The organism is Bacillus cereus (genome assembly GCF_002567495.1).
Taxonomy (GTDB): Bacteria; Bacillota; Bacilli; order Bacillales; family Bacillaceae_G; genus Bacillus_A; species Bacillus_A cereus_AQ.
The window spans coordinates 57,672-115,342 of the sequence record NZ_NVAP01000010.1 but is presented as its reverse complement, the minus strand read 5'-3'; the positions used below and the strand labels follow the sequence as shown (position 1 = coordinate 115,342).

The window sequence follows — 57,671 nt, the reverse complement described above, 5'->3', positions numbered from 1 at the left end:
TATATTTCACATCCATCTCGTTTTCATCCCCCCAGCCGTATGGTGATTTCTACAACTTACTTAATATTTCACGTAATTGTTCATCCTTTTCAAGCATTTCTACACATACATTTCCTACAACTGTCGCTGACCTAGAATAGTGTTCAGCCAATTCTAGTGTTTTGTGTAATATATCAGGATATTTTTCAATTACTCTCATCGCTTCACCTTTTTGATAAAAATCACAGCTTAATAAACTCTCAATATTCGTTCCAATGACGTCTACATGGATTTTATATATATTTTCTAACTTCATTACTATATCAAGTAGTTCTTGAAAATTAACTAATACTTCTTCTCCACCACCAGAACCACTATCTCCCATTGATACTTGCATTATTGAATACCTCCTAACGAGAATTGTCTCGGGTCAATTAACTTTTTATATGGCATTTTTAACACGTCATACAATTTTTTATTTACCGCATAGAGACTCACCCAGTCATATCGATTACGTTCTACATCAATTTGAACGTAATCTTCTCCTTCAGTGAAATATAAGAAACATTCCCATTTTCCTCCTCTATTACTCCGAGGCCTCGTATACGTTTCTATCGCTATAACATCTTTATTTGATAAATCTTTTCCCTCAAATGTTTGTTGTTCTTCTTCTGTCATTCTCTTTGAGAAAAATGTATCTTCTATTTCCCTCGGTTCTCTCAATAAGAAGGGTATGCGTGTTAATAAGGAAAAATATACGTCCGGTTTTGGTATGTAGTCGATCTCGTATTTTTTATTTGGTTCTATTTCTGTTAATACAGCCACTCGATCTTTATCCTCTTTTAAAAAGCCAATTAATACATTATTCATTCTCGTGTATTCATGACAATTTTCATATTCCTTTAATAGCTCAATTATTTGAAAAGCTGCAGGGGTAATTCCATTTTCACTTGTAAGTAGGCCTTTTTCTTTTAAACTCGTAGTTGCTTTCGTGACACATTCTGCATCAAGCAAAATAATTGCGTCACGGTTTGGCAATCCAAATATGTCGGTAACCCCAGCTGCACCTGCGAGAACATATAATTCAGCAGGTGCAAAACTCATTTCTTTCCCCATTCTTTTATCCCTCGTTTCTCCATCACAGTTGTTTTATCGCCCTTACTTCCGATCTATCTCCGTACGTTTGAATACTTTTATCTAACTCTTTCAAAGCTTTCGTATGTCCTTCAAATGCCTCTACCATTTCTGAATTATATTGAATGATCAAATCAAGATAACTTAAAAAAGCATCTCTCGTTTTTCCATTCCATTTCGCACCTGTGACATATGCTTTTAAATCTTTCGCTTGGTTTAAAGAATCCTTCATACCATTTTCAATGTTTTGTGCGTAAGAAATGGCACTTGCAGTGTTACTTCCTATAATTTCAACCTCTTTACCACTCATGTTGGTTCCCTCCATTCTTTGTATGCTTAATGGATGAAGTTTTCAAATTCCTTTTTCTTTTCTTCAAAAGCCTTGGTCGCTGCAGCGTATGCTGACGCTTTCTCCGATTCTGCTTTCGCTTTATATTCCAAATACTTTGCATAAGCTGTACTTTTTGCAGATCCAATATCGCTTAATGCACTTTTAAAATAGGATAATACTGTATTTAAGTCTTCATCCTTTTCATGACGTTTTTGTTCAAATTCAACTGCCGGAATTTTATTAGCTTCTAAGCCATTACTTTTACTCTCATACTCTCTCTTCGCTGATTCAGCCTCTTGAATGAATTGCTTTAACTCTCTTTCTTTATCTTTTAAATAATCATGTAAATCATCATACCGATCTCGTTTCCTCGCACTTTCTGTAAAACCAGACGCATTTAAAAAAGCATTGTACAATTCATCTAACATCTTTCTCCCCCTTTAGCACAATAACTATGTAGTTAAATTTGTATATTTAAACATGAATTTTCATTACATTAAGAATTAACAAATAATTATTTTTACATATTGCTATTTTATCAAAGGGATTTTAACATTTCCATATTTTATGAATGGCTTTCGCATTTTTCTTCAATAAAGTGAAACTTTAATCAATATGACTATGTATTTATTACTACCTTTTATCCAATTCATTCGTATTAAATCCTTGCTTGAGAGTAAGACCAATTCTTTCTTATTTCATCAACAACTATTTCTGGATAATCCCAATGAAGCGTACGAGTAGACTCCCGGATTCGTTATACTATTCCTTAGGATGTTTTATTTCTATATTCATTCCAATATTTTGGCTCAGTCGCTCTTAAAAGAACGATAGAAAAAGGATCTGATATGAATATCAGATCCTCAACTTTAATTTCTTAATACATACATCTTTTTACACGATAACTGGTTCATACGTGCTCAAATTATCATACTCAGTTTTTACAATACTAGGCGGAAGGTTAACACATCCTCAGATTCACCTTTTCCTATAGCAGTGCATAATGTTTAATAAAATTAAAGCATATTTTTACTTACCAGACTTAATTTTTTCGTTATATTCTTCTAAAGTTAACCCTTTTTCTTTTAGATAAACAGCAACTTCTTTTCCTACATAACGATAGTGCCATGGCTCATACTTAATGCCAGTAATATTCTCTTTATCTTTTGGATAGCGGAGAGTAAATCCATACTCTGCAGCATTCTTATCTAACCATTTGAATGCATCGGTAGTTTCAAATTTTGCATTTAAATCTTCTACAGTATTCTGCCATTCAACTGAAATAATGTCTAACGCTAATCCAGTATGATGTTCACTTGCACCAGGATACTGAAGATATTCCAACGCCTTAGCACTAGCCTCTTTATCCGACAAGCCTTGAGATTTATAGCTTTTAACTGAAGCATCATAATAGGTTTGTTGTAATTTTATAGCTCGATAACCTGATCTTAAATAAAGATTGATTCCCTCTTTTTTTGCAGCTGCTACCATATCCTGATAGGAAGTTGCAATTCTACTATCTATTTTCATATTCGGCTTAGCATTTTGGGTAATACTTGTTAATTCAATTCCTAGTTCCTTTGATAACATATGCTCTCTATTTACAAGGATAATTCTCCAATCATTAGGATCAGAGATAGGTAAAACATCTTTTTTATTCGCATGTATCTCTTTTTTATTTTTATCGTTATTATTAGTAGTTTCCTGAGATGTTTGCTTTCCACTACAAGCAGCAAGACTCCATCCCATTGCCAATACCAATGCTAAAATTATAAATTTTTTAATTGTATCTCATTCCCTTTTTGTTTATTAGTCTTTATACCAATTTCCCAACACGTCTCTAGGAATCTCCTTAAAATCCTTCAAAGAAACGGGGCCGACAAATTTTTTAATTCCATGTTTTTTAGAATCTTCATCCGAGTAATCTTTTAAGAATTGAATTTTAAATTGTTTCTTACCATCAGCATAGTCGGTTACTGTCGGTACGATTGCCGCTTGTCGTATACCAAAAGTTTTATCTTCATACTTAACAAATTGTACATAAGATAATCCTCCAACTAATGTTTCTAATTTTTCTTGCGCAGAAATAAGATTTCCAAGAGAATAATAGATTAGCGTTTCATGTCCATCTTTATTTTTTTTCCACTCAATTGGTTGAATTACATGTGGGTGATTTCCAATTACTACATCTACACCTAAATCTGTTAAATATTGAGCAACTTCTTTTTGTTGCTTTGAAGGTGTAGATGTATATTCTACTCCCCAATGCACCATAACAATCACCATATCAGAGCTACTCTTTGCCTTTTCCACATCATTTTGTATCGCTTTTTTATCAATTAAATTTAAAGCCCAAGACTTATCAGCCGGAATTTTAATTCCATTCGTACCATATGTATAATTTAGTAACGCAAAGCGAATACCATTTTTTGTAATCGTTTTTATTTCATTACGCTCGTTTTGACTCTCATTAATGCCTACTGGGATAACATCCGGATATTTCTTCCAGTATTCTCTTGTATTCGCAACACCTTTAATACCCATATCCATAGCATGATTTGTCGCTTGAGTCACTATATTGAATCCAGTGTCCACTAAAGATTGTCCTACTTCTTCAGGTGTATTGAAAGTCGGATATCCCTGTACTTTTAGATTATTTCCTGCAATTGGAGTCTCCTGGTTCACGATAGCAAGATCACTTGATTTAACAGCTTTTTTGATATTTTCATAAATATAGTTATAATCATATGAACCGTCTTTTTGTTTGCCATCTTTAATTACTGCGTCATGATATAAATTATCACCCGTTGCTATTAAATTCACAACCGATTTTACTTTTTTATCTTCCGTAAAATTAGGAGACTGTTGGATAGGACTCTTCTCTACCCAATTTGGTGCTTTTAATGATGTATCTATATTAGATTCAGCCGGTGGTAATGAAGCTTTAGATGTCTTAACATCTGTATTACCACAAGCAGTTAAAAGCACTAAAAAAATAAGACATAATAAAAAAAACTTTTTACTTCTCTGTAAAGTATCTAACATGTGATCCTCTTTTCTGTTTTATTACTTATAACCAGTTCTAACAAATCATTCTTTAAAACAACGTATTTTGGTTTTACCCTTAATTATGGAAGGACACTCTGTTACATTTACTTCGGAATATACAGATAATCATTTTCCATTCTCTAGCAATCTATCAATTCCATCAGAATTGATAGATTGCTAGAAAAACATGATCCATCAGGATGTCGACTAGTTTCATATACCTGTTCCAATTGCAGTAACTCGTTTAATCTAAACAAGATAGAAGAATAGTTCATATAGCCTCTTCTCTTGCTTTACGTTTGTAGTGGCTCCAAAAAGAGGGGATCGTTGCTGTACCCCCTTTAAATATTATGGAATCTTTGTAACTAATTTCTTTACGTTAAGCGACAAACATTATACCGATAACAATAAGTAAGACCCAAGAACTTATTTTACCAATATACGAAAAAAGTAGCAATCTTTTGACCCATATAAAGAAGCCAATTAGGAGAAATGAAAGGGAGATTCATTTTAATTAATTCCTTCCTTCATTGATTAATAAAAAAACAAGCCACCCAGCTATTGGATGGCTCTATACGATAAAGAGAATTTGTTATTGGATTACTTCAATTTCCCTTCAAAAACAATCTTCCTACCGCACGGCTCAACTACTGTTTTACCGTCTTTCTTTACTTCATGAAAGATCGGCTCTTCCATACGACGAGACGGAGCGTAGCCTTCTTGTTCCATACGTGCTAAGCAGTCTGTAATTGTTTCATTTTCAAGTACTTCAAATTTCTTTTTATTAGGTTGTTTTGTCATGCCCTAACCTGCTTTCTATTTTTCTTGATGCGAATTGATTCTTCATGTAGACCATATATAACATTGCTAGAATTCCCATTATAATCATAACCGCAATAAAAAAGCTTGTATACTGTATTTTTTCTATAAATACGCCGCCTAATACAGGCCCCATAATACTTCCTAAACTAAAAGCGATTCCGGATAATATATTACCTGCCGGTAGTAAGTGTCTCGGTAATAAATCAGTCATAAATCCAAGCCCTAAAGAGAAACACGATCCAATAACCATACCCGCTAAAAGCATGCAGGCAAAGACGATCCAGTAATATTGATCAAATACGGCGGCAAGTAGAAAAATGCCCGTACTTATGCTAAACGTCCACGTTAATATACGATCCCTTCCGTATTTATCACTCAATATACCGAGCGGAATTTGTGTAATAATACCCCCAACTGCAAATGCTGGTAATAAGAAGGATACATCTGAAACAGACCACCCTTTACGAAGCGCGTATACTGGTAAGTTACTATTTAACATCGCCTCAAGTACGCCATATGCAAGTGGTCCTAGTAACGCAATCCATCCTAATCCAACAACTTGTCTATAACGAGAAAATGATGATTCACTCTTCACTTCTCTTTCATCTTGCGCTGGGAATGCATTTTTTGTTGGAAGTAGTAAAAGCCAACCTATTAAACAAAGTATAGTAGATATAATAAATGGTGTTGCAAGACCGTACTGCACAGTGCTTGCTAAATACGGACCAACAGCAAAACCAATTCCGAAGAATACACCGTATATCGATACTTGTCTCCCTATTTTACTTGGGTCTGATGTTGTCGTGATCCACGTTTGCGTTCCGACATGCAGCATATGATCTCCGACTCCAACTAGAAATCTAAGGATAAACCATACCCAAAACGAAAATGTTTGTGTAAAAAAGAATAATGAAATAATAACGAGAAACCCACCTATAACGATAATTGGCTTCATTCCAAACCTTTGTATCGGTTTTTCAAGAAACGGCGAAATAACTAATATCCCAATGTATAATGCCGTTGCATGAATACCGTTAATACTTGAACTAACCCCTTCTTGTTCAAAAATCATTGCAATGGCAGGTAAGAGCATTCCTTGTGATAAACCAGAAATTGCTACAATCCCAACCATAATCCAAAATGTAAAACGCATTGACATCCTTTGTCCCTCTCCTTCTCACGCTTCCACTTTTCATTATAAACTGTTTCTTCAAATGCGTGTACGAATATTCGCAATAAAAAAGAAGCTAAAAGAATGAACCTTTTAGCTTCCTATCCTTCCCAAACTTGTGCTTTCACATTGTTATGAAAGTGCTTGAAATATGGATTTTCATAAAATGATGGTCCATATAAGTAATGTTGCATGTGAGCTGCTAGTGGCTGCTGCATTTGTAAAGGAACTACAGCTGGTAAAACTTGCATATACATCGGGTCTATCATTATTTTTTTGTATATTTGATGATCATATGGCGAATAAGCGATTAAGGATGGTTTATGCATTGATAATCTCCCCTTTTACATACAAATGTTATAGTATATGCAACACTTTTCATTTTGGGGATTCTTTCTATTCTAACCAATCTTCTACATGTTTTATAAATACATCTAAACAATCAATAAACGGTGAGTGTCCGCAATCTTCTAATACCTTCAACTCTGCATTTGGCAAATGTTTCGCTAATTCCTCACCGACTACTTGCGGTACCACATAATCCCTATCACCTTGTATAACGAGTGTCGGCGCTTTAATACGATGAATTTGCTTACTTCCCTCTACAACCCCATTATGTTCATCCGAAATATTAAATGTGATGAGCGCATAATTCACATCTACGAAATTACGCTGCGTTAACATATCATCTAAATACTTTTCATAACGGTCCGGTTCAGGTTGATTATGTGTATATATTAATAGATTCCATACTGTACGGTAATATAGTTTGTTCATATTTTTTATCGCGTCTAATACTGGAGCGATTTGTACTGGATCTTGCGCAATTTCTTCTTTCGTCTTTACTAAACTTGATACAATCGGCTGCCCATTCGTGTCTTTTTTAAAGATTGGGTATCCTTTCATTCCTACTGATTCTACTAAAATTAACTTTTCTACAAAAGTTGGGTGGTTCACTGTAAATTGCATCGCAACACCACCGCCCATTGACCAGCCCATTAATGAGAATTTCTCTAATTTTAATTCGTCGATAAATAATTTTACATCTTCTGCAAAATCTTGTAATGAATCTATCGACTGATTATATGTTGATTGTCCAAATCCTCTTAAATCAAGAGCGTAAATATGATATTGATCTTGCAATTTTTCAATAACTAAATCCCAGTGTTGTGACGATGTCATGTTCCCGTGAATAAGTACAAGAATTTCTGTATTTCGCCTTCCAACTTCCTGATACGCAATCGTTTCTCCGTTCGATAGTGAAACAAACTCCATTGTTGCAGGCTTAATCATCACAAGTTCCTCCATTCTTTTTAATAGAAAGAAAATTCTTTACTTAATTAAAGGATAGCATACAGAATATACGTTCGCAACATAAAACCTATACGAAATTTTTACATAAATCAACATGTCTATTACTAGACAATTATAATAAAAAAGTATATAGTTAGCTAGGTAACTAATTTGAAAGGATCAAAACACATGGACGAAAAACAACATTTTTTTCATATCGTCAGCCAGACTTCTCGAAAGTTTACGAAGAAATTTAATGAGCGTGTATCTCCAACTGGGTTATTTAGTGCGCAGTGGGCTGTTATTTTCCGCATTAATCAAACTGGTTCTTGTACCCAAACAGAATTATGCCAATATTTAAATGTTGAATCACCAACGATGACTCGTACGTTAACACGTATGGAAACGATGGGATGGATTATTCGTACAGAAGGTAAAGATCGCCGCGAGAAGCTCATTTCTTTATCCGAAACAGCGATAAAGATGGTTCCAGTATGGCAAGAAGAAGTTGATACTTTCGAAGAAAAAACGCTAGAAGGTATTAACGAAGATGATTTACATCAAGCATTTCAAATGTTACAACAAATTATTAAAAATTTAGATTAAATTGGAGGGATGACGATGCAAAGTGAGAAACTTTGGACGAAGGATTTCCTCGGAACTTGTTTTAGTAGTCTATTTCTCTTCTTAACATTTTACATGCTTATGACTACTCTGCCTGTCTATGTAATAGACGGCCTAAAAGGAAAACCTGAGGAAATTGGTTTAGTTGCAACTGTGTTTCTTATTTCTTCTGTTTTATGTAGACCATTCACAGGAAAATGGCTCGATGATTTAGGAAGAAAGAAAATATTATTTATTTCACTTTCATTATTTTTAGCCGCTACTGTTATGTATTTCGGTGCGCAAAGTTTATTTTTATTACTTGCCCTTCGCTTCTTACACGGTATTGGGTTCGGAATGGCAACGACAGCTACTGGTACGATTGTAACTGATGTTGCACCTGCTCATAGACGAGGCGAAGCACTTGCATATTTCGGCGTATTTATGAGTCTGCCGATGGTAATTGGTCCTTTTTTAGGTTTAACAATTATTTCTCATTTTTCATTTACTGTGTTATTTATCGTTTGTTCCGTATTTTCATTACTTGCATTTTTATTAGGACTACTTGTAGATATTCCGCACGAAGCACCTGTGAGCAAACAAAAACGTGAAAAAATGAAATGGAAAGACTTAATTGAACCATCTTCTATTCCGATTGCACTTACAGGGTTTGTTTTAGCCTTTTCTTATAGTGGTATTTTATCCTTTATTCCTATTTATGCAAAAGAAATTGGTTTAAGTGAAATTGCAAGTTACTTCTTTATTGTATACGCACTTGTTGTTGTAATTTCTCGTCCATTTACAGGAAAGATTTTTGATCGCTTCGGTGAAAATGTACTTGTTTACCCTGCTATCATTATTTTCACAATCGGAATGTTCATATTAAGCCAAGCACAAACTTCATTTTGGTTCCTTGGCGCAGGCATGCTAATCGGTTTAGGTTACGGAACATTAATTCCAAGTTTCCAAACAATTGCGATTTCTGCTGCTCCAAACCATCGACGTGGCTCTGCGACAGCTACGTACTTCTCATTCTTTGATAGTGGTATTGGCTTTGGTTCTTTCATTTTAGGTATTGTCGCAGCGAAATCCAGTTATCATAATATGTATTTTATCGCAGCTATTATCGTTGCGTTCACTTTACTTTTATATTACGGATTACACGGACGAAAACAAAAATTCAAGAAACAATCTACAGACGGACAAATTTCCGCTTAACATGAATAAGGAAAGTAAACTTCCCCGTTTACTTTCCTTATTTTGTATTTCTTTCAATAGAAGCGTATACTTGTAATAGATATACAAGGAGGGACATATATGAAATTTAAAAAATCTCCCCTACTCTTACTTATACTAACATTTATATTTGTAATTACAGGGCTTGGATTTACTTACTTCAAACAAAATAAAACACCCCCATCAAAACATAATGTGACGAAAGAAAACTGGTTAAATGACCCTTACTTACGTTGGTCGTACACACATATGAAAGAGTTCACTTTAGTTAACGAGATAAATAATAACCCTAATCAAATTTTCCATTTCCCTACTGCATTGCAAAACTTAGACGATTTTGCTGTGGAGCGTAGATTCGGAAATACAACTCCTCTAAAAAAACTGTTAGACGATAACAAAACAGATGCCTTTGTCGTTGTACATAATGGTCAACTTGTTTATGAAAGATATTTCAATGGATATAACGAGAGTAAACCTCATGGTATGGCATCATTAGCAAAAGTATTTACCGGAGCAATTATACAATCTCTCGCTGAAGAAAATCGTATTGATGTAGAGAAAACAGCTAACACTTACATAAAAGAATTAAAAAACACACCATTCGGAAAAGCTACACTTCAGCAATTAATGGACATGCAAGTTTCTGTAGAATACCCTACTCACGGATATGAACATCCAGCATTAGAAAATCAAGATGCACAACTATATTTAGCTAGCAATATTTTACCTCGAGGTAAAAACTACGACGGTCCGATGAAAATTTACGATATGTTACAAGAAGCAGAAGAAACTGCACCACCTGGTTCCGATTTTTCTTACGATAACGGATCAGCGGAAACACTTGCTTGGGTGATTCGAACTATCACCGGTAAATCATTAGCTGAAAATGTTAGCGAACGAATTTGGTCTCAAATTGGTATGGAAGAAAACGCGTATTACGTTACAGATGAAACGAAAATAGAACAAGCAAGCGCTGGCTTAAATGCAACTGCTAGAGATATGGCGAGATTCGGACAATTGCTACTAAATAACGGGGAATATAACGGAAAGCAAATCATCCCTTCTTCTATTACAAAAAGTGTAAAAAATGTACAAGAAGGTGAACTTGAAATTGCTAGTGGCGCTTCTATTTCTTATCATAATCAATGGTGGATTCCGCACAATGAACAAGATGCTTTTGAAGTGTTAGGTAGTTACGGACAAACTCTTTACATCGATCCGACAGCAAATATGATCATTGTCCACTTCTCTTCTAACGCTACACCAAGTAATGAAATCCATTCAATTTACTCAAATATGTATATTGATATTGCACATCATTTAGAGAAGCTTCCACAGTAGTGGAAGCTTTTTCTTGTTGGGGATAAAAATACTACCGCTACTTCAAAGGTTTGAGTATCCAAAATTGTAATTAAGCCTGAATTGACTAAAGCCGAAAGCAATTAGAGAATGCTCATCCCCTAACTTGCTTTCGGCTTTCATTTTAAAATTTAATTGAAAAATTTTTTCTTATTATTTTTGATGTAGTGTACGACTATTACAAAGTAAATAACAGCTATGAGATTAATTATGCTTAATGTTAGACCTGATAAATTGGACCAAGGCAGTACAAAAAGCCAAAATACTACTAAAATTGAACTCACTACATATAACCATTTGAATTGATCTGTCATTTTTAATTCCCCCATTTTTCCTTCTTTAATGATTTTGTCTTTCAAGAAATCATCCCCTTTAATTAATTCGTCAATGCTAATATTGAATAAATCACTTAATGCAATAAGTGTTTCAATATTTGGATAGCCTTTTTCAAGCTCCCATTTAGAAATTGATTGTCTGCTAATGTTTAATTTAAGAGCTAGTTCTTCTTGTGATAAGTTATGCTTTAAACGTTCTTCTTTTAGCTTTTTATAGAACTCCATAATTTCAACTCCTATAACTTTATTTTTACTATAGATTATAAAAATTCGTAAGAATCGAGAAGTAGCATGATGTAACCTAAGAGTAGCAATGTTTGAAACAGATGGTTGCACTATACTTCAACACACAATGAAATAACGGTTCAACAAATAAAAACAACCGGAACAAATATCTGAATTTTCTATATATTAAAGGGTATTATTCAAACAACCTCGAATAATTGTAATACATAAGGAGGTTGATCTATTTTGTTTCGTTCTTTTACAAATGGTTGCGTCGCCTTAGTGCAACGTTTCTTGCCAGAGCCGTTTATTTTATCATGTTTATTAACTGTTTTTGTTATCTTCTTCGGCATGTTTGCGACTCACCAAACACCTGTGGAAATGATTAATCATTGGGGTAATGGAATTTGGGGACTTCTCGCCTTTTCTATGCAAATGGCACTTGTACTCGTGACAGGATCTGCTTTAGCAAATGCTCCCCTCATTAAAAAAGGATTAACGAAAGCGGCAAAACTACCGAAAACGAATGGACAAGGTATTATTGCCATTTCAATCGTAAGTCTACTAGGGGCATACATAAACTGGGGATTTGGTATTGTTGTATCTGTTTTATATGCAAAAGAAGTGGCAAGGCAGCTTGAAGGATTAGATTATAGACTTGCAATTGCTTCTTCTTACTCTGGATTTCTCATTTGGCATGCGGGACTTTCTGCTTCTATTCCTCTTACATTAGCAACTGGCGGGGAAACGTTAATTAAAACGACAGCTGGCAGTATTAAAGAAGCCATTCCAATAACAGAAACGTTATTCTCACCATACGCACTCGTTCCAGTTATTATTTTTCTCGTTACGATGCCTCTCATTAATAAAGCGATGCATCCAGATGAAAAACATACGATAACTGTAGATCCTAGCGTATTCCATGAAGAAGTTGCCGCTCAAGAAGTAGGTAACAATACATTTGCCGAAAAAATGGAAAATAGCATCATTATTACACTTTGCGTTGGATTGTTAGGTCTCATTTATATTTTCAATTACTTTTATACGAAAGGTTTTAACCTTACTCTCGATATCGTGATTTTTATGTTATTAATTGCAGGTCTTATTTTCCACCGTACTCCGATTCAATATATTCGTGCTTTTTCAGACTCTACGAAAAGTGCTTCTGGTATTTTACTTCAATTTCCGTTTTACGCAGGAATTATGGGGATGATGATTGGAGCAAATAGTGAAGGCCTTTCACTTGGAGGAGCTATTTCGAATTTCTTTATTAGCATTTCAAACGAAACGACTTTCCCGCTCTTTACTTTTTTAAGTGCTGGCATCGTTAATATTTTCGTTCCATCTGGTGGTGGTCAATGGGCTGTGCAAGCACCAATTATGATTCCAGCTGGTGCTGAACTTGGCGTACCTGCTGCAAAAACAGCAATGGCCATTGCGTGGGGCGATGCTTGGACGAATTTGATTCAACCATTCTGGGCATTACCCGCATTAGCGATAGCCGGTTTAGGCGCTCGTGATATTATGGGATTTTGCGTTGTGAACTTACTATATGCAGGATTCATCATTAGTCTATGTTTCTTATTTATTTAAACGAAAAGCTAGTTTTATACTAGCTTTTTTACATAATGAATCACTTATTTCCCACGCAATTTACAATGATCCGCCACTCTATCTCCGTAAGTTGTAATGACTCAAATGCAAAAAAATCTTCGCAAATTTTTCCGATCAGGTGTGGATGTTCCCTCAAAAAATTCCACTGTAACGCTTTAGGAAGAAAATATGTTTCATATTCTTTACTTCCCCTTACTACCTCATCAACTTCTCTTCCACAAATCCCTCTTATCAAGTAGTCATTTCTTAACTCTATTTGAATTTGCTGAAATGTTTCGCTACATTTTTTCAATTGAAGTAAACATGTAATATACGTTCGCAAAAGTTCATTATCATACCCACAACAGTTTATAATACGATCGATTTCATTCATAATGTACGGGCCTTTTCTTCTATTTGTAATAACCACTTTTCCCGCTTCTCTCGTTTACTCGTTTTCACAGATTGAAATACTGAACGTTTTATATCGCGAATGCCGCAAAAACGTAAAACGCCTCTCTTCATTACAATCCAATCTGCTGATCGGTATAATAATGCGACGTACCATAAAGGCGAGTCCAATGTATTAATAACCCACGCTTTCTTTCCGTTCAATAATCCTTTCGGCAGAGCACCTTCATATTTATAAGCAAATCCAGCTACGAAAATACGGTCAATGAACCCTTTTAAAATAGCAGGCATCCCCCACCACCATATCGGATAGATGAAGAGAAGCGTATCTGCTTCTTCCACTAATTTTCTATATCGCGCTGTCTCTTCTTCATTTACTAAATCACGCCTTTTCTTCTCTTCATTAAATACAAGGACTGGATCAAATTGTTCCTTATATAAATCAAGTACCGTAACCGAATGATTTGTTTCCTGTAGTCCTTTTTGCACATGCTCTAAAATTGCCCCGTTAAAACTTGAAAGATTAGGATGGGCGTATATAATTAGTACGTTCATTACAAAACCACTCCCTCTCTAGTTAAAGCTTCCCTTTCTCTAACATCTTCTCTACAACTTGCACGTTTTTCGAACTTTGCAACAATCGATTTAATACTGTAAGTAACTCTTCCTTTTCTAAATCTTTCAGTTTTTCTTTAACTGTACTCTCACCTACATGTTGAATATCATAAACGACCGCCGCCATATGTTTACAATAATTCTCATACGGACACTCGCAGCTACTTTCTGTAAAATCCTCTAGATCAATAATTACTTCGTAGTTTCCTGCATTCCCAGTAACGAAAGCAAATACTTTTTTATCGTGTATTTCAACATCCTCTACATGGCCATCTTCGTAATATTCGTATCCTCTATCTATAATGTACTTTGGAATCCATTTCGTTATATCTTTTAATAAGTAAGCGTACATAACAACACCCTTCCTTTAATTCCCTTTTGACTTCCAAAACCCTGCATGTTATTCTAATAACTGTCAAATAGCAAGTCTATATGACAAAACAACTGACACCTATTCGGCGGAGGTGTCTCTTTTCATTTGCAGCCGATATGAAGTGCCTCTTTCAGGCACATTCAATTTTTGACACTACACACTCAACACCATTCCCTGTATCAGGCTGCTTTAGCAGTCTTTTACTCTACATACTTCAAAAAAAGAGAGCTTAGCTCCCTTTTCTCGCTTTATAAAATACCCCTTTTTCAGTATAGAGATATTCATCAGCTAATGTAATTTTCCCATCCAGTTTGAGTTCATCTAATAGTCTTGATAAATAAAATTGATGTAACATCTTTTTCGTGAATTTTCCTTCATGATGCGAAACGATATGTTCTTGAATATCTAACAATGATATTGGCTTATTTTGCTCTATCATATATTCATAAACTGTACTACGCAGTTTTACGTATTTTTCGAGTGTCACAGTAATGCGCAACCCCTTTCTTCTTAATATAAATTTTCGTAATCGGTTTTTTTGCAACAAAAAAACCTCTCCGATAAGAAGAAGTTACGTATATATCTTCGTCTTATCTCCCAGAACAAATGTGTTCTGCTGGAATTAGCACCTGCATCGCGGTTGCTGGGTTTCATCGGGCCAGTCCCTCCACCTCTCTGGATAAGAAAATATTCACTTAATTTTTACTATACGTAATTTCATTTCAATTGTCAAACAAATATAACAAATTATATTTTCTTCTTTACTGTTCATACTATACATATATGAGTATTCAAGGAGGATTATGAAATGCATCAAAACGCCCGTGGATATGTACAAGATTCTTTTCAATCATTACAAGAAGCAAAACATTGTTTAGAAGAAGCACTACAGACTGTTGAAAAAGATTTTAATCGCGCTCGTATTGAACAATCCCTTTATGCGATCGAACAAGCTATTCAGCGCTGTGATTACACCGTTCACATTTTAGAACAAGATTGAAAAAACTTCCCATCAATTTGGTGGGAAGCTTTTTCAAATGGCATACTTCATTATTATTGCCGTTATAATCAAAAAATATACAGAATTAACAATTTCTAAAATCCCTACTTTTATAATAGAAATCTTTTTGCCATACAACACTATTGCTCGAATAACACTTGGTATAAAAATAAGAGAACACAACGGATTGATAGCAAATACGATGATCATTAACACGATATGATAACCCCAAGATATAAAACGATATTTCGGATTATTTTTTTCACGAATCATCGTTTTCACATAGAACGTACTACCTAAAAAGTATAAAAACGAAATAAGTGCAATGAATAATGCTGTATGATCGATTTGCTTCATTGAAAAATAATAACTAACTAAACCACCAATACAGAAAACAATAATCGCACTAATGTCATTTAGTAATGCTCTTTCATTTTTTTGACGAGCGTAATACATATTTACTATAAATAATGGAATCATGACTACTACGAATAAAAAAATGCTCCATTCATATAATAGAGAAATCATCCCAAATACAAACGCAATGATAAAATATACAATTGCTGCATGTAAATACTCTTTTTTTCGTCTTTGTTTTATGTACATGAGAAATGGATACGTAGCTAAATAAATAAAGAACCCAGCTAAAAACAATGGAATATGATACATAGTAGGTTTCCCAAGTATAACACTTAGTAGAAATGGTATAACGAGCATGGCCCATGCACCATGTTGTTTCGGAATAACTAACTTCATTAACTATACACCTCCTCTTTGAAAATAGTTCTCACCTACTATTATACAAATAATTTTATATAATAGCCGACGTATATTGAATCTATTTTTTGACAATAAAAAATGCTCCTTACAAAATGTAAGAAGCATGAAAGAGGCAAACGAATATGTAAGTCGCGACCCTACCTTATATGAATATGCTTTTCTATGCCATGTTATGCTTATCTAATATGCCATATTTCTTTTTGAATCTTGTAAGAATCGTAATCCAAGACGTACTAAATAATAGTAAGAAAATAACATTCGAAATCGCATGGCTCAAATCAAAATAAAAACTTGCGATATAATACGAAATGACTGTTTCCCACGTTGCCTCTCGTATAAAACCGAGAAGCCCCCATAAGTTCATAATCCAGCCAAATAAAAATCCAACAAACAATCCGTACAGAAGTCTTCCCCATAGCTTTTTCATTAAAAATGTATTGCGAAGTAAACCTGCTATAAAACCAATCATGCCCCACGAAAACATTTGCCACGGTGTCCATGGACCTTGTCCTAAAAAAATATTAGATACGATTGCTGCTGTAGCACCAATCATAAAACCAGTTTCACTTCCAAATACAATTGCAGAAACGATAATGACAAAAGAAGTTGGTTGTACACTTGGTAAAATAGAAAATGGCACCCGGCTTACTGCTGCAATTGCCGCTAATACAGCAACGAGAACAATTTCACGTGAAACAAACGCCTTTCTTTCAAAACGGATATAGAAAGGTAACATAATAACCGCTAATATAAACAAACTACTTAACATGTAATAACCGTCCATGACAAGTGTCGTAAAGAGTAATGTGCCGATTATTACTGCAAAGATACATATTATGAATGCAACATATCGTTTGGACAAGCTTCGTACACATCCTCCCACGTTAATGCATATGGCAATTCTTTTCGAATGAATCGATTAATAGATGTTGTATAAAAGAAGTTGCCGCTAAAAAATTCTTTCGGTGCGTCATTCATAATGACTGTTCCGTCAAATAACATCATACATTGATCAACGTATTTCGCTGCAAATTCAATGTCATGCGTTGCCATTATAATTGTTGTTCCTTCTTTTTGTAGCTTCCTAAATAGTTCTCCTACTCTTTCTTTCTTCCACGGATCTAGCCCCTTTGTCGGTTCATCAAGTAATAATAAAGTTGGCTTCGATAATAACGTTGTACATAACGCAAGTAGTTGTTGCTCTCCCCCGCTACAATCATGCGGATGGCGTTCTTTAAGCGAGTACAACCAAAACTTCTTCAACATATCTTCTGCTATTTCTTTTCCTTGGTCTCCGTATAATTCACGTGCACGTTCATACACTTCATCCCACACTGTATCAAATGTAAAATGATAATACGGATGCTGCGATACATACCCGATCCTTTTAAATCGTTCTTTCGAATCAATTTTATGTATCACTTTCCCGTTCCACTTTACTTTCCCTCTTCTCGCTTTTTGTAATCCTGCTAAAATCGTTAACAGTGTAGACTTACCTGTACCGTTCTTCCCAACGAGCGCTACCCATTTTCCTTTTTCAATCGAAACTGATAAATCACGTAAAATAAGCGGACTACTTTTTTCGTACTGGAACGAAATATGCTCTGCGCTTAAAATTACCTCTTGCTTTTCACTTTGTGCTATTGGCTCATTTACATATGATATCGCTGAAAAATTATTCATTTTCATTTGCGCCTCTCGCACCGTAAACGGAATATCTCTCACATTCCACTCTAAAAATAGCCTTGGAATTTGCGGAATAAATGGACGGAATGTTTCTACTCCCCACATATTCGTAATAACAGTTTTAGGACTACCATCATACATAATACAGCCATTATCCATACAAACAACGCGTGTTGCAAGCGGGATAACTTCATCTAAACGATGTTCACTTAAAATAATCGTAATTCCAAGTTCTTCATTAATCCGTTTTAATAATCCTAAAAACTCTTTTGCAGCAATTGGATCTAACTGCGCTGTCGGTTCATCTAATAATAGCAATTTCGGCTGCATAACTAATACCGCAGCTAAATTAACAAGTTGCTTTTGCCCACCAGATAACGTGTGAACAGATTGATGCAATAAATCTTGAAATCCTAAAAAGCTAATAAGCTCTGCTATTCGTTTTTGAATAATATGTGATGGTAACCCAATATTTTCTAAAGAAAATGCTAATTCTTGAATAACTGTATCCATTACGAGTTGATTTTCTGGATTTTGAAATACCATACCAATTTCTTGAGCAGATAACAAATCAGGTACATTTTCTAATAAAGTACCATCATAATATGTATCCCCAGTACGCTTACCAATTGGAAGTAATTCTTTTTTAAAATGTTTTAATAAAGTCGTCTTCCCGGATCCTGATCCGCCGGCAAGTGCAATAAACTCTCCTTTTTGAACAGAAAGAGAAATATGCTGTAACGCTTTTTCGTTTTCATCAGCATATACAAATGATAAATTGTTTATTTCTGCATGCGCCACCATAACCATTCCCTTCCTTCCATTATAATTGGTAAACTAATAAACATCGTAAATACGATAAACATCATCCCATCGTATTGCTGAAATAAAATAGATTCGACTTTCGGATAAATGATTAACTTTCCTCCGCCATACGTACTACATATGATAGCAATTATAAATAGAATACTTAAATAACTGAGCGTATACCAATCTCGTTTTTCCATTCTATAGCGAATATATGTCGTACGTTTCGTTACACCAAATCCACGAGCTTGCATAGAATCTGCCGTTTGCAGTGCATCTTCCAATGAACAAATTAATAATACTTGCAGCAATTGCATACCATTTTTGACGCGTTCAATTATCGAACCTGAATCTACCTGCACACCTTTCGTCTTTTGAACGAGTGTGATTTTCTTTAATCGCCTTATAAACAAAGGAACAAATCTCACTGTAATCATCGTTAACAATGCAACTTTCGGTGAAATTCTTGAAAACAGATATAAAAATTTATGACTGGAAATAATATCATTGTATGACGCAAACGTAAACATAACTGCAACTAGTAATAACCCCATTACTATTCCAAACATAATCGCCTCAAGCTTAATACGGCTATCACCTAACCAAAATAACGTAGTTCGACCTCTATGCGTTAATAACGAATTAAATAAAATGACCATAAAAAAGAAAACAATTGTGCTCGGTAGCATCTTTCTTATCTTTTCGCTATTTCCTTGCATCACATTTAACATAATAATTAATACTATTGCTCCAATTAAAAAAAGAGGATGAAGACACATCATACATAGTATCATCACCCCGATATAATAGAAAAAATTCACAAAAGGATGTAAAGAAGAAAAACTTATTTTCATAGCCCTTTACCGAATGCCTTTCTTATTGTAATACGTATACCCACTCAATTGTATCTCCTGGTTTTACCGTAGCTACACCAGCACTATGGTTTGGAAAAGCACCGTTCACACGATATTTCCATCCACTAGTATCCGCAATATCTTTTTCATATAAATCATTAATACCTTTTACATAAATACTATCTCTTGATCCGCTTGCATCAACATCTAATCCTGTACGTTGTAATACTTTATACACAGTATCGCCATCTTGTACATCCATCTTTTTCGCACCCATTATATATCCGTTATTTCCTTTTACCGAGATTGTTACTTGTTTTGCTTTAGGTACTGGTGGTACTGGTGGTGGCACTGGGTTTGGTGGTGGTACCGGTGTTGGTGGAGCTGGTACACTATTGTTCTCTTCTGACTTTTTCTTTTGCTCCTGCTTCGGTGTTTCTTTCGGCTGATTCACAACCTTTGCTTCTTCTCTTACTTCTGGTGCTTTCGGTTGTTGTTTCTCTTCTTGTGCTTGTTGCTGCTCTGGTTGCTTATTTACAGCCGGCTGTTCTTTCGGTTGTTCCTGTTGTTTCTCTTCTTTCTTTACCTCTGGTTGTGCCTGCGGCTTTTCCTCTTTCGGCTTCTCTTCTACTTTTTGTTCTTGTTTCTCTTTCTGCTCTTCTTGCTGCTTTTGCTCTGATTCAGCTTGCTTTTCTTCTGTTTTTTCTTCCGGCTTCGCTTCATCTTTTTGTTCTTCTTGTTTCACTACCTCTTCTTGCTTCGGTTCTACCTTCTTCTCAGGCTTTACAGCTGCCTCTTCACATCCGGCAAGTAGCCCAAGCGAAAGCAGTAAAGAAATGAACCATTTCATTTTACTCATGTTGTCTCTCACCTTCCATATTAAAATTAGGAGCAAATAATTGCTCCTAATTTTTTGTTAAGCTGCTTTACGTCTCCATAATACATATGCAGAAGCAATACATAATACACCCATACCTACTTCTGTTGCTGCACTATGAGAAGATGCTCCTGTTTTTGGTAAACTGTTACCGTTTCCGATTTTTTTATTCTTAACCGGTTCGTTATCAACAACTACTTTTAGCTTTTCATCTTTTGTTTCTTGTTGTACTTGTTTTTGTTCTTTCGGTTCTTCAGTAACTTCTTTTTCTACTACATTATTTTCTGGTTCAACAACTTTTTCTGGCTGAACAACCTCTTCCGGTTCAACAACCTTTTCTGGCTCTTCAATCGGTTTTGGCTTCATTTCATCAACGACTACATTAGACCAATCATAAATAGATTTTCCCATTTCTTTAAATTGAAGTAACGCTAAAAGAGCTTGCTCTGTAGCCATTCCGTTACCTTTTTGATCACTTGGTAACCATTTAAATTCACCATTTGGAAGTTGATATGATAATAGATTTTGCATTGCCTTATGAAGACTATTTTGATCTACATCTTTAACAAGCGATAATCCAATAATTGCTTGCGCAGTACTATTAGAATTTTCTTGTCCATCAGCTGAAAAACCGCCATTTTGTAGCTGTTCTTTATATAAATACGCAACAGCTTTTTGTACAGCTGGTTTCACATCTGGTCGATCTTGATAAGGAGCTAATGCTGATAAAACCATACCTGTTACATCAACGCTACTAGCACTATCTTTACTACCTGAACTATTATAAGTCCAGCCACCGTCTGTATGCTGATTATTTAAAAGTGCTTCCACTAAAGCAACTCTGTTCCATTTTGCATCAACTGGAATCTCATACTTCTTCGTATCAAATGCAAGTAAAGCAAATGTATAACCTGTAACAGAATTCACTTTATCTGACTCATACAATTTTTGAACTAAATTATGTCCACCCACATTTTTAGGGTCTGCATTCATTGCATTCATCATAATAATCGTTCTAGCTAAATCTGTCGCTGAAAAACGATTAATACGCTTTTCTACTTTTTCTGTTACGGACTTAACATAATTTAATTTCGCCTCAATTGGCACATTCTTTCCAGAACGCGAAAGCGCTATAGCTACCCAATCACTTTCAATTCCATCTTGTAACATCTTATCTGATGTTTTTGAGATTGCTTCCTCTAATTGCGCTGCTAAGTTCTCTTTCTTTGGTTGCTCTGTTGGTTTAGCATTTTCGCCTTCTGGTTTTGGATCGACTGTCGGTTTACCATTTTCACCTTCTGGCTTTGGATCGACTGTCGGTTTACCATTTTCGCCTTCTGGTTTTGGATCGACTGTCGGTTTACTATTTTCGCCTTCTGGTTTTGTTTCGTCTGTTTTACAAGTTCCGAACTTATCTAACGTTTCTTTCAATGTTTCCTGGCTCATATTGCTCCAGTCTGAAACAAAGCGGAAAACAACAACATCACCAGACTCTAATTTATAACTATCTGCTCCAACTTGTGCAGATGTATCATTTACATCGTACGTCCAACCACTTTTAGCCCCGGCCATTAAACCGTCGATACCTTTTACATATGTTCCAAATGACATCGTTTCAGATTCTACTTTGTCCCCCATGACCTTTTGCAGCAAACTTAAAGCTGTTTCCCCATCTTTAATTTGCTCTTCTTTCGGACATAACATAATGCCCTTTTGTGATTCCCCAATAATTGCAAGTTTTGCTGTATTTCCTTCAGCAAACGTAATATGTACTGTATTCGCAAAAGAAACAAATACAAGTGTCACTGCCATTAACGACGTAAGCAGCCATTTTTTCAACATTGCCATCCCAAAATTTCCTCCCTTACTACATTTACACAAAAAAAGGCCCTTCAAGGGCGTGCAATTGACACTCTTTTTTTGTAAGTGTCGAACAAACTGTGCAACACCTCCTACCCGCATCATTCGCGGCTATATTTGTATAGGAAAAATAATTTTGTTCATGAACGTATCATTGTGATAACATTCACTTTTCTAGGCACAACTTACTTCCATTTAAGTTATCGTAAAACGATAAACCTATACATTCTGTTAATTTTAACGAATTTACCGAAAAAATTCTCCTTCCTCAAACGCGTGAAAGGTGATAACCCAGCGGTAGGTGGAGATGAATTTCGATTTGGCATAACCAAAAACTTTTGATAAACTAGCTATATGAAGTTCTTTGATAACTTGATATAGAAGGTTGCAGGAAGAAAATAAAATGCGAAAACCAAGCCATTCGGTTCCTGCGTAAAATATCAACCGTGTAAAGAGAGCTTCCAAGCGTTGGACATCTAGGGGTGGAANNCCCCGAAGTAACGCTCAGGGAGACGAAAGGTTACTTTCGTCGTGGAACTGAGAAGCTCCCACTTTAAGCTTTGCTAAGTGGCGAGCAGTTCACATTTCTGTATTATTTTACTATTGACAAAGAATTTTGTCCATTCCTTATCAGACTTATTTTCTAAGAATAGTAACTTACTAACCTTTAACTATGTAAACTCTTTTCACTAATAATGACGCCATCTTCATCCGCATAGACATATTCATTTGGATTCCAATCCACTTGTCCAAAGTGCAATGAAATATTTCGTTCTCCTTTTCCTTCTTTCACACTTCTATTTGGCATCGTTCCTAACGCTAAAATACCAATATTAATATTCTTTAGTTCACTAGAATCACGAACATACCCATTCACAATAATTCCTGCTAGCTTTCTTTCTTCCGCAATAGCTGCCAAATTATCACCGAGTAACGCACAGTTAGCAGACGCTCCGCCGTCAACAACTAATACCGTTCCTTCTGGTAATGTTTGTAATCCTTCCTTCACTAGTACATTATCATCCTTCACTTTTACAGTTGCAATTTTCCCCTGGAATTGTTCTTTCTTCCCAAAAGACCGAAAAGACTGGCGACATATTTGTAATTCCTTTTCAAATTCATCACATAGATCCGTAGTTTTCCACATCTTATTCCCTCTTTTCCTTTTTCTTTCTACATAACATATTCTTGGCTTATTTTCGTTTCCCTGTCTAATGTTGCGATAATTAATAGGTTACAAACGAGAATATACAAATAAAGGATACAGAAACTATTGCCATAGGAAGCAACCTTTATTATAATCTATTTCACGGATTAAATTCAGAATATTAAAAATTAACTAAGTGAAGAAGGAGGGATTTCATGCAAATACAAACTGAGACAAAAAAACAACCAAGTACATCAAAATTTAAAATGCCTGATGCGTATGTACTACTATTTTTTATTGCTTTACTTTGCGCCATTGCTACTTATTTCGTTCCCGCTGGAGAATTTAAAAGGGTTACAAACGGGACCGTTACAACAACAATACCGGGAAGCTATCATTCTGTTCCGCAATCGCCCGTAGGGTTTGTTTCCTTTTTTACCGCTATTGAAAAAGGAATGACACTTGCTGCTCCTATCATCTTCTTAATCTTATTTACAGGTGGAGCCATTGCCATTCTTGAAAAAACAGGCGCTCTTGACGGTTTAATCTATCATGTGATTAACAAATTTCGTAATCAGCAATTCCTTTTCATTTGTATTGTCGCCGCACTCTTTTCTATTCTCGGCACGACTGGCATTATCGTTAACTCAGTTATCGGTTTTATCCCCATCGGCATCATCGTTGCCCGCACATTGAAATGGGACGCTATCGTCGGCGTAGCAATTATTTATTTAGGCACTTATGCTGGTTTTAATGCTACTATTTTATCTCCTTCACCTTTAGGTATTTCACAAAAAATCGCAGAACTTCCGATGTTTTCGGGGATTGGTTTACGCACAGCAATCTATATTTCTTTTTTAATTGCCACCATTTTGTATATTAATTGGTATGTAAAACGTTTAAAAAAATCGAATAAAGGAAGCATACTCGGAGATAACTGGTTTCCAAGTAATGCTCTTACAAGTGAGAAAGAAATAGAGAAAACTGAAGTTCCTTGGACAATACGTCATAAATTCATTTTACTCGTTTCAGCTTTATCATTAATTGTATTTTTAATAGGCGCTTTTCGTCTACATTGGACAGACGCAGAAATGACCGCTACTTTTATTTTCATCGCAATTACAGCGGGAATAATAGGTGGTATGAAAGCGAACGATATCGCTTCTACTTTTCTAGCAGGCTGCCAAAATCTCATATACGGTGCTTTGATCGTCGGAATGGCTCGTTGTATTTCAGTCATTTTAGAACAAGGAAAATTACTTGATACAATCGTTAACCAACTCGCACAGTCTCTCGAAGGACAAAGCCCTGTATTTGGCGTTCTCGGTATGTACGTAAGTAGTGCCGCATTACATTTCCTTATTTCATCAGGGACAGGTGAATCTGTTATTTTCATTCCGATATTAGCTCCACTTGCCGATTTCATGCACATTACACGCCAAGTTACAGTACAAGCTGTTATGCTTGGAGAAGGTGTAGTGAACTGCTTAAATCCAACTTCCGGTGTTTTAATGGGCGTTCTCGCAGCAAGCGGTATTTCTTACGGAAAATGGATTCGTTTCATGGCTCCACTTGCATTCATTTGGTTTATCATTGGACTTGTTTTTCTTATTGTTGGGGTGAATATTGAGTGGGGACCGTACTAAAAGACTCATAATATAATTAACTTGATAAATAAGTACTATCGTTCCATAAAAATATCTATTCTATTTTCCTATCCAATCCCATAAAAATCATTTATTCTAGTATAGATATAAGAAGGGATTGATCATAATGATCAATCCCTTTTATCAAATATAATACCTTTAAAAATCTTAGTTCCAAATTTTATTTACCCATTCTGGATGATCAATAAAAGGATTGCGGTTATGTTGATATTTTGTAAAAATCACTTCATTACGCTTTCGCTCTATATCATCGACCGGGTCTTGTTCATTCCATTTTAATAAAACAGATAGTTTCCCCATGTATGGATCTTTATTGTTATTCACTTTTTCATTTAGTTCTAAATCTATTTCGCCGTTGTCTCCTTCATAACGAACAGCCATATAAAACAGCATTCTAGCAATATCTCCTTTTACACTATCACGAGGTTCCCAAGAATCACTATCATATTTACACTCTGTCGCTTCCGAATGATTCACACCACCGTTATCAAAATCCAGATTTCCACGTGAACTATTTACAGATACATCCGTCGCTCTTAAATGATGTAGATCTGTTCCAGGTCCTGCAGTCGTTCCAAAGTCACCGTGAGATTTTGCCCAAACATGCTCTCTGTTCCAGTTATCTACTCCTGAGCCATTCGTAAGTTTCCCTTGCGAACGACCAGTATATAAGAGTATCACATTATTTTTATTATTTGGATCTTCATCAGTATCTCTTAGCGCTTCCCAAACCGCGCTGTATGATAACTTTGTGTGATTATCAATAATATTATGAAGTTCCTTCTTTAATTCTAACCCCGTTTTTCCTATTGCGTTATTATAATATGTATCGTCATAATTTTTTACAGTAATCTCTTGTGCTGATGCCGGAGCTACTTCACCGTGTATAGTATCTGTGAATGATAGAGATGCAGAACCTAAAATAAAAAATGAAGATAGTGTAATCATAGCAATCTTTGTATTTCGAAACTTCATATACCCATTTCCCCTTTAAAATATAATTTGAAGTTATTCACTAAAAAATGCTTTCTAATCCCCAAAAACTCTTTAGAAACCCCTACCCCTTTTCTATTTATTTAATACAAAACTCTATTCAGTCTGTATCATTTCCAAACTTTTAGTTTATCTACTTTTCACAAGAAATGTCCTTCTCTTGTAAAGATTATTAAAATATTCTTTACAATTAAAAAGTAGTTTAATATTAACTTATAAATTTAAATTTATTTATGCAATAATGCATATTCGNNAAAGTGAAACTTTAATCAGCCCTCACCAATTAGGCGTTTACGGGCAGCCCGCCCCCCACCTAACTTCTTTACTTCCGCTGAATTTTGAGGTGGGGATCTTACTGCCCGGCAAATAGCGGGATAAAAATCAAGATAATAGTTGGACTTTTCCTTTTTCCATAACTGTCTTTATTTTTGTGTAAAACCCTTCTTCCTCTGAAGAATAAGTACAAAAATAGATTGGATACCATATAGGCACCAATCTATTTTAATTAAAGAAACTGTGTTAATTCTGAGTTCACAACACGTTGTGCAGTAATGATAATACTTTCAGCTGTTAGCCCATAAACACTATATAGTCCACCAGGTTGATTAGGAACAATTTGAACTTCATATTCAAGTGCTTGTCCAAAAGCAGGATGAACTAAACTTAAGGTTTCAATAGTAGAAGCATTAGAATTCACATTGAAGTTTACCTGTTCGATTAATACTATTGAACCGTCAAGTCTAAAAACTCTAGCTACTCCAGTAAGTGGGCCTGCAGTACGGTTAAGGATCTTCACCCTAACTCTATTTGCATTAGCAGGTTGATTTCCTACGTTTTCAATTGGGCCTGTAGTAAGAGCCATATAATATCACCTCCATTATATTATTATGATATTCAATCGTACACATTAACGTTATAATCTAATTACCCAATTTATTTAAAATAAAAAAATGTTCGTTTTTATCGCGATAATTAATAAAAACGAACATTTTATAATGAATGAATTCGTAAAAAAATAAATTCATATACTAAACTAAATCAACCTACAACAACCGGTTTTTTACAGACAATTACTCTCCCTTCCGACTTCCTCACTTCCGCCTAATATTGAGCTAGGAATCTTACTACCCGCATGTTGCGAAATAAAATGCGCATCCATCCAATTCACAATGATTTCTTCCAACCTTGGGTGAAGTGGCTTAGCTGCTCCTTCCGCATAAATTTTTTTAAATTCCAACGCCTTAAAATCACCTTCAAAATATTTCAAGGTATGATCCATATTTTTGATTACATGTACTTCAGAATCACCTTTCACATAATCACCAATTCGCTTCGCTTTTTCAGGATTCGCCTGAAAGTCTTTATCACCAGCAATTGCTAGTACTGGACATGTTACTTGTTGTAAGTCTTTATAAATATCATGCTGAAAATGCTCTCTAAACCATTTTGCGTTCATTGGCTTAAATCCAATTTTAACAATATCTTTTTTGGAGTTTATCATTTTTTCTGTTGCTTTTTGTGCCTGCTTTTCTCCTCGTTTCTCAATATTGAAAAGACGCATTAACTTTCCTTTTATTCCTTTTTGCTCTTTTAACTCTTTATAAATAATCTCTCTTTGTCTTTTAGTAGCTTCTTCTAACGATTCCGCAGCTCCTGTAAGAAGTATGAGTCCATTAACTGGCGTTCTTGCGTTTACTATAGTCGCTAACATACAACCTTCACTATGACCAGCTAAAATGATTTTTTCGGAATCTACAAAAGGCTGTTCTTTTAGATACGTAATAACAGCTTCTATATCGGATACTAAATCCCACATTCCAGCCTTCTGAAATTCCCCATCACTCTTTCCTACACCACGTTTATCAAAACGTAATGTAATTCCTCCGAGATTTGTGATCAAATGTGCCAAGTCTTTATACATATTCCCTTTCATATTCATTGGTACTATTGTTCCGTCACGATCAACTTCGCCAGATCCAGCGATAATTACAACAGCAGCATACTTCCCGTCAGCTTTCGGTTTAGTAATCGTACCGCGCAAAGTTATTTCACTTTTTATCGCTACTTCATATTCATCAAAGGTCATCATTTTGCCCTCCCTCTATTCTTTTATACCCAATTTAAATTTCAAACTCACTATCATATTTTTATACTCTAGTAAATCTTTCATCGATGCGAAAATCGGGTTCTCTGCAATACCTTGTAGCATGCTCCGCTTTATAATTTCTTCATTTCTAACTGTTTTAGCACCGAGCGGAAATTCTGCAAACCATCCATCAATCGCATCAAAATATGAATCTCCGTGTAAATGCAGACTATTTACTGTGAAGCTAACCGCACAAACCGCTACATATTTCCGTAGCATTTCTAATGCACTTTCAAAATTTTCTTGCATGCAATACACTTGTGCAGCAGCATAGTAAACTTTTAAAGTCATATTTGGATGTAGTTTTTCTATTTCATACATGTCTATTAACATAAAAGCTCTACTTAAAATTACCTCTACCTTTTCAGCGTTTGAGGCATTTACTACTACATAATTCGGTATTGTCGCAACGAGTTGCATTAAATGTTGATACATACTAATTTGCATCATTTCATTCGCCTTTTCAGCATTCCCAAGCATTTGATACGCTTGTGCGATTAGATCTTCCTCTGGAAAGTTAGGACGTATCGTTTCGCCAAGCAATTGCAATACTTCATTCGGTTTATTGAGTATAAGATAGCAAGTTGCTTTAAACGATACCGCCTCTTTTACAAGAGATACATCATCACTTTCTTCTTGCACCCTGCTAAAGAGATACATTGCCTCTTCTAAAATTTCAATTCTTTTATCCATATCCTCTGCTAACATGTGGTGGTTAATAAAGAGTAGTCCCATTTGAATTAATAACGGAAAACATGAATAATATTTTTTTGTCACTTCCCTGCACTCCATTATTACTTCATCAAACGGTTCTTCACTAAAAGCTTCTGCAAGTCTGTGATATACACTTTTAATATCTTCTTGCTCCATCTGCGGCGCATATCCAATTAATTCGTCTATACTTACGTTAAAATAGGCTGCTAACAGTGGTAAAAATGTAATATCCGGATAACTCTGCCCCGTCTCCCATTTGGAAACAGATGCCTTTGTAATACCGATATACGCCGCTAACTCTTCCTGCGTAATTCCCTTTTCTTTTCTCTTATCCGCAATTATTTTATGAATGTTTATCTCCTTCACATCATCACCTCATACTTTTATTATATGTACTATATTCTATACAAAATATGGATTTAAAGTCGACTTTCGTTAACAAAATCAACTGTTAGGAAACACCCATCAAAAAAAGAAATTTCATATTTAGGTTTATAGATGTTAAACTCAATAAAATCAACTTAAGAATTTTTTAACAACCATAAAACAAAAAAATGTACATCTTCACTAGGAAATGTACATTTTCTCATTTGATGGTATTTGCTTTTCTTGACTTAATAGTGATAATAGAAGCAGAAAATAGTCTTTAATCATATGTATGGCTTTATACTCACTTAACTCTAGTTTTTTCATTTTCGGATAGCCCAAAACCAACACTAGCTATTCTAGTATAAATGAATGTTTATCATCTAATATAGCTAATACCTTATTAAGCATCCCTCCCTTCTCAACCTATGTGGCATGAACAAAACTCCATTCAGTTTCAATTCTTTTTCAGCTAATATACCAGAAATAACAATTAATTCTTGTGCGGACATGTCATATATCAATGCCTAGACCGCTACATCTTTTCCACTAACTTCGCTTTCAGAAGTAGCAAGGGGTTTAGACTGCTTAATCGTAAAAAGCAAACCGCCGAAAATTAATAAAATCCCTAAACACTGAAGCCAATCTGGACGAAATTCGGTCAGCAAGATATCTAATAGAATGGCCACAGCAGGATCTATAAATATCATAAAAGAAATGACCTTAGTAGGAAGATTACGTAAGCTATTAAAGAAAAAAAGGTAGACAATCCCCGTATGGACAATTCCAGTAAGAATCGAATAGAACCACTCGATTGCGTTTATGGAAGTGTATGCTGCAAAATCAACAAATGGAGCTAGTAACAAGATACCTATGGTCATTTGTAGAAAAGTTGTCGCATATACACTCGTCTTTGTAACACTTTTTCCAAAAAGCATGGTTGCTGCGTAGAAAAGTGCAGCAACCACACTATATATACTCCCATTCCACTCCAAGGATGATGAGCGAATCTCACCTAGCCCCATAATAAATAAAGTGCCTGTAAAACATAGAGAGATTGCTAGAATCGAGTGCCATGTCAATTTCTCTCGAAAAATAAATCTTCCTATGATAAGAACAAATATAGGCGCTAAATGATAGAAAGAAATAGCAATAGTTACAGAAGTCTGTTCAAATGACTTAAAGAGAAATATCCAGTTCAACAAGTTAGTTGTTGAACAAAGAATGATGAACAGCAATTCTTTTTGATTCCATATCTCGGTTTTAAATTTCCCTTTTATAAGCCAAACCGTAAACAAAAATATAGCAGCACATACTAAGCGAACAAAAACGAGTTCAATTGCGAAAAGTCCTGTGAGACGAGAAAAGAAGCCAACAGAACCAAATATGGACATAGCTAGAGCTAGTTGCGTTAATGCTTTTTTGTTCATGATGAATCTCCTTATATCTGCACATATTTGTAAAACAAGATTATCACTTTTCTGGCATACCATCTCGTGTAATTATGTTAGCCCACATGTGATTAGGAATTTCTAATTTACTTCTGCTATCTCGAGGTAGGACGTTCACAATATTCTCTTCCCTGCCCTCCTCTACTTTTTTCACCCAATCTGGTTCCATTAATAGCTCTCTACCTAATGCAAAGAGTGGCACATCTTTGTCCAATACGGCTAGCGCTTCATCAGGTGTATGAATGGAGCCTAGTGAAATAAAACTAGTTCTGCCAGCAATGACATCTCGAAAGATTTCTGTTCGTGTTAACATTCGATTTGAGCCGCTCCGCGGAAGAGACCACACATTCTTTACAGAAAGATGTAAATAGGACAGCTCTTGATCTGCCAATCTATTTACAAATGCTACTGTATCATCCATCTTTATACCCGATTCCTCCTGTTCTTCAGGTGAAAATCGATAACCTATAATAAATTGCTTGTCAGCATATTGATCACGTACACGTTTCACTTCCTCTATAACAGCAAGCGGGAAATTCATTCTTCTCTCCAATGTACCTCCCCAATAGTCGCTACGGTGATTAGAATAAGGAGAGAAAAATTGTTGAATTAAATATCCATTCGCACCATGAATTTCTACACCATCAAATCCCGATTGGATGGCTAAATAGGTTGCCCTTCCAAAGTCTTGAATCGTAGATACAATTCCATCTTGACTTAATTCACGTGGGATATATTCTTCTCCAACTTCTTTATAAATACTTGCTACAACACCACTTGGACTAACCATTTGTTCTCCGCCTGTATACCCTGGAAGAGATTCACTGCCACCATGGTGAAGCTGTAAAATTGCTTTTGTCCCTTTTTCTTTAATTGAATTTGCTAGATTTGTAAGACCGCTGATACTTTGTTTGTCATACACTTTCATTTGTCTAGGAAAGCTTGTAGCTACAGGTGAAATCGTAGCTGCAGCTGTAATAAACATACCTGGACCTGCTGCTCTTCTTCTATAGTAGGCAAGCTCTTCGTCGGAAACATACCCGCCTTCTTGACCTGAGTAAGTTGTCATAGGTGCAACTACAACTCTGTTTTTAAGAGTGGTTCCATTGGAAAGATTATACGGAGATAGTATCTTGTTATATTTTTGTTTCATCATTGTATGATTCCCCCATCATTCTATTTTTCTGAAGCTGAATTTATTGTATTCTTGATTTTTACATAAGTAAAATGAATGTTTTTCATCTATCGCATTCGACTTCCTCATGTATAATAAAAAAGAAGGAGATGAAAAATATTGAATTTTTTTCAACTGGAAGTCTTTTTAAAAGTTGTAGAGAACGGAAGTTTTACAAGAGCAGGAGACCAAATAGGACTTACACAATCAGGAGTCAGTCATAATATAACAGCGCTAGAGACAGAACTTGGTGTGAACTTATTAAACCGTGGACGAAATGGAGTATCTTTAACCACTGCAGGTGAGTATATTATCCCCCATATACGTGCAATTGCTGAAAATATGGCACATATTGAGCAAAAGGTTGCCGCTGTGAATGGGATGGAAATGGGGAAACTTTCAATTGGGAGTTTTCCAAGCTTTACTGCTAGATTTATACCGTTTTTATTTTCTATCTATAAAGAAAAATTCCCTAACATAGAAATAAGGCTTTATGAAGGAGGTTACGATGAAATCATAAAATGGGTGGAAGAAGGAACAGTAGATTTTGGTTTTGCAGCATTACCAGTCAAAAATGTAGAATTTATTCATCTGTTAAATGACCCTTTATCCGCTGTAATATACGAAGGCCATCATTTTGAAAAGAATTCTATTATCAATTTAGAAGACTTTATTGGAGAAAGCTTTATTATGTTACGATCTGGCTGTGAAACACTGATAGAAGAAAAATTTCGCGCAGCAAAAATAAAACCAAGCATTTCATACGATATTAAAGATAATCAAACAGTGCTTTCCATGGTTGCCGGAAAGCTAGGAATTACAATTATGCCTGACCTAGCCTTATCCAAAGAACTAAAAGATATACGTAGTCTACCGCTGAACTCGGAAATCTTCAGAGAGATTGGATTGGTTAAGAAATCAGCAAAAGAACTAACTCCAGCCGCAAAAGAATTTTCCAAGATTGTTCAAGACTATTTTATAAACCGCTAATGTAAGTCAGACTTTATATAAAATAATAATTCAATTAAAAGCGTATTTTGATTAATCTTTTTCAAAAATAAAAGGGCTTATTCTATTACATAATTAACGTTCGGGGCACTTTCTTAATCAAAGTTTTAAACCTACATTTGTTATGTTGAATTAAAATAATGATTTATCCCACAAATAGCGGGATAAATCATTATCTAAAATTAATTAAACTAGAACTTCTTTCCCTATGTATATTTACTTCGTTACCTCACCAAACTGCGCTCTCGTCACTTTCGCTAAGTCATCCACTTTCAGTTCAATTTGTATGCCAATCTTCCCGCCACTTACAATGATTGTTTCAAGCGATTGAGCAGTCGCATCAATACATGTTGAAAATAACTTCTTCATTCCGACTGGTGAACAACCACCGCGAATATATCCTGACACTTTCGTAATATCTTTAACAGGTATCATTTCAATTTTCTTTTCACTTACCGCTTTTGCGGCAGCTTTTAAATTTAGTTCCTCATCTACCGGAATAATAAACACATGATAATTTTTACTATTCCCTTGAGCGATTAACGTTTTATATACTTCTCTCACTTCTCGTCCAATTTTCTCGGCTACTGATACGCCATCAATTTTTCCATCTTCAGGATCATATGACATCATCGAATATTCAATTTTTTCTTTATCTAATATTCGCATCGCATTCGTTTTATCTTTTTTCATAGTGATCTCCTTAAAAGGTTATTTCATATTATTAAGTTTTATTATACACCCTTTTCCATTTCTCCTACATAACTTCACGTATTTTTCAAAACTAAAAATATTGATAATTCAAAAATCATCTGATATAATTTGGAAAAACTTATGTTAAGGAGAGATTTGCAATGCGAAATGTTAATACGTCTTTCCAACTTCATCATCATACGTAACGCCGTGTATCCGAAGAAATTTTTTTCTTCGTGGGTACAGGGCTTTTCCTGTTGACCCACGAAGCGTTCATAAAGCTATGTGGGTATTTTTATACCTGCATAGCTTTTTTTAATTTAAAAAAGGAGTGATCATGATGGAAATGAAAAATGTAAAAGGAACAAAAGATTATTTACCAGAGGAACAAGTTCTGCGAAATAAAATTAAAAGAGCGTGTGAAGATACATTTGAACGATACGGATGTAAACCGTTAGAAACACCGACGTTAAATATGTATGAGCTTATGTCATATAAGTACGGCGGTGGTGATGAAATTTTAAAAGAAATATATACACTTCAAGATCAAGGAAAACGCGAGCTTGCCTTACGATATGATTTAACCATTCCATTCGCAAAAGTTGTGGCGATGAATCCGAACATCCGCCTTCCTTTTAAACGGTATGAAATTGGAAAAGTATTTCGAGATGGGCCAATTAAACAAGGAAGATTTCGTGAGTTCATTCAATGTGACGTTGATATAGTTGGTGTAGAATCAGTCATGGCAGAAGCGGAACTTATGAGTATGGCGTTTGAACTGTTCCGAACGTTAAACTTAGAAGTAATAATCCAATATAATAACCGAAAATTGTTAAATGGTATTCTCGAGTCCATTAACATCCCTACTGAACGAACGAGTGACGTCATTTTATCATTAGATAAAATCGAAAAGATTGGGATTGATGGTGTACGAAAAGATGTATTAGAGCGCGGAATTTCTGAAAAAATGGCTGATACGATATGTAATACCGTTTTATCTTGTCTAGAGCTTACAATTGCTGACTTTAAAGAAGCTTTCAATACTCCACTCGTTGCCGAAGGAGTAAACGAATTACAACAATTACAGCAATATTTAATCGCCCTTGGAATAAATGAGAATGCTATATTCAATCCATTTTTAGCACGAGGACTTACAATGTATACAGGTACCGTGTATGAAATCTTTTTAAAAGATGGATCGATTACATCCAGCATCGGTAGTGGCGGTCGATACGATAATATTATTGGAGCATTCCGTGGTGATGATATGAGCTATCCAACAGTCGGTATTTCATTCGGTTTAGACGTTATTTATACAGCACTATCACAGAAAGAAACGATATCATCTACAGCGGATGTATTTATCATCCCACTCGGGACAGAATTACAATGCTTACAAATCGCCCAGCAATTACGTGCTACCACTTCCCTAAAAGTCGAACTCGAACTAGCAGGACGCAAATTAAAACGGGCCCTTAATTATGCCAATAAGGAAAACATCCCTTATGTGCTTATTATTGGGGAAGAAGAACTTAGTACAGAAACCGTTATGCTGCGGAATATGAAGGAAGGTAGTGAAGTGAAGGTTCCCCTTTCTTCTTTAAGTAATTATTTATAATACAAACCACCCTCGTTTGGGTGGTTTTTCTATTTTATAGATAACGAAACAATTAGTTTACATAAAATAATTATATTCTACCAAAAACCACAAGTATTTAATATCCAATCACCTATTATTTTTGGTAATATATAGATATGAATATTTTAGGAGGATTTACTTTGAAAACTTACATACAAGCACTAAAGTGGACCACAGGGATCTATCATCTTTTATTGATTCCTTTTTGTTTTTTATTTCTAAGTCGTGTTAACCTTTATGGGATACCTTTACTACTATTGATTGCTTTACATATCACTACTATTTTATTATCTAAAAAAGCAGGCATGAATACGTACCCTCATTATATCGGTATTATCGTTACCCTATTTGCCTTCTTTCCTTATATAGAACTGGTTCTACATTTTATAGCAGCCGTTTTCCTTTTATTAGATGCAATTTCCACTACTAAGAAGAAAGTTTTTGATTCATAGCAAAATCAATAGCACCTCCCAAGAATAGATTCACATGCATTTTAATGACAACCAAAATTTTAGAAAGTAAAAAATAAAAGGTGTCTTCACCTATGGAAAACACCTTTTATTTCTCCAACTCTTAACTATTATTTTTCGTATTCCTACTCTCCAAAACTTTCTCCATATTATGAGTTGCCCACTCCATCATTAATAGAATCATTGGACGTAGTGATTCACCAAGCTCAGTTAATGAATATTCTACTTTTGGCGGCACTTCACGGTATACTTCACGATGTATAATGCCATCTGCTTCAAGTTCTCTCAGCTGCAGTGTTAACATTCTTTGTGTGATATTAGGTTTTAATCTTTTTAATTCATTAAATCTCTTTGTACCATCTAATAAATGATACAAAATAACCCCTTTCCATTTTCCGCCAATAACCTCAACCATAGCTTCCACTGGACAAGAATATTTATTTAAAAATGGGTAATTTATATTATTTTCGTTTGAACAATCCATAATAAATCCCTTCCCTTACCAATAGTATCTTTTTTGATACTATAACACATAAATGTGCGTACTTGTATCCATGTTACTTTAAAAATATAATTTACTTACAAAAATAAATTAACGAAAAGAGGAACTTTTATGACAAATACAAAACAAGTTACAAAAGAGAAAATTATGGAGGCCTTTCATTTCAGACATGCATGTAAAGAATTCGATCCTATGCACAAAATTTCAGAAGAGGATTTTAATTTCATTTTAGAAACAGGTAGATTTTCTCCTTCTTCTTTTGGTTATGAACCTTGGAAATTTATTGTCGTGCAAAATAAAGAATTAAGAGAAAAACTACAACCGTATTCATGGGGCGCTGGTGGGCAACTTGCAACAGCAAGTCACTTTATCATTGTTCTTTCAAGAAACATTAAAGATATGCATTATGATGCAGAGTATATTAAATATATGATGAACGATATTATTGGATTGCCTGAAGACACTCAAAAAATTAGATATGAATTCTTCAAAAAGTTCCAGGAAACAGATTTTAACTTATTACAATCCGATCGTGCTGTATTTGATTGGGCATCTAAGCAATCTTATATTGCTTTAGGTAATATGATGACTAGTGCAGCTCAAATTGGCATTGATTCTTGTCCAATAGAAGGATTTGATAAAGAGAAAGTAGATTCTTTACTTCGTCAAGAAGGCATTATAAAAGACGATAATCTTGAAGTGTCTGTTATGGTTGCCTTTGGTTACCGTAAAGAAGATCCAAAACGTGATAAAACAAGACAAAATATGGATACAATTGTTGAATGGATTAAGTAATATAGCACTCACAAATAAAACTCCTTCTAGCTAAATACTTATTCTATTGAAGAATCAGTTGTTTTTCTAATGTATGAAATTGATTTTTCATGGAAAGATATGTTAGTATGTATACAGTTTGAGCGCTCTATTTTTTGGAGTCGAACAGGAGGAGAATGGATATGTCTGATATTGAAGTTGGCGAAGTGTTTACTCTCAGTGATGAGAATAATGAGGATCAGGAAGTAGAAGTACTTGGAGCAATGGATGTCGAAGGTGCTGAATATATCGCAGTTGCTTTCGTAGAGGACATTCAAACAGATTCTGAGGAAGACATTGATATTTTCTTTTTAAAAGTAGAAGAAGATAATGAGTTTTCATACATTGAAAATGATGAAGAGTTTGATAAAGTGTCTGCTGCTTTTGATAAAATTTTGGATGAGCAAGAGCAAGAATAATATGAATGAAAAACACGAGGGTGGATGCATATCCGCCCTCTTTTTATTTATCACTCATCCAAAGACTTATGCAGCAATTCCAGTACATCTTTCATCACAAAAGGACCGTCCTTTTTCACATGCTCAGCGAACTCAGAAACGAGACGTAATGTTTTTACACTTTCAATCGGATGCTCGCCTGATGCACTTTCAGCAGAAAGCATAACGGCATTCGTTCCGTCCAGTACAGCTTGAAACACATCAGTTACCTCAGCCCTTGTTGGAATAGAATGATCTACCATTGATTGAAGCATTTGTGTCGCTGTAATCACATATGTATTCGTTCGATTACATTCCTGAATCATCATTTTTTGCAAGAGCGGAATGAATTGATACGGCAACTCTACTCCTAAATCGCCCCTTGCAATCATAATTCCGTCTGCTTCTTTACATATATCTTGAAAATTCTCGATTGCTTCCATCGTTTCTATTTTTGCAATTACATTAGGTGATGTTTCTTTATACTGTTGTATAAAATCTCGTATTTCTTTTATATGACTAGGTTTTCTTACGAAAGAACATGCAATAAAATCAACATCCTCTTCTAAAAGAAACTGAATATCTTTTTTATCTTTCTCTGTAATAGCTGGTAAACTAACGATTGCCCCTGGTAAATTCACCCCTTTATGAGATGAGATGTTACCACCTGTGTTGACCTTTGTTTCTATTTTATCCGCACTTACCGTTTCAACGATTAACTCAACTTCGCCATCATTAATTAAAATTCTACTTCCAACTTTCACATCATTCGCGATTCCTGCATAATCAACACTTGCTTCCTTATTACTCCCTGTAATTGGCTGCGTATGTAAAAGAAAAGAATCTCCCGCCTGAAGTGTAATTTGTTCTCCTTTTACTTCACCTAACCTTATTTTAGGACCTTGTACATCGCCTAAAATTTTAATAGAATCGTCTAGCGATTTGACTAAACGAATAATATCTTTATGACTTTCATGCGTACCATGTGATAAATTCAACCGTACTATTTTCATACCATTACTTATTAACTGCGCTAACGTTTCTTTATTGTTACTTGCTGGCCCAATTGTACAAACTCGATCGATTGTCATTTTTATCACCATCCTTTTTTAGATAAGTTTCCCACATAACCTTAAAAATAACAGAGATCATGAAATGAACAGATTTAAATTTACACGAATTTCATAAAGTTAAACCTATTTTCCTTACTAGCTAAGCATTAGAAGAGATATTCGATTTTTTACAAATGAAGAAATGTTGAATCAAAAGTAAAAGGTAAGTTAAGTATGGGACAAGTTATTGAGAGTTTCAAAATTTTCATATATTGTATGAAATGAGTTCGAACTCAAAAATTTAAAAAAGGTGGGAAAATTAGTGAATATGAAAAAATCTTTAGCGGTGGCAACTTTAGGGTTAGCGGTTTTAGGTTTTGGTTTTACTAATAACGCAAGTGCTTCAGAGGTGGGCACTGCAGACAAACAGCCTGTTTTAGTTGACTCTGATACTGTTCAATCAGCAAAAACATCTAATGTTCCTAGTTTGACTGTTGCAGCTGCACCTAAGAATGACTCTAACATTAGCGTGTATACTCCCTTTTTCGGTAACCCATATGCAGTTGCTAAATCGAAATCAACTACGACCGAAGACTATATTTATGCAAAAGCAAGAACTTTCAATGGCGATGGCTCATTAGTAAATACGAAAAGTAATAATGCAAAGAAATCATCTTTTGTAAGTGCTACAGCGACCAACACAAGCGTTTATTATGGAGATGATTATACTATCGGTAATCATACCTATAAATTAAGTGGTTATAATGATGTGAATCACGAAACAAAAACTTCCTGGTAAGAAGAAGAAAAAAGATATGCATCTTGCATATCTTTTTTCTCTAGTATTTTACATATATTGAGGTGCTATTTATGAAACAAATATATATTATTATCAGTGTTTTACTTATTTCGTTACTTATAATTTATGTTTTGTTCCATTCTTCAATTATACAACCACATATACCTTCTAAAGAAAATAAGAGAGAGCAACAAACCAATATCATTTCATATGGCTTGAAGGATAATCAAGGTCAACATATTAACAATGGCAGCAAAATTACTAGTGAGAATAATAAAATTAATGTATCATTATCATTCGTACATACAATTAACGAAAACCGAAAATATGGATTAATGGTTCTAGAAGATTACGAACAAAGTGAACGTAAAGTAATTCCGAAGTATACAATATTTTACTTTCAGCGATGTAATCCCTAATAAAAGATTCAATAAATTTTATAATGTAAATATTTAATTCTAATCATTAAAAATCCTACTTTTTCTTACTTTAATTGTTTCTAAAATATAAAGAAGAATACCTAAACCAAATATCTTTTCACCATTAGAAATATTATTACCTAATTTAATAATTGGTACATTTAAGCCAAATCTTTCACTCCATTCTAAAGGCATATATCCCCTCTTGCAGTTTATTAATATACGATCATTCATTGTATGAAAAGACGTTTCGAAAAAATCAAATTCCACTTCTATCACAGAAATTTTTATCGCTTTTTCATTCATCAAAGAACCACGTACCATTCCAAATCCTTGTATCATACTTTCTTTAAACATACCTACACAATTATAATTGGAATCATAAATAGCCCAATCATAATTTTCAACTTCACTATGAAAATATGCAAGAATTTCTCCATCACTTGCTTCCAATCCAAAAACTTCTTTATTTTTTAAAATAGGTAATGTTGAAGAAATCATCTTTGTTCCTGCTACATATCTTCCATCAGGAGTATAGTATTAGAAAAATGGAAAACCATGAGGAACTGGTATTAGAAATTATTGATGATATACGCTTCCGTATAGATATTGATTCACCAATTGGTTATGTAGAATTTATGCTTAATTCCCGTTTGAAAGAACTATCCGACTCTGAGATGCTAAAGCAATATGCTCAAAGTAGTCTTCTTAACAGCACACTAGAAGTAGAGAATATAATAGATGCTGTAATAGCTAAGTACTCAACCTCTACAGGAGTTATAGCTACATTTCTGGTCAAAGATAATGCTATTAATGAATTAGTAAAAATTTGTAAGTTAGAGGAAGCGGAAGAGCACTGGAAGGAAAAAGAAGAATTTGTCATGGATAGTATTTATGAATGTATAAAAAAGAATAAAAGAAAAAAAAGGTAATCTATTTTCTAAAGTATATATAAAGAAAAGGCACCTATATATGGGTGCCTTTTCCAATAGTTTTTTAGTAGAAGCAACTGCATCCAATAATGATTAATTATAAAGAGTACAACGAGTAAAGCGAATCCTACAGCAAAACGGGCGGAAATCTCATCGATATGAGAAAAAAACGGTCTTTGATATATTAGGTGTCGTTTACAATTGTACCATGTCTGATAATCAAGCCGCTTAATTTAAAAAGTAAGAGGAAAATAAAAAATAAGAAGATAGAGTCTTTAGAAGTTAGCCGAAAATAAAAATCATGTAGGAGGTAGGCAACCCAGTCTTTAGCTTCAAAATGGAATTTAATTCTGTTTCTTTATTCATGGACACAAATTTAACTAACCACCTTTTAATAGATTCAGGCTGAAAATATTTTTTATACCGTTCTATAACTGTAAAATTCTTTATGGTTTCATAAAAGTGTAGTTGCCAGTTGGAAATAGTCCTTGTAAATCATCGTCTTAAAAAAAGTATAATGTTATTATGTAAACTTATAGTGATAAACTAAGACTCTATTTTTGAAAAAAATAATTTCAAAATAGAGTCTTTTATTTAGTAAAGAGTAAATAATTAAGTGAAACGTATTCTTAATTACTTATATTTTTTCTAGTAACTCTAATTCCTTCTCTACAAAACACATTAATTCTTTTATTGTTTCACCAGAAAAGTCAAATCGAATTCCAGCAGCTTCATATACTGTTTTTACAGATTTAGAACTACCTAAAGATAAAGCATTTTTATAGTTTTGTAGCGTTTTCTGAGGGTTTTCTTTATAATTTTTATACATTTGTAAGGCACCAATTTGTGCAATTGCATACTCAATATAATAGAAAGGTACTTCAAAAATATGCAGTACAGATAACCATTGTGCGACGATCCAATTTTCATATCCATCTGTATTTACTAAATTTGAATTATATATTGCAGAGAGTTCGACAAACTTAGCATTTCGTTCTTCGATAGTATGATTAGGATTCTCATATAACCAGTGTTGAAATTGATCAATGATAAGAGTAATTGGTAAATACTCTATAATTTGTGTTAATTGTTCTTCCTTAGCTTGTTTAAGCTCTTCTTTATTACTATAAAAAACATTCCAGTTGTCCATTGTAAATAGTTCCATTGTCATACTTGCCAATTCAGCAGTCTCCATTGGTAAATGCTGATATTGATGTATAGGAATATCTTTCATTAAATCATGATGAATACAGTGGCCCATTTCATGTAAGAAAACAACAACGTCGGCTTGTGTTTGCGTTAAATTCATAAAAATAAATGATTGTTTAGAGGCGGGCAAGTACTCGCAGAATCCTCCAGGTGCTTTTCCTTTCCTACTTTCTAAATCTAAATAGTTATGCGTTTTTTCTAGAAGAGAGGAAAAACTTGAATCAATTTCTGCGAAAAGTGTTTTGCTTTTTTCTATTAATTCATTTTCATTTTTTACAGGTTGTAAAGGTTTATGATCTGCAGGTACAGCATGTATATCCCATGGACGTAATGTATCTACCCCAAGCTTTTCCTGTAATTCTTTATGCATTTTTTCTTGAAGCGGCACAACGTATTTACAAATAGATTCAGCGAATTCAATACATTGTTCGGCCGTATAATCGAAACGCTCGTATTTTTTAAACATGTAGTCACGATAATTCGTTAAACCAACGTTCCTAGCTTTTTTTGTTCGAAGTACAATCAACTGATTTAAGATTTCTTGAATTTCATTCTCTACGGATAAAAACTTTTCAGAGATAGCAGTCATCGCTCTTTGACGAATGTTTCGATCGGAATCCTGTAAATATATTCTTAATTCAGAAAGGTTTACTTCTTCACCATCCCACATAGAAGAGAGGTTACCAGTGATTTCAAAATATCTTGTTATTAACTCATCTTCAGTAACCTCTAAACTAATATTTTCTTCATTAAAAAGTTCTCTAGTGTTTTGAATTTTTGTATCTAAGAATCCAAACTGAGAAGGATCTAACTGTGAATGATAGGGTGAATCATAATATTTTTGATCTAGTAGACTTTTATAACGTTTTAATATAGGCTGTATGTGTTTTTGATCAAAATCAAAACATTTTTTAACCTCTATATCATTGGTATTTCGTTGAAAGGCAATATAATGTTGCATGAGTTGCTCATTAATAGAATTTAAAGTCTGTGATTGTTGTATTAACCAATTCTCAAGTTCTTGGCTAGAAGATATTGGTACATTTAATAGTACATCCAATTCTTTTGTTAATTCATCTATATTACTAATATTAATAGGCATTGCCTGCTGCATGAACTATCCCTCACTTTTTTATTTACTAATAGAGATATTCTTTTCGTTATTACGAATTCCTTTTTTACCCAAAAAGTTTGTACCTACTATACCAAGAACAATCATTATGGCGCCAATGATATGATAGTATTCGATTTGTTCGTGTAAGAATAATACCCCTGCAATAATCGTGATAAGGTAAACGTAAAGTAACTCTAAAATATACAATAAAAGTTGATTTTGGAGTTATTTTTTGTTTACTTCACTTTTTTCGGCACTCTACATCTAGACGGTAAATCCGTTGACCACGGCAAGACTTTATCAATTTCTTCTTTATTGTTTAAATCGATATTGGGTAGCGTTTCAAACAAATAACGAAGATAATGATAAGGACTTAGATTGTTCTCTTTTGCGGTTTCAACCACACTATACATGATGGCACTTCCTCTAGCACCTCGCGGTGTATTTGAGAACATCCAATTTTTTCTCCCGATTACAAACGGTTTAATAGAACGTTCACTTCTGTTGTTATCAATTTCTAAATGACCGTCTAATAAAAAGGCTTCAAGATGATTCCATTGATTCAAACAATATGTGATGGCCTTTCCTAGCGCACTTTTTGGTAAAACACGATCTTTCTGTTCATAAAGCCATGCCGAAAAAAGGTCCAGAATGGGCCTGCTTTTTTCAAGTCGCTGCTCATATCGCTCCGTAGGGTTGACATGTTTGAGCTTCCTTTCAATTAAATAGAGTTGATTACAGAAGTGTAAACCTTCGCTCGCCTTCACTTTTTCCCCTTCTGTGAATCAGGTAAAGCTTTTAAGGCTTCATCAAACTTCCGTCTGGCATGCGCCCAACATCCCACAAGGGTGACATCCGGTACTTGATGGTAACCACTATATCCATCTACTTGTAAATACCCTTGAAAACCAGTTAAAAAACGTTTCGGATGCTCCCCTGCTCTTGTGGGTTGATAGTCATAGACAACAATAGGGATATCCTCTCGTCCTGTACGGTATAACCACAGATAAGACTTGGTTGTTGCGGCCCGCCCAGGTTCTCGTAAGACTTGGAAGGTTGTTTCGTCCGCATGAAGAATGGTTCGAGTAAGTAGATGTTCATGCATCCTTTCATACAAAACCGCTAACCATCGATCAGCCCCATATAATAACCAATTCCCCATCGTTTGTCGTGATAAGAAGATCCCCATTCGTTCAAAATGCTTTTCCTGACGATAAAGAGGCAATCCTTCTACATATTTTTGTGACATAATATACGCCATAATCGATGGCGAAGCGATACTTTTAGGAAAGGCTGGTGCTGGCATCTTGGCCGTTACAATCGGTGTGGACACCTCATCTAATTCACACTTACGACAAGCGTACACATATCTCTTATGTTCCGTCACCTTTACTTCCGCAGGAACAATCGTCAGTTCCTTTCGGACTTCCACACTCATCTCATGCAAAGCACCACCACAGCACGAACAAACCTGCTCCTCATTAGGTAAACGATATTCAATCGTTTCAACCGGAAGGTTTTGGACAGACTCATCCCTATGACCGCGTTTCTTCTTACGACGATAGGTGATCGTTTCAGCAGCTGGTTCAGGGGTTTCAGAATCACTTTCTTTCTCAGCCTCATTAAACAGTTCTAAAGCGAGTTGATTATTAGGTGTTTTTTCGCTAGACGTACCAAACCGTTTTTGTTGACTGAGACGAAATTGTTCTTCATACCATCTCACCTTTGCCGTGAGTTCCTCTACTTGAGCTTGAAGTGATTCAATTGTGGGTTGATTTGAATGGGAAAGTGTTGTTTTCATAGATAAATAAATTCGACAAAATTATCCAAATTCCTTTTGCATATATGATTTTTATAGAATGGTTCTCGCGTGTACGGCTTGATGCCCTTGTTTTTGTTGAAAAGCCAATCCATCAAGAAGCCATCTCAGTTGTCGTCTTGATATGGTAAGTGGCACACTTGGATGCCCAGTTGGCCAGTAAAACGTTCCCTTTTCCAATCTGCGATAGTGCAACCAGAAACCATTATGTTCCCAAACAAGAATTTTTAGTTTATCGCGTGAGCGATTACAAAAAACAAATAAACAAGAAGAAAAGGGGTCTAACTCAAATTCTTCTTTTACAATAGCCGCTAGTCCATCAATTGATTTACGTAAATCTGTTGCCCCTTGTGCAAGATATACTTTTTCAATTGCGATTTCGGAAATCATTGTTGTTTCACCGCTTGCATCACTTGTAGGAGCACTTGTGGAGTAAAAGGCACATCTAATTCAATGGTTGCTTCTTGAATATGAATTCGAATGGTGGCTTGTATGTTTTCTTCTACGACAGGGACATTCATAGAAACCCAATTCACACGCTCATTTTTATTGTGATCTTCCGTTTCAGGTGATAATTTTTTCAACCAGTAATATAGCCGATGAACTGGTAGGTTCTGTTTTTGACACCAGGAAACTTTTGATAATCCACTGTTTTTATAGTCTTGAATATAAGTTTCCCATTCTTTCTTTACTAGGTGTCTTTTCATAAAAAAACCTCCACATGTATTATGTAAGGAGATTATCTCATGGGTTATTTACAAATTATAGGTGGGGAATATTTGACGCTTACCGAACAAAAACCTTTTACAATAGAAGATACTGCTAATGAAATATCACACTATTCTTTTGATATGAAACCAAATAGTTCATTTACTACGAAAATCTCTTTACACACTTCTCCTCATGCAAGTGAATTAACCTTTTTAATAATTAAAAAACCTGAATACAAATTAAAAGATAATAACTTAAATAAAGCAGCTATTTTAGAAGATATTCTAAGTATGCGATATTCAATGAATCCTCTTCAGAAAGAAAGTGAACAAATAAAACTCTCCCTTATAGATCCAAATGCTATTTTAAAAGATGGTCTTTACGAACCACTATTTGTTACAAACAATGAAGAGAACTTACAAACTGTCTTCTTTGAAAAGGAAGGCAAACAATTAACCTTATCAAACGGCAATGAAACAAAAGATGAAATGACTTACGCAATCGTGGCTTTTAAAGACTGGAAACAAGTTGAACTATTTAACAATAAAAAAGTCGTTTATACTACGGTTGCACCAGAAACAAGACAAATTTTTAATTTCACATTGCCTTCAGTTGATCAGGAAAGTAATTTTCAACTCGTCGCTTTTCCATTTCCTTATAAAGTTAGCGAAGAAAATTATGTCAGTCAACAAGCATTCAGTTCCTTTCGCATCGTAATTGAAAATGAAAATAAATAGGCCTCACTGTGCACATTACAAAAATCTAAAAAAGCCTACTCACACAAGTAGGCTTTTGAAACTACGAAAGTTTCGTCAATAACTGATTTAAATCTTTTTTCGTTTTCGTCGTTAATGATTTCATTTTATTAACATCAATCTTTTCCTTCTCCGCCCCTACAATTAACGGATACATACTTTGACCAATTGTTTTAGAATCCGTCGGATGTGATGCTTCTAGCTCTTTTTCAATCACATCCCACTTTTCATTAATTTGTTTGCCAAGCTTATTCACTGTTTCCAATTTCGGATTAGCAGCTAACTGCTTGTCCAAGCTTTCAATTAATGCCACAACTTCTTTAACGTTCGTTTTCACAGCAACACCTTTCTTCGGATCTTTCGTTGTCTTTCCGTTATTGCTTGTGCTAGTACTTGTGCTTTGATCTGTTGTTTTCCCACTAGTCGTTTGATCATTCGTTTTTCCTGTCGTTTCTTTTTCTTTTGTTTTTCCATTCTCATTTTGAGTTGACGTTTTACCGTTACTTTCTGTTCCTGATGATTCTTTCGTATTTTTTGCATCCTTATCTGTTTTTTCATTTGAAGAAGTATTTGTTTCTTTTTCAGTATCTTTCGTTGTTTTTGACGCTTCATCTGCACTTGTCGTTTTTGCTTCTCCATCCTTTTGCGCAGTTACTTGCTCTTTCTTTTCCGTTTCTTTATCTGCTGAAGGACTACAAGCTGCCATAGTAAGCATTGTACCAATTGTTATCGATGCGATAGCGACCTTTTTCATTTTCATATAAATCCCCCTATGTTTTACATAATTTATCCTCCTCTTTACGATTCGATTTCCCCTTAAAAAATCCCTTTTCACATGAATCACCATCTTTCCGACAGTAATCTTCATAATAATACGGACAAAAACTGATAAATTTATTTTAATATTCGAGTTTCTTCTACTTCATTTTTCTGCTCGCAAGTAAAAGAAAAAGAGTATATTGTCACATTAAGAATCACTATCTTTATATGACGATATACTCTTCTATCAAATTTTTATCTTTCTTGACATTTTATTTATACAAAAAAATAAAATTTTCTTTCGTTTTTTGTTTCTAAACAATTATTAACATAATATTATTATGAATAACCACCATTCGAATGAATGACTTGCCCAGTAATCCATTTCGCTTCTTCACTTACTAAAAAATAAATTAGGCGCGCAGCATCCATTGTTTCTCCAACTCTACCTTGCGGGAATTTCCATACTAAATAATGTTTTAACTCCTCTGTAATCCACCCTGTATTTGTTGGCCCTGGATCAACGGCATTAACAGTAATCCCCTTCTCCATCGCTACTGGTGCTACTGACATTGTAAATGCTTCAATTGCTCCTTTCGTTGCTGCATATGCTAGTTCATCTGGCATTGGACCTACTGACTGCCCTGAAGTAAGATTAATAATACTCCCGCTCGTTTTAAGTGAATAATGTTTTATAAACAATGAACTTAATAACATAGTAGCCCGAACATTAACCGTATAATGTTTATCCAACTGCTCTACATCTAATTCCTCAATTTTTGTATGAGTAGAATACACTGCATTATTAATTAGAATAGATGGATCACCTAATCGTTCTGATACCATATAAAACAAACGATTTGGCGAATAAGACTGCGATAAATTGATTTCTGCCATTTCACATCGAACACCGTAACTTTCAATCTCCTTTTTCAACAAAAAGGGCTCTTGATCATGCATTCCCCACGGCATCGCTTTATCATACTTTGGCCAGTACGTGAAAAAAATGTCTATCCCCTTTTGAGCAAGCACCTTGCATACAGCTGCACCAATTCCATTCAGACGAGTTGCCCCTGTTACAATTGCTATTTTCTTCACCTTTTTCTCCTCCATCTATACACAGATCCCCTGCATGAATACAGAGGATCTATCTTCTTATTGAATATTTGACAGTATACGTTCAGCACTTAATTTTAACATTTTAATAAAGATATAGTTTACAATCGTAAACATTACAAATAAAACGATAAACATAATCCACAATCCTACTTCAAGGAAGAAGTATAATGCACCTACACCCGCTACAATAACTAAAGCTATTAAAATATTAGCTAAAAAATTCCACAAAGTTGTATAGCGGCTCTTAAATAATTTCTGCTCTGTATCCCAATGAATATCTGCAGTTTGTGCATCCCAGCGTGTACCGATTAAATTAATTAGCAATAAACCGTTCGCACTTAATAAGAACCAAAGAACCATAAATACTGGAGAAATCCCCGCTACAACAGCCATCGTAATGCCGAATACTGCTAAAATGATTACATTAATTAACCAAGCCGTTATCGCTTTCGCAAAAAAGATATCCGAAGCTTTTACAGGTAAATAACGATTCACAAACCAAGAGCTTCCATCACGAGAGAATGACGTTGTTGCAATAACGTTACTTCCCATTAAAAATAGAGAGGCACAAAGACCAACACCAATTGCAAGACCTGCTGATTCTGGATTATCAATATACCCTGTAATCCACTTTAAATTTCCGTCCTGTACAAATAAAACAAAGAATAACATAATTGGCATAACGAAAGTTTGTACAATGCAATTTAAGAAAAATTGTGGTGTACGGAATAACGTTTTAAATTCTTTTTTCACATACGCTTTTAAATGCGAACTTTGTACTGTTGATTTCTGTAAACCTTCCGCCGAAATAACTTGTTTCTTTGCTGTACTCGTTGAAAGTCCAATAACCCCTTTTAAATATGTACGCCCTGCAATGTAATAAAACACTACAAAAAATACAAACGAAATGAGGGCAAAGATCATTACGTATAAAGGTCCCTTCCAATTTGCATTTTCTATTAATGCCACTGCTCCGAAATATGTAGTTGGAAAATAATTTGTCATTTGTACTAAAAGAGAGGATTGATTATTTACAAGGAATTCTGCAGCCCCGTCTCCAGAAAACGCACTTTTATTTCTCCACTGCATAAATACATTAATTCCTACAATAAATAGTATACTTACGATTCCAATAAATATATTTCCACGATCTTTATTTTTTGCTATATTTGTATACCTCATAATAACTGTCATGAGTAACGAAGCCAATACTAACGGCACAATCGGGAAGAGTAAGTAAATAAAAATCATATATATGTAATATGTAATAAATGCGCCACTTTTTAGACCGTACGTAATAAAGATTGGTAATAAAATGAATGAACTCATTACGTATTGTGTTATTAATACCGTTAAGAATTTTGCAGAAATAATTTGTGCCGGCTTTAATGGTAATGGCAGTAACATTTCAATATCATTGCTGTAGTAAAATACAGTTAAAATGTTCGTAATACTCATTAAAAATACCCATATACTCGCAATCGCCAGTCCCATTGCAATAATCATTCCCGGCTCTTGCCCTAATTGTTTCATACCTTCATACATTCCGTGTGTCATCGAGCCAAATATTAAAAAGCCAACAAATAATATTGCTGCGAATGAAAATACATACGCCCATCGTTTCTTCTTATCTGTTATGAAATCTGCATAATTTAATTTCAGTAATACTTTCGTTAACGTCCAAATTTTACTCATTTCCCGTCATCTCCAAGAACATTTTTTCAAGTGATTCATTGGATTTAAAATGATCTCTCATTTCATCTAAATTCCCTTTAAACTGAAGATTTCCCTTATTAATAATTGCAACGCGGTCACATATTTTTTCTGCCACTTCTAATACGTGTGTCGAGAAAAATACGATTTTTCCTTTATCTGCATGTTCTCTCATCATTTCTTTTAAAATATATGCGGATTTCGGATCAAGCCCTGTTAATGGTTCATCTAAAATCCATACATCTGGCTCATGCACGAGCACACCAATAATAACGATTTTTTGTCTCATACCGTGCGAGTAACTTTGAATTTGATCCGATAACGCATTGTAAAGATCAAATTTCTTCGCTAAAGACTCAATTCGCTCTTGTCGTACTTCTTTCGGCACTTCATACATATCTGCCATAAAATTTAAATATTCAATTCCCTTTAATCGTAAAAACATATCTGGGCTATCTGGAACATAACCAAACGTCTTTTTCGCTTCCATCGGATTTTTCATAATATCTTTACCGTTAATCGTAATCGTTCCTTTGTCCACCCCATGAATACCAGTAATCATCTTAATTGTCGTTGATTTACCCGCACCATTCGGTCCTAAAAATCCAAAGATTTCTCCGCTAGGCACAGATAAACTTAAATCTTTTACTGCATAAGTAGACCCATTATAACTTTTCGACACATTCGTAATTTCAATCATTCCATCCAATCCTTTCCTTAATTACCAAATAACTATATCAATATTATAGCATAATTCTATTTTTAGATTTTTATATTTTTTCAGTTTTTTCAACCTTTAAAATAAATATACACGCCTAATCCAACGATTAAAACGACAGCTAGTAAAATATAGATCATCGTCAGCCGTTTAATATTCCCTTTTGTCGCTTTACTATAATTCGCATCACCATTCCGTCCAATTAACACCGTTGCCACTACAGTAATCACTACAAGTAATACAACGATCATGATCCAAGTTAGCATTCCTTCCTCCCCCTCCTTACAACCATTTTACAATATTATCCTCTTTATTTCGCAGTATATTTCCTCTTTTTACTATTATTATGAAGCAAACTGGAAAACTATTATTACCATTCCTATCCATTTGTGATATATTTATAACATAACGTGACTTATTTCTAACATCATAAGGAGGACCTATCATGAAAACAACTTGGATAAAATATTTAGGATTTCTCGGTTTTTTCGGTTTCCTCGGATTTTTTTATGAAAAAGGATTGTTTACTATGCTCTGTTTTTTCTCCTTTTTCACAACGTATAGAACAGTTCAACACGATGAACTGTTTGAACAAATTGTCAATAAATCATGCCGCAATGCATTTATCATTACATTACTAACTACCGCTATCATTATGTTTATTGAAATGTTATTTCCAAATAGTGCGCTACAAGAAATTGATATTGCTCTTATTTTCGGCACACTTATTCTTACGTTCGGTTTCTCTATGTTCTTTTATGATAAACCAGTTGATGAAATGGAAGATGCACCATGGCGTTCATAACGAAGATAAAAGAATACCGCGCCAAATTGACCATGACACAAGAAGATTTAGCGAAGCAAGTCGGTGTACGCCGTGAAACAATTAGCCACCTTGAAAAAGGTAAGTATAATCCTTCATTGCAACTCGCTCACGATATAGCGAAGACACTCCATAGTACGATTGATGAGATTTTTATTTTTAAGGATAAATAAAAAATACCGGCATTCTTTTCAAGAAGAATGCCGGTATTTCTCATTGATTACCCATATAAAACCGCATGAAATACGCCTAATAGTAAGTATTGATCCTCTATATAATCTTCATCATATACATTCATCTCAATGTAATACATATCTTCCTCAAGACGAATATTCCAATCTGTGATTACATAGCCTTTTCGTAATAACTTTCCCATCCCAAATGAAGTTTTATGAACAACATATTCTTCTGCCTTATATGTAAAGGTAAATAAGAAATTTGCATCCAATAACTTTCCGTCACATACAAGTATTTCATGCTCTACATCATTATTATCTTTGTACGTTACTAAAATCTTTCTTTGGCGCTGCCTACTTACATCCTTTGCAATGACGCGAATATTTTTCTTAATATCCTTTATTTCATAAATGATATTACTACCAATTTTCGGAATAAAATCCAGCACTCTCATCAGCGTATTTTTATAATAGCCCCTTACTACGCCTACTTGCTCGCTTCCATTATAAACCTCTATCGGCGTCGTATCTGCTTTGCTATCACACGGTCGTTTGTAAGAAAGCTGCATCATTCGCTCTCCTCTTAAGTACTGATCAAACGTCACAGGATATTCTATCGCACGCAGTTCCTTATTTAGCTCATATAAATAGCATTGAACGCTCTCTACTAATGTTTCAGTAGAGATACGCTCTTGAAGTTCAAATTCTTGCCAGCTGGAAGAAACATTCCATTGGTTATGATCCTCTTCATAGAAGAAGCCAAGAATGACCTCTTCACGGTCAGCCGTTTCATATTTCATAGGCACGTTTTGCCCGTGTTGAACTTGTTCCATCCACTGACCTAAATAAATGCCCAGCTCCGCAACCTTCATACATGACTTCTGAAAAAGTACGCTGTCACTCGCGAGAATCGTTAATTCCCCTTCAATAAAGCCCTTTGTATAAGCATCATACTTTGGCTCATCCTTCTGCGGAATAGCCTTGTCTAACTCAAATAAAAACTTTAACATTCTTTATTCACCTCTAGTTGTTACACAGCTCTTACCTATAAATTAACCGCATCAATTCAAATTATATCAGCGATTCTTTCAATATATCGATTTACTAACACCAATCGACAATAGAGAATTCTTATGAAAAGGAAACTACTTTTTCTTCCATAATCTCCATAATACGAAGCAGACTCTCCACTTCATAAGTCGGATTAACACTCGTCTTATTCTCTTTCAAACTCGGATTATACCAGCACGTATCAATACCGTAGTCTTCTCCGCCTTTCATATCAGAAGTTAACGAATCTCCAACCATTAATACACTTGATTTATCAGTAATCCCAAACTTTTCAAACGCATAATCAAAAATCTCACGTGCTGGCTTTTGATGACCAACCTCTTCAGAAATAATAATATGTTCAAAGAAATTACATAAAGGCGAATTTCCGATTCTTGATTGTTGCACCTTCGTATATCCATTCGTAATAATACCTAGCTTGCAATCTTGTAGATTTTCACATAATTGCACAGCACCTTCTATAAGATGTACTTCTTTCCCTAAGTTTTCAAGATATACATCGCTAAATTGCTGCGCATCTACGTCTATATTATGAAGTGCAAATAATTGTCTAAATCGATCTACTGCTAATTCACTTAGCGTAATCATTTTATTTTCTAAATCTCTCCATAATCCATTACTAATCTCTTTATAGCTTGCAAGATAATCATTATACCCTGTAGGCATGCCGAACTGTACAAACGCATTGTGTAATGCATTTCTTTCCGTTTCAGGGAAATCTAATAATGTATCGTCTACGTCAAATAGTATTACTTTGTATTTCATGATGTTCTCCTCAACTCCTATATTCTCATAGCTTAATTATAACAACAATAAGAAAAGGAGGCTAATCAAAACCAGCCTCCCTTCTTCTTACTTATCTTCCAGCAATAACACTTTCATTTCTTCTAACGAATCTTTCGTAAAGCCAAGAGCTTTTTCGGCGTATGCTTCAACTGATCCGTATTGCTTTTGAATTCCATCAATCGCAGCTTGTAAATATTCGGCACGCGCTTCAAACATTGCACCTAATATCGCTCTACTTTCATCATTTTGTAATTTTGCACCTAAAAAGGCCATCATTTTTTCATTTAGCTTTTCACGGTAGCCGTTACTTAGTAAGTAGTCTTCCATTACTGTTTTTTCTGGTACCCCTAGTAAAAGTAATAATAATGCTGAGCCGAATCCAGTACGATCTTTTCCAGCTGTACAGTGATTTACTAACGGTAAGTTTTCCGGGTTTTGCGCGAGTTGTAAGAAACTCACGAACGCCTCGTTACCACTTACGAAATCTTGATTCATTTTCACAAGATATTCACCTGGTTTTCCTAACATAGAAAGGTCACCAACTTGGAAAAACTCATTTATATTTAAATCTTTCGCTAAGTCTTGCATAACTGGTAAGCACACTTGACGAGCACCTGTAATTTCTGGGTTTGGCTTATGCTTTACCTCAAAGTCTGTACGGTAATCACAAATTAACTTCAAACCAGACTTTTGTAAATATGCAATATCCCATTCTGTTAGTCCTGCTAATTCTTCAGAACGGTATAATTTGCCCCATTTTACTTTACGGCCTTCTGTCGTTTCATATCCGCCCATATCACGGAAGTTAAACGCGCCTTGTAATGGCAGTCTACGCTCAGCCACTGTCACTGCTTGTCCATTACTTCCTACTAGTCTAAAATATGGACGTTCATTTTCACTCGGGTTTTCAATTGTATATGATAATTCTCGATTTACCGTTGCAAGTAATTCTCCATTTTCTTCAATATGGTCTGGTGAAGTACTCCAATAAATACGGACTTCTTCTATATTATTTTCCCACTTTATTTGTAACGTATTATCTTCATTTCTTTCTACAGTTGCTTGTAGCCAATTTCTTTGCTGCTCCATTCTTTCACCAACGCTTTCTCTTATAATCGAATCTTACTCTATTGTATTATAGGAATAACTACTTTGTCGTTCTCATTTTTCTTTTTATCTTACAAATAGGAAAAAGTTCTTTTACTTGTTCAAAATTTGTACATGGATTCCCTCGAAATACATATGCAATTTGTTCCATGCCTAAATCCTCATATACAACTGTTCCCCGCTCTCTATGCGAATAAAACTCTAATCCATTTATAATCTGTTTAACGCCATAGTTCGTTGTCCATGAAGAAACAGGATAATACGATTTATTTTTATGTCTACAAACCCAAAGTGCATATAGTTTATTACCTTCGTCCCAGTATACATACTGCGTTTCATCATTCCCTAATCCGACCGATTCGAGCTTCCAACTTACCTTTTCATGAATTGGCAAGTTCGAATATGATACATCATCTGGAGCACTCCACCCTTGACATCTTCCTATCTCACCAATTCCATCTCTTTTTGCTTGAAAGCTCAATAGGTGAAATGGTGTATGTAATATCGTTTTCGCAAACTCCATATTTACTGGTTGTAACCCGAATAGAAATCTTTCCATTTCATCTTTGTTTACATATCCACGATCAATAGAAATTTCAATTTGTGTTTTCCATTTAGATGTAACATAATTTTCTTTTCCCTTGTAATTTATACCTTTCCAATACACAAGCCCTTTATATTGAAAACAATATCCTTTCGCCTGAGAAATACAACTATCAGGGAATACTGGCTCCATTATATCGAGAAAAAACTCTTTTACCCGAAACATTCCGGTTGGAGTAACAACTTGAAACCAAAAACTTTCCCACTTTTCACCTTCATAACGTTCTGAAACTTTTTCAATTTTCCAGCCTTCTAACAATACATCTGGATACAGTAAAGCCAATGAATGAAATGTTTGCTTTAACATATATAGCCCCTCCCGCTAAATGAGTTCGAGAGAGTCCATCACCCATCCTTTAAAACTCCCTCACATACCGCTCAGTACAACTCAGCAACTGACATCCGTTCTTTTCAAAAACATCCTTCATCCACTCATTTTTTACATTTGTCTCACCAATATAATAAGATGCACCTATTTCCTTTAAGACAAACATTGCACCTGTAAAGAATGCTGCTTCGTACCCTTTATTTCGCATACTTGAAGCGATTGCAAAATACATAAGTTTCCCTTCTTCTAACGTACCTCTTTCAATATGCGGGATGACAATTCCTATTGGCTTATCATCGACACTCGCTGTTAAACAATGTTCTTTCCATTGCCCACCAATTTCTTGTAGCATCATATGTACAAATTGATCGTAATTAACTTGTTCTCCCGTCGCTTCATTCCACAGTGTGTAAAAAGCCTCTTCCCCTACTTCTTCAATTAACTTAAAATCAACTTCACTTTCTACATCTTCTACTTCGTATATATCTTTAAACACAATCATGCTTTCCGTAATATATTCAAATGAATATGTTTCGAAACATTTCTTATACACATCATAATTGGGGCTTTTTGAAGAAATCTCAAAATGTAAGTTTTCTAATTCCTCTTTTTCAGCCTCAGCAACGCAATATTGCATCATTTCCTTTAATTGCTCTTCTGTAAAAACCTCTGCATTATTTTCTTTTATCATAATAGAAGAAGCACTTCTTCTTATTTTAAAATGTTTTTCTAACTGTTCTATCGTCGTCATATTCTTCCCTCATCTATGTCATACTCGAATTTCTAATGGTTCTCCTTGCATGAGCAGGATTGTCCTTGAATATATAGAATACTAGAAAAGATCGCATCTTTAAAGTGCGGAGGAGGTTCTCCATTGGATATTACAGCGCTGCAACAACAATTAGAACTTATACAACAAAATGATTATACGCAACTACAACATATAGATGTAAATGAGTTAACTTTGAACATGCTTCAGTACATCGGAACGACTGATAGTTACGTTCGTTACCAACTTATATATAAATGTTTTACGCATTTCATTCATCATGAATTCCTTATGGACGATCAGCTGAAATTACTTCTACAAACATGTTTAAGTGATGAGTATTTATATTGTGACATATACTCCCCACATACAGATGGGGTGTTCACACGTTCTTACACTGTTTCGTTAATTGCGTTAATACTTCAATTCGCTAACTCGCACTACTTTTTTACAGAGGAGGATATCGAGGAAATAAAAAACAAACTCATTACATATACAAACTTAGAAACAGATTTTCGAGGCTATATTGAAAATAAAGGGTGGGCTCATTGTATCGCCCACGTATCAGATGCTTTCACTGAAATAGTTCATAATACTTATACGATCTTTGAGTGGTATGAGGAATTAATTCATTGTTTATTAAATAAAATCTTCATTCCATCTGACCTTTTTCATAATAACGAAGATGAACGCATCGTTACTCCTTTACTAGCAATGCTGTATCATGACTTCCCGCAAGATGAGTTAGTCTCTATTATTCATAAAAAAATAAAAAGGCTTCCCCAAATTAGAAAACGCCTTTCGCTTAACGAGTATTGCATTTTATGTGCCAACATTAAAACTTTTTTACGCACATTATTTTTTAGAACAAAAGATGATCATAACTTAGCTTTTACATCACGCAAAACAGAAAAAATGTTAAAAGAACTTCCTAACTATTATTAAATAAAAGGAGCAAAATTATGGGTTATATTGAAGACATGAGAAATCTAATAGGAAATCATCCACTTATTTTAATAGGATCACACGCCATTATCTTAAATGAGAAAAATGAAATATTACTGCAGCTTCGTACAGACTTTAACCGCTGGGGTATTATTGGCGGCGCCTTGGAATATAACGAAACGTTAGAAGATGCTTTAAAACGGGAAGTATTTGAAGAAACTGGACTTATTATTAAAGAGCCAGAATTATTCCGTACATACTCAGGACCAGACTTCTTTCAAATCTATCCAAACGGCGATCAAGTACACGGTGTACTCGTTGTTTATATTTTC

Annotated in this window: 61 protein-coding genes, 6 pseudogenes and 1 riboswitch (2 of these 68 cut by a window edge); of the genes and pseudogenes, 19 read left to right on the top strand and 48 right to left on the bottom strand. The window is 34.8% G+C overall.

Going from position 1 to position 57,671, the window contains the following annotated elements; all coding sequences use genetic code 11:
- The 11 genes from COK05_RS05455 to phaZ all read right to left on the bottom strand — a co-directional run.
- Positions 1-16, bottom strand: the beginning of a protein-coding gene (locus COK05_RS05455) for a hypothetical protein (RefSeq protein WP_098611758.1). 1,721 nt of this gene lie to the left of the window's left edge; 16 of the gene's 1,737 nt are visible here — the first part of the coding sequence; it begins with the start codon at positions 14-16; the stop codon falls past the left edge of the window.
- A gap of 33 nt (positions 17-49) precedes the next feature.
- Positions 50-376 (bottom strand): hypothetical protein, encoded by a 327-nt coding sequence (locus COK05_RS05450; protein WP_001198201.1) that lies wholly within the window; start codon positions 374-376, stop codon positions 50-52.
- Complete coding sequence (locus COK05_RS05445; RefSeq protein ID WP_098611757.1) at positions 376-1,095, bottom strand: DUF5081 family protein; 720 nt, start codon at positions 1,093-1,095, stop codon at positions 376-378. Before COK05_RS05445 ends, COK05_RS05450 begins: the two co-directional genes overlap by 1 nt.
- Positions 1,096-1,117: 22 nt before the next feature.
- A complete protein-coding gene (locus COK05_RS05440) occupies positions 1,118-1,423 on the bottom strand; it encodes a WXG100 family type VII secretion target (RefSeq protein ID WP_000014538.1) in 306 nt (101 codons plus the stop codon).
- A 26-nt stretch (positions 1,424-1,449) separates the two neighbouring features.
- A complete protein-coding gene (locus tag COK05_RS05435; protein ID WP_000883462.1) occupies positions 1,450-1,872 on the bottom strand; it encodes a hypothetical protein in 423 nt (140 codons plus the stop codon).
- Between the two features lie 601 nt (positions 1,873-2,473).
- Positions 2,474-3,205, bottom strand: coding sequence for a M15 family metallopeptidase (locus tag COK05_RS05430; RefSeq protein ID WP_000241993.1), 732 nt, complete (start codon positions 3,203-3,205; stop codon positions 2,474-2,476).
- A gap of 48 nt (positions 3,206-3,253) precedes the next feature.
- Complete coding sequence (locus COK05_RS05425; RefSeq protein ID WP_098611756.1) at positions 3,254-4,489, bottom strand: CapA family protein; 1,236 nt, start codon at positions 4,487-4,489, stop codon at positions 3,254-3,256.
- 603 nt (positions 4,490-5,092) lie between these two features.
- Positions 5,093-5,293 (bottom strand): NETI motif-containing protein, encoded by a 201-nt coding sequence (locus COK05_RS05420; RefSeq protein WP_000166303.1) that lies wholly within the window; start codon positions 5,291-5,293, stop codon positions 5,093-5,095.
- Complete coding sequence (locus tag COK05_RS05415) at positions 5,277-6,473, bottom strand: MFS transporter (protein WP_098611755.1); 1,197 nt, start codon at positions 6,471-6,473, stop codon at positions 5,277-5,279. The genes COK05_RS05420 and COK05_RS05415 overlap by 17 nt, the downstream gene beginning before the upstream one ends.
- A 113-nt stretch (positions 6,474-6,586) precedes the next feature.
- Positions 6,587-6,814, bottom strand: coding sequence for a hypothetical protein (locus COK05_RS05410; RefSeq protein ID WP_016080942.1), 228 nt, complete (start codon positions 6,812-6,814; stop codon positions 6,587-6,589).
- Between the two features lie 67 nt (positions 6,815-6,881).
- The gene (gene phaZ, locus COK05_RS05405; RefSeq protein WP_098611754.1) at positions 6,882-7,778 is read right to left on the bottom strand and encodes an intracellular short-chain-length polyhydroxyalkanoate depolymerase; all 897 of its coding nucleotides are present in this window, start codon (positions 7,776-7,778) and stop codon (positions 6,882-6,884) included.
- A gap of 189 nt (positions 7,779-7,967) precedes the next feature.
- Between phaZ and COK05_RS05400 the strand changes: the two genes are divergently transcribed.
- From COK05_RS05400 to COK05_RS05390, 3 genes are all read left to right on the top strand, one after another.
- Complete coding sequence (locus COK05_RS05400) at positions 7,968-8,384, top strand: MarR family winged helix-turn-helix transcriptional regulator (protein WP_141538905.1); 417 nt, start codon at positions 7,968-7,970, stop codon at positions 8,382-8,384.
- 15 nt (positions 8,385-8,399) lie between these two features.
- Positions 8,400-9,599, top strand: coding sequence for an MFS transporter (locus COK05_RS05395; protein ID WP_098611752.1), 1,200 nt, complete (start codon positions 8,400-8,402; stop codon positions 9,597-9,599).
- A gap of 99 nt (positions 9,600-9,698) precedes the next feature.
- Complete coding sequence (locus COK05_RS05390) at positions 9,699-10,958, top strand: serine hydrolase domain-containing protein (protein WP_098611751.1); 1,260 nt, start codon at positions 9,699-9,701, stop codon at positions 10,956-10,958.
- 149 nt (positions 10,959-11,107) lie between these two features.
- On the opposite strand, the gene COK05_RS05385 is transcribed toward COK05_RS05390, so the two are convergent.
- Entirely contained in the window at positions 11,108-11,536 is a 429-nt protein-coding gene (locus COK05_RS05385) for a helix-turn-helix domain-containing protein (RefSeq protein WP_087954897.1), read from the bottom strand.
- Positions 11,537-11,782: 246 nt separating this feature from the next.
- Here COK05_RS05385 and COK05_RS05380 point away from each other — a divergent pair, with 246 nt between their 5' ends.
- Complete coding sequence (locus COK05_RS05380; protein WP_098611750.1) at positions 11,783-13,129, top strand: short-chain fatty acid transporter; 1,347 nt, start codon at positions 11,783-11,785, stop codon at positions 13,127-13,129.
- Between the two features lie 40 nt (positions 13,130-13,169).
- Here COK05_RS05380 and COK05_RS05375 read toward each other — a convergent pair whose 3' ends face one another.
- The 4 genes from COK05_RS05375 to COK05_RS05360 all read right to left on the bottom strand — a co-directional run bounded on the left by COK05_RS05375 (position 13,170) and on the right by COK05_RS05360 (position 15,075).
- Positions 13,170-13,523, bottom strand: coding sequence for a group-specific protein (locus COK05_RS05375; protein WP_141538904.1), 354 nt, complete (start codon positions 13,521-13,523; stop codon positions 13,170-13,172).
- On the bottom strand, positions 13,520-14,095 hold the full coding sequence (locus COK05_RS05370) for an NAD(P)H-dependent oxidoreductase (protein WP_098611748.1): 576 nt from the start codon (positions 14,093-14,095) through the stop codon (positions 13,520-13,522). Before COK05_RS05370 ends, COK05_RS05375 begins: the two co-directional genes overlap by 4 nt.
- Before the next feature lie 22 nt (positions 14,096-14,117).
- A complete protein-coding gene (locus tag COK05_RS05365; RefSeq protein ID WP_098611747.1) occupies positions 14,118-14,507 on the bottom strand; it encodes an SWIM zinc finger family protein in 390 nt (129 codons plus the stop codon).
- A gap of 250 nt (positions 14,508-14,757) precedes the next feature.
- On the bottom strand, positions 14,758-15,075 hold the full coding sequence (locus tag COK05_RS05360) for a hypothetical protein (RefSeq protein ID WP_141435055.1): 318 nt from the start codon (positions 15,073-15,075) through the stop codon (positions 14,758-14,760).
- Positions 15,076-15,115: 40 nt separating this feature from the next.
- Positions 15,116-15,214: riboswitch (SAM riboswitch) on the bottom strand.
- Between the two features lie 122 nt (positions 15,215-15,336).
- On the opposite strand from COK05_RS05360, the gene COK05_RS05355 reads away from it, so the two are divergent.
- Positions 15,337-15,528: a hypothetical protein gene (locus COK05_RS05355; RefSeq protein ID WP_000554029.1), complete on the top strand. Its 192-nt coding sequence runs from the start codon at positions 15,337-15,339 to the stop codon at positions 15,526-15,528.
- A 33-nt stretch (positions 15,529-15,561) separates the two neighbouring features.
- Here the strand turns inward: COK05_RS05355 and COK05_RS05350 are convergent, their stop codons facing one another.
- The 7 genes from COK05_RS05350 to rraA form a co-directional block, all read right to left on the bottom strand.
- Positions 15,562-16,284: a YwiC-like family protein gene (locus COK05_RS05350; RefSeq protein ID WP_098611746.1), complete on the bottom strand. Its 723-nt coding sequence runs from the start codon at positions 16,282-16,284 to the stop codon at positions 15,562-15,564.
- Positions 16,285-16,468: 184 nt separating this feature from the next.
- The gene (locus COK05_RS05345) at positions 16,469-17,170 is read right to left on the bottom strand and encodes an ECF transporter S component (protein ID WP_098611745.1); all 702 of its coding nucleotides are present in this window, start codon (positions 17,168-17,170) and stop codon (positions 16,469-16,471) included.
- The gene (locus tag COK05_RS05340) at positions 17,143-18,804 is read right to left on the bottom strand and encodes an ABC transporter ATP-binding protein (protein WP_141538903.1); all 1,662 of its coding nucleotides are present in this window, start codon (positions 18,802-18,804) and stop codon (positions 17,143-17,145) included. Before COK05_RS05340 ends, COK05_RS05345 begins: the two co-directional genes overlap by 28 nt.
- Complete coding sequence (locus COK05_RS05335; RefSeq protein ID WP_015055161.1) at positions 18,777-19,655, bottom strand: energy-coupling factor transporter transmembrane component T; 879 nt, start codon at positions 19,653-19,655, stop codon at positions 18,777-18,779. Before COK05_RS05335 ends, COK05_RS05340 begins: the two co-directional genes overlap by 28 nt.
- Before the next feature lie 22 nt (positions 19,656-19,677).
- Positions 19,678-20,514, bottom strand: coding sequence for a DUF4430 domain-containing protein (locus COK05_RS05330; protein WP_098611743.1), 837 nt, complete (start codon positions 20,512-20,514; stop codon positions 19,678-19,680).
- Between the two features lie 57 nt (positions 20,515-20,571).
- Positions 20,572-22,380, bottom strand: coding sequence for a DUF4430 domain-containing protein (locus tag COK05_RS05325; RefSeq protein ID WP_098611742.1), 1,809 nt, complete (start codon positions 22,378-22,380; stop codon positions 20,572-20,574).
- A gap of 679 nt (positions 22,381-23,059) precedes the next feature.
- Positions 23,060-23,539 carry a ribonuclease E activity regulator RraA gene (gene rraA, locus COK05_RS05315; protein WP_098611740.1) on the bottom strand — a complete coding sequence of 160 codons (480 nt, stop codon included), beginning with the start codon at positions 23,537-23,539 and terminating at the stop codon, positions 23,060-23,062.
- 215 nt (positions 23,540-23,754) lie between these two features.
- Here rraA and COK05_RS05310 point away from each other — a divergent pair, with 215 nt between their 5' ends.
- A complete protein-coding gene (locus COK05_RS05310; protein ID WP_098611739.1) occupies positions 23,755-25,185 on the top strand; it encodes a YfcC family protein in 1,431 nt (476 codons plus the stop codon).
- Between the two features lie 168 nt (positions 25,186-25,353).
- Here the strand turns inward: COK05_RS05310 and COK05_RS05305 are convergent, their stop codons facing one another.
- The 6 genes from COK05_RS05305 to COK05_RS05280 form a co-directional block, all read right to left on the bottom strand.
- A complete protein-coding gene (locus COK05_RS05305) occupies positions 25,354-26,181 on the bottom strand; it encodes an endonuclease I family protein (protein ID WP_098611738.1) in 828 nt (275 codons plus the stop codon).
- A gap of 523 nt (positions 26,182-26,704) precedes the next feature.
- The gene (locus COK05_RS05300; RefSeq protein WP_098611737.1) at positions 26,705-27,061 is read right to left on the bottom strand and encodes an ATPase; all 357 of its coding nucleotides are present in this window, start codon (positions 27,059-27,061) and stop codon (positions 26,705-26,707) included.
- 198 nt (positions 27,062-27,259) lie between these two features.
- The gene (locus COK05_RS05295) at positions 27,260-28,285 is read right to left on the bottom strand and encodes an alpha/beta hydrolase family protein (protein ID WP_098611736.1); all 1,026 of its coding nucleotides are present in this window, start codon (positions 28,283-28,285) and stop codon (positions 27,260-27,262) included.
- A 15-nt stretch (positions 28,286-28,300) separates the two neighbouring features.
- Positions 28,301-29,425: a helix-turn-helix domain-containing protein gene (locus COK05_RS05290; RefSeq protein ID WP_098611735.1), complete on the bottom strand. Its 1,125-nt coding sequence runs from the start codon at positions 29,423-29,425 to the stop codon at positions 28,301-28,303.
- Between the two features lie 527 nt (positions 29,426-29,952).
- Complete coding sequence (locus tag COK05_RS05285; protein WP_098611734.1) at positions 29,953-30,855, bottom strand: DMT family transporter; 903 nt, start codon at positions 30,853-30,855, stop codon at positions 29,953-29,955.
- A gap of 43 nt (positions 30,856-30,898) precedes the next feature.
- Positions 30,899-32,032, bottom strand: coding sequence for an NADH-dependent flavin oxidoreductase (locus tag COK05_RS05280; RefSeq protein ID WP_098611733.1), 1,134 nt, complete (start codon positions 32,030-32,032; stop codon positions 30,899-30,901).
- A gap of 138 nt (positions 32,033-32,170) precedes the next feature.
- Between COK05_RS05280 and COK05_RS05275 the strand changes: the two genes are divergently transcribed.
- Complete coding sequence (locus tag COK05_RS05275; protein WP_098611732.1) at positions 32,171-33,040, top strand: LysR family transcriptional regulator; 870 nt, start codon at positions 32,171-32,173, stop codon at positions 33,038-33,040.
- A 234-nt stretch (positions 33,041-33,274) separates the two neighbouring features.
- Here COK05_RS05275 and ybaK read toward each other — a convergent pair whose 3' ends face one another.
- Positions 33,275-33,751 carry a Cys-tRNA(Pro) deacylase gene (gene ybaK, locus COK05_RS05270; RefSeq protein ID WP_098611731.1) on the bottom strand — a complete coding sequence of 159 codons (477 nt, stop codon included), beginning with the start codon at positions 33,749-33,751 and terminating at the stop codon, positions 33,275-33,277.
- Positions 33,752-34,091: 340 nt separating this feature from the next.
- On the opposite strand from ybaK, the gene COK05_RS05265 reads away from it, so the two are divergent.
- Positions 34,092-35,369 carry a histidine--tRNA ligase gene (locus tag COK05_RS05265; RefSeq protein WP_098611730.1) on the top strand — a complete coding sequence of 426 codons (1,278 nt, stop codon included), beginning with the start codon at positions 34,092-34,094 and terminating at the stop codon, positions 35,367-35,369.
- Positions 35,370-35,530: 161 nt separating this feature from the next.
- The gene (locus COK05_RS05260; protein WP_097819703.1) at positions 35,531-35,842 is read left to right on the top strand and encodes a hypothetical protein; all 312 of its coding nucleotides are present in this window, start codon (positions 35,531-35,533) and stop codon (positions 35,840-35,842) included.
- 121 nt (positions 35,843-35,963) lie between these two features.
- On the opposite strand, the gene COK05_RS05255 is transcribed toward COK05_RS05260, so the two are convergent.
- The gene (locus tag COK05_RS05255) at positions 35,964-36,344 is read right to left on the bottom strand and encodes a winged helix-turn-helix transcriptional regulator (protein WP_000340656.1); all 381 of its coding nucleotides are present in this window, start codon (positions 36,342-36,344) and stop codon (positions 35,964-35,966) included.
- Between the two features lie 129 nt (positions 36,345-36,473).
- On the opposite strand from COK05_RS05255, the gene COK05_RS05250 reads away from it, so the two are divergent.
- Positions 36,474-37,157, top strand: a complete 684-nt coding sequence (locus COK05_RS05250; protein WP_097819704.1) for an NAD(P)H-dependent oxidoreductase — start codon at positions 36,474-36,476, stop codon at positions 37,155-37,157.
- A gap of 155 nt (positions 37,158-37,312) precedes the next feature.
- Positions 37,313-37,594, top strand: coding sequence for a DUF1292 domain-containing protein (locus COK05_RS05245; protein ID WP_097819705.1), 282 nt, complete (start codon positions 37,313-37,315; stop codon positions 37,592-37,594).
- 50 nt (positions 37,595-37,644) lie between these two features.
- On the opposite strand, the gene COK05_RS05240 is transcribed toward COK05_RS05245, so the two are convergent.
- Positions 37,645-38,703, bottom strand: coding sequence for a pyruvate kinase (locus COK05_RS05240; RefSeq protein WP_141538902.1), 1,059 nt, complete (start codon positions 38,701-38,703; stop codon positions 37,645-37,647).
- 283 nt (positions 38,704-38,986) lie between these two features.
- Here COK05_RS05240 and COK05_RS05235 point away from each other — a divergent pair, with 283 nt between their 5' ends.
- Together COK05_RS05235 and COK05_RS05230 are read left to right on the top strand one after the other, a co-directional pair.
- Positions 38,987-39,463, top strand: coding sequence for a XoxI protein (locus COK05_RS05235; protein ID WP_098611728.1), 477 nt, complete (start codon positions 38,987-38,989; stop codon positions 39,461-39,463).
- A 71-nt stretch (positions 39,464-39,534) separates the two neighbouring features.
- Positions 39,535-39,837 (top strand): annotated as a pseudogene (locus tag COK05_RS05230) (hypothetical protein); the annotation flags it as partial.
- Positions 39,838-39,921: 84 nt separating this feature from the next.
- Here COK05_RS05230 and COK05_RS05225 read toward each other — a convergent pair.
- Positions 39,922-40,419 (bottom strand): annotated as a pseudogene (locus tag COK05_RS05225) (ABC transporter ATP-binding protein); the annotation flags it as partial.
- A gap of 2 nt (positions 40,420-40,421) precedes the next feature.
- Between COK05_RS05225 and COK05_RS05220 the strand changes: the two are divergent.
- Positions 40,422-40,814: pseudogene (locus tag COK05_RS05220) on the top strand (replication initiation protein); the annotation flags it as partial.
- A gap of 637 nt (positions 40,815-41,451) precedes the next feature.
- Here COK05_RS05220 and COK05_RS05215 read toward each other — a convergent pair.
- The 5 genes and pseudogenes from COK05_RS05215 to tnpA all read right to left on the bottom strand — a co-directional run bounded on the left by COK05_RS05215 (position 41,452) and on the right by tnpA (position 45,663).
- On the bottom strand, positions 41,452-43,137 hold the full coding sequence (locus COK05_RS05215; protein WP_040119562.1) for a M3 family oligoendopeptidase: 1,686 nt from the start codon (positions 43,135-43,137) through the stop codon (positions 41,452-41,454).
- A gap of 18 nt (positions 43,138-43,155) precedes the next feature.
- Positions 43,156-43,314: pseudogene (locus tag COK05_RS05210) on the bottom strand (EamA family transporter); the annotation flags it as partial.
- A gap of 48 nt (positions 43,315-43,362) precedes the next feature.
- A pseudogene (gene tnpC, locus COK05_RS05205) lies at positions 43,363-44,938 on the bottom strand (IS66 family transposase).
- Between the two features lie 51 nt (positions 44,939-44,989).
- Complete coding sequence (gene tnpB, locus COK05_RS05200) at positions 44,990-45,346, bottom strand: IS66 family insertion sequence element accessory protein TnpB (RefSeq protein WP_018780416.1); 357 nt, start codon at positions 45,344-45,346, stop codon at positions 44,990-44,992.
- On the bottom strand, positions 45,343-45,663 hold the full coding sequence (tnpA, locus tag COK05_RS05195) for an IS66 family insertion sequence element accessory protein TnpA (RefSeq protein ID WP_018780417.1): 321 nt from the start codon (positions 45,661-45,663) through the stop codon (positions 45,343-45,345). Before tnpA ends, tnpB begins: the two co-directional genes overlap by 4 nt.
- Before the next feature lie 84 nt (positions 45,664-45,747).
- On the opposite strand from tnpA, the pseudogene COK05_RS05190 reads away from it, so the two are divergent.
- A pseudogene (locus tag COK05_RS05190) lies at positions 45,748-46,404 on the top strand (hypothetical protein); the annotation flags it as partial.
- Between the two features lie 61 nt (positions 46,405-46,465).
- On the opposite strand, the gene COK05_RS05185 reads toward COK05_RS05190, so the two are convergent.
- From COK05_RS05185 to COK05_RS05160, 5 genes are all read right to left on the bottom strand, one after another.
- Positions 46,466-47,182, bottom strand: a complete 717-nt coding sequence (locus COK05_RS05185) for a hypothetical protein (RefSeq protein WP_098611727.1) — start codon at positions 47,180-47,182, stop codon at positions 46,466-46,468.
- Positions 47,183-47,520: 338 nt separating this feature from the next.
- Complete coding sequence (locus COK05_RS05175; protein ID WP_098611778.1) at positions 47,521-48,279, bottom strand: SDR family oxidoreductase; 759 nt, start codon at positions 48,277-48,279, stop codon at positions 47,521-47,523.
- 57 nt (positions 48,280-48,336) lie between these two features.
- Positions 48,337-49,995, bottom strand: coding sequence for a putative ABC transporter permease subunit (locus COK05_RS05170; protein ID WP_098611726.1), 1,659 nt, complete (start codon positions 49,993-49,995; stop codon positions 48,337-48,339).
- Positions 49,988-50,713: an ABC transporter ATP-binding protein gene (locus tag COK05_RS05165; protein WP_000570199.1), complete on the bottom strand. Its 726-nt coding sequence runs from the start codon at positions 50,711-50,713 to the stop codon at positions 49,988-49,990. Before COK05_RS05165 ends, COK05_RS05170 begins: the two co-directional genes overlap by 8 nt.
- An 89-nt stretch (positions 50,714-50,802) precedes the next feature.
- On the bottom strand, positions 50,803-50,997 hold the full coding sequence (locus COK05_RS05160) for a hypothetical protein (protein ID WP_000958866.1): 195 nt from the start codon (positions 50,995-50,997) through the stop codon (positions 50,803-50,805).
- A gap of 179 nt (positions 50,998-51,176) precedes the next feature.
- Here COK05_RS05160 and COK05_RS05155 point away from each other — a divergent pair, with 179 nt between their 5' ends.
- Complete coding sequence (locus COK05_RS05155) at positions 51,177-51,536, top strand: DUF3796 domain-containing protein (protein ID WP_098611725.1); 360 nt, start codon at positions 51,177-51,179, stop codon at positions 51,534-51,536.
- Positions 51,524-51,727, top strand: a complete 204-nt coding sequence (locus COK05_RS05150; protein ID WP_098611724.1) for a helix-turn-helix transcriptional regulator — start codon at positions 51,524-51,526, stop codon at positions 51,725-51,727. The genes COK05_RS05155 and COK05_RS05150 overlap by 13 nt, the downstream gene beginning before the upstream one ends.
- A 47-nt stretch (positions 51,728-51,774) precedes the next feature.
- Here the strand turns inward: COK05_RS05150 and COK05_RS05145 are convergent, their stop codons facing one another.
- The 5 genes from COK05_RS05145 to COK05_RS05125 all read right to left on the bottom strand — a co-directional run bounded on the left by COK05_RS05145 (position 51,775) and on the right by COK05_RS05125 (position 56,376).
- A complete protein-coding gene (locus COK05_RS05145) occupies positions 51,775-52,740 on the bottom strand; it encodes a tubby C-terminal domain-like protein (RefSeq protein ID WP_098611723.1) in 966 nt (321 codons plus the stop codon).
- Positions 52,741-52,861: 121 nt separating this feature from the next.
- Entirely contained in the window at positions 52,862-53,566 is a 705-nt protein-coding gene (locus tag COK05_RS05140; RefSeq protein ID WP_098611722.1) for a YjjG family noncanonical pyrimidine nucleotidase, read from the bottom strand.
- Positions 53,567-53,653: 87 nt separating this feature from the next.
- On the bottom strand, positions 53,654-54,676 hold the full coding sequence (locus COK05_RS05135) for a tyrosine-protein phosphatase (protein WP_098611721.1): 1,023 nt from the start codon (positions 54,674-54,676) through the stop codon (positions 53,654-53,656).
- A 58-nt stretch (positions 54,677-54,734) separates the two neighbouring features.
- Positions 54,735-55,604 carry a hypothetical protein gene (locus COK05_RS05130; protein ID WP_098611720.1) on the bottom strand — a complete coding sequence of 290 codons (870 nt, stop codon included), beginning with the start codon at positions 55,602-55,604 and terminating at the stop codon, positions 54,735-54,737.
- Positions 55,605-55,653: 49 nt separating this feature from the next.
- Positions 55,654-56,376, bottom strand: a complete 723-nt coding sequence (locus tag COK05_RS05125; RefSeq protein ID WP_098611719.1) for a GNAT family N-acetyltransferase — start codon at positions 56,374-56,376, stop codon at positions 55,654-55,656.
- Between the two features lie 123 nt (positions 56,377-56,499).
- Here COK05_RS05125 and COK05_RS05120 point away from each other — a divergent pair, with 123 nt between their 5' ends.
- Together COK05_RS05120 and COK05_RS05115 are read left to right on the top strand one after the other, a co-directional pair.
- Positions 56,500-57,339, top strand: coding sequence for a DUF2785 domain-containing protein (locus COK05_RS05120; protein WP_098611718.1), 840 nt, complete (start codon positions 56,500-56,502; stop codon positions 57,337-57,339).
- 17 nt (positions 57,340-57,356) lie between these two features.
- Positions 57,357-57,671, top strand: partial view of an NUDIX hydrolase gene (locus COK05_RS05115; protein ID WP_098611717.1) — the 5' portion only. Its footprint extends 144 nt past the window's final position; the window shows 315 of its 459 coding nt (coding positions 1-315); its start codon is at positions 57,357-57,359; the stop codon falls past the right edge of the window.

Excerpts from the sequence above, each read along its gene's own strand:
- COK05_RS05450 (WP_001198201.1), bottom strand. The coding sequence starts at position 376 with ATGCAAGTATCAATGGGAGATAGTGGTTCTGGTGGTGGAGAAGAAGTA.
- COK05_RS05445 (WP_098611757.1), bottom strand. The coding sequence starts at position 1,095 with ATGGGGAAAGAAATGAGTTTTGCACCTGCTGAATTATATGTTCTCGCA.
- COK05_RS05440 (WP_000014538.1), bottom strand. The coding sequence starts at position 1,423 with ATGAGTGGTAAAGAGGTTGAAATTATAGGAAGTAACACTGCAAGTGCC.
- COK05_RS05435 (WP_000883462.1), bottom strand. The coding sequence starts at position 1,872 with ATGTTAGATGAATTGTACAATGCTTTTTTAAATGCGTCTGGTTTTACA.
- COK05_RS05425 (WP_098611756.1), bottom strand. The coding sequence starts at position 4,489 with ATGTTAGATACTTTACAGAGAAGTAAAAAGTTTTTTTTATTATGTCTT.
- COK05_RS05420 (WP_000166303.1), bottom strand. The coding sequence starts at position 5,293 with ATGACAAAACAACCTAATAAAAAGAAATTTGAAGTACTTGAAAATGAA.
- COK05_RS05415 (WP_098611755.1), bottom strand. The coding sequence starts at position 6,473 with ATGTCAATGCGTTTTACATTTTGGATTATGGTTGGGATTGTAGCAATT.
- COK05_RS05410 (WP_016080942.1), bottom strand. The coding sequence starts at position 6,814 with ATGCATAAACCATCCTTAATCGCTTATTCGCCATATGATCATCAAATA.
- phaZ (WP_098611754.1), bottom strand. The coding sequence starts at position 7,778 with ATGATTAAGCCTGCAACAATGGAGTTTGTTTCACTATCGAACGGAGAA.
- COK05_RS05400 (WP_141538905.1), top strand. The coding sequence starts at position 7,968 with ATGGACGAAAAACAACATTTTTTTCATATCGTCAGCCAGACTTCTCGA.
- COK05_RS05395 (WP_098611752.1), top strand. The coding sequence starts at position 8,400 with ATGCAAAGTGAGAAACTTTGGACGAAGGATTTCCTCGGAACTTGTTTT.
- COK05_RS05390 (WP_098611751.1), top strand. The coding sequence starts at position 9,699 with ATGAAATTTAAAAAATCTCCCCTACTCTTACTTATACTAACATTTATA.
- COK05_RS05385 (WP_087954897.1), bottom strand. The coding sequence starts at position 11,536 with ATGGAGTTCTATAAAAAGCTAAAAGAAGAACGTTTAAAGCATAACTTA.
- COK05_RS05375 (WP_141538904.1), bottom strand. The coding sequence starts at position 13,523 with ATGAATGAAATCGATCGTATTATAAACTGTTGTGGGTATGATAATGAA.
- COK05_RS05370 (WP_098611748.1), bottom strand. The coding sequence starts at position 14,095 with ATGAACGTACTAATTATATACGCCCATCCTAATCTTTCAAGTTTTAAC.
- COK05_RS05365 (WP_098611747.1), bottom strand. The coding sequence starts at position 14,507 with ATGTACGCTTACTTATTAAAAGATATAACGAAATGGATTCCAAAGTAC.
- COK05_RS05355 (WP_000554029.1), top strand. The coding sequence starts at position 15,337 with ATGCATCAAAACGCCCGTGGATATGTACAAGATTCTTTTCAATCATTA.
- COK05_RS05350 (WP_098611746.1), bottom strand. The coding sequence starts at position 16,284 with ATGAAGTTAGTTATTCCGAAACAACATGGTGCATGGGCCATGCTCGTT.
- COK05_RS05340 (WP_141538903.1), bottom strand. The coding sequence starts at position 18,804 with ATGGTTATGGTGGCGCATGCAGAAATAAACAATTTATCATTTGTATAT.
- COK05_RS05335 (WP_015055161.1), bottom strand. The coding sequence starts at position 19,655 with ATGAAAATAAGTTTTTCTTCTTTACATCCTTTTGTGAATTTTTTCTAT.
- COK05_RS05330 (WP_098611743.1), bottom strand. The coding sequence starts at position 20,514 with ATGAGTAAAATGAAATGGTTCATTTCTTTACTGCTTTCGCTTGGGCTA.
- COK05_RS05325 (WP_098611742.1), bottom strand. The coding sequence starts at position 22,380 with ATGGCAATGTTGAAAAAATGGCTGCTTACGTCGTTAATGGCAGTGACA.
- rraA (WP_098611740.1), bottom strand. The coding sequence starts at position 23,539 with ATGTGGAAAACTACGGATCTATGTGATGAATTTGAAAAGGAATTACAA.
- COK05_RS05310 (WP_098611739.1), top strand. The coding sequence starts at position 23,755 with ATGCAAATACAAACTGAGACAAAAAAACAACCAAGTACATCAAAATTT.
- COK05_RS05305 (WP_098611738.1), bottom strand. The coding sequence starts at position 26,181 with ATGAAGTTTCGAAATACAAAGATTGCTATGATTACACTATCTTCATTT.
- COK05_RS05300 (WP_098611737.1), bottom strand. The coding sequence starts at position 27,061 with ATGGCTCTTACTACAGGCCCAATTGAAAACGTAGGAAATCAACCTGCT.
- COK05_RS05295 (WP_098611736.1), bottom strand. The coding sequence starts at position 28,285 with ATGACCTTTGATGAATATGAAGTAGCGATAAAAAGTGAAATAACTTTG.
- COK05_RS05285 (WP_098611734.1), bottom strand. The coding sequence starts at position 30,855 with ATGAACAAAAAAGCATTAACGCAACTAGCTCTAGCTATGTCCATATTT.
- COK05_RS05280 (WP_098611733.1), bottom strand. The coding sequence starts at position 32,032 with ATGATGAAACAAAAATATAACAAGATACTATCTCCGTATAATCTTTCC.
- ybaK (WP_098611731.1), bottom strand. The coding sequence starts at position 33,751 with ATGAAAAAAGATAAAACGAATGCGATGCGAATATTAGATAAAGAAAAA.
- COK05_RS05265 (WP_098611730.1), top strand. The coding sequence starts at position 34,092 with ATGGAAATGAAAAATGTAAAAGGAACAAAAGATTATTTACCAGAGGAA.
- COK05_RS05255 (WP_000340656.1), bottom strand. The coding sequence starts at position 36,344 with ATGGATTGTTCAAACGAAAATAATATAAATTACCCATTTTTAAATAAA.
- COK05_RS05250 (WP_097819704.1), top strand. The coding sequence starts at position 36,474 with ATGACAAATACAAAACAAGTTACAAAAGAGAAAATTATGGAGGCCTTT.
- COK05_RS05245 (WP_097819705.1), top strand. The coding sequence starts at position 37,313 with ATGGATATGTCTGATATTGAAGTTGGCGAAGTGTTTACTCTCAGTGAT.
- COK05_RS05240 (WP_141538902.1), bottom strand. The coding sequence starts at position 38,703 with ATGACAATCGATCGAGTTTGTACAATTGGGCCAGCAAGTAACAATAAA.
- COK05_RS05215 (WP_040119562.1), bottom strand. The coding sequence starts at position 43,137 with ATGCAGCAGGCAATGCCTATTAATATTAGTAATATAGATGAATTAACA.
- tnpB (WP_018780416.1), bottom strand. The coding sequence starts at position 45,346 with ATGATTTCCGAAATCGCAATTGAAAAAGTATATCTTGCACAAGGGGCA.
- tnpA (WP_018780417.1), bottom strand. The coding sequence starts at position 45,663 with ATGAAAAGACACCTAGTAAAGAAAGAATGGGAAACTTATATTCAAGAC.
- COK05_RS05185 (WP_098611727.1), bottom strand. The coding sequence starts at position 47,182 with ATGAAAATGAAAAAGGTCGCTATCGCATCGATAACAATTGGTACAATG.
- COK05_RS05170 (WP_098611726.1), bottom strand. The coding sequence starts at position 49,995 with ATGAGTAAAATTTGGACGTTAACGAAAGTATTACTGAAATTAAATTAT.
- COK05_RS05165 (WP_000570199.1), bottom strand. The coding sequence starts at position 50,713 with ATGATTGAAATTACGAATGTGTCGAAAAGTTATAATGGGTCTACTTAT.
- COK05_RS05160 (WP_000958866.1), bottom strand. The coding sequence starts at position 50,997 with ATGCTAACTTGGATCATGATCGTTGTATTACTTGTAGTGATTACTGTA.
- COK05_RS05155 (WP_098611725.1), top strand. The coding sequence starts at position 51,177 with ATGAAAACAACTTGGATAAAATATTTAGGATTTCTCGGTTTTTTCGGT.
- COK05_RS05150 (WP_098611724.1), top strand. The coding sequence starts at position 51,524 with ATGGCGTTCATAACGAAGATAAAAGAATACCGCGCCAAATTGACCATG.
- COK05_RS05145 (WP_098611723.1), bottom strand. The coding sequence starts at position 52,740 with ATGTTAAAGTTTTTATTTGAGTTAGACAAGGCTATTCCGCAGAAGGAT.
- COK05_RS05140 (WP_098611722.1), bottom strand. The coding sequence starts at position 53,566 with ATGAAATACAAAGTAATACTATTTGACGTAGACGATACATTATTAGAT.
- COK05_RS05135 (WP_098611721.1), bottom strand. The coding sequence starts at position 54,676 with ATGGAGCAGCAAAGAAATTGGCTACAAGCAACTGTAGAAAGAAATGAA.
- COK05_RS05130 (WP_098611720.1), bottom strand. The coding sequence starts at position 55,604 with ATGTTAAAGCAAACATTTCATTCATTGGCTTTACTGTATCCAGATGTA.
- COK05_RS05125 (WP_098611719.1), bottom strand. The coding sequence starts at position 56,376 with ATGACGACGATAGAACAGTTAGAAAAACATTTTAAAATAAGAAGAAGT.